We start from the raw sequence: 56362 nt of genomic DNA, 5'->3' as shown, positions 1-56362 counted from the left end.
TCGCCGTGAAGCCGGCGTAGCGCGTGCGATAAAGCGCTTCCACCTCGTCCGCGCGGTCAATCGGAACCCGTCGGCCGGAAACCTTGCCGAGCCGACGGTCCAGCAATCCCGCCTCGCCGTCCTCTTCGTAGCGCTGACACCAGCGCCGAAACGTCCGTTCACCGACACCCAACAGCTCCGCTGCTTCCAACTGGTTGAACTCCAAAGCCTCGTACCGGCCTAAAATGTCCAGAAACTTGATCATGCGCACACCCTGAAGGGCTTCCGTCCGGCGCATCACATGCCCCTCCAAAGGGCACGAAAATTACCGGACAGATCGTGTGCTACATAAACCGGACATATCGTGTGCTACCGACAGGTGCGCACCCGCGTCGCTTTGCCCGCCCTGCAGCAGCAGCTATAATTGCGCCAACGAACCCAAGGACCACCATGCTCCACGTCTGTTCGCTTGCCGCACTGTCGGACACGGTCCGTATCACCGGTGCCAGCCATGTGCTGACCGTGATGGCCAATGTCGACCAGGTACCGCGGCCGCCCTCCGTGCTTCCCGCCAATCACCTGAAGGTGTCGATGGACGACATCACCGAGGTGATGGACGGCTTCGTTGCGCCCAACGAGGCGCATATCGAGCGGGTGCTGAGCTTCGTGCGCGGCTGGGATCGCCGCGCGCCGATGGTGGTGCACTGCTATGCCGGCATCAGCCGCTCGACCGCGAGCGCCTTCGCCGCCGCCTGTGCGCTCAACCCGCATCGCGATGAGATGGCGATCGCCCGGCTGATCCGCGAAGCCTCGCCGATCGCGCAGCCCAACCGCCTGATCGTCAGCCTCGCCGACAAGGCGCTGGGCCGCGAGGGGAGGATGCTGCGCGCGCTCGAGGCGATGGGTCCGGGCAGCATGACGGTCGAAGGCCGCCCGTTCCGGATCGATCTGGAATAGCACGAACGTGCCACACCCGACGGCTTGAACTTTCAGTCTCCACGGCTGCACATAATAGGTTGCGACGGGCCGCTGGCTGGCCAAGGGTCTGGCCATGGCTCCGGCGCGCTTTGCCGGAGGCCCGATGTTCGATTCGCCGTTCGATTTCCTCACGCTGGTCATCGCCATTATCGCGATCGCTCTCGCCCAGAAGGCAATGAGCCAGGTCTCGGCGCTGCGACGACGTCTCGATGCGATCGAGGGCGCCGGCGCCGCACGGACCGCCATGCCGCCTCCGCTGGTGCCGATGCCGGGCTTCGAGCAGGCGCCCCCAATGGCGCCTTCCGCCAGCCAGCCGCCACCGCTGCCGGAGCCGCCTCCGATCCTGCCTGAGGCGGAGGAGCAACCGGCCGCAAGCGCGCCGAGCGCCGCACCGCCGCCCTTGCCGCAGCCGGCACCGGGCTTTGAGGAGACCCTCGGCACCCGCTGGGTGGTGTGGATCGGCGGCCTGACGCTTGCGCTCGGCGGCTTCTTCATGGTGCGCTACTCGATCGAGGCCGGCCTGCTCGGCCCCGGCGTGCGCACCATGCTCGGCGGCCTGTTCGCGCTGGCGCTGCTGGCGGCCGGCGAATGGACGCGGCGGAAGGAGAACATCTCGAGCATCGCGCCGGTGCCGATCGCCAACATTCCGGCGATCCTCACCGCCGCCGGCACCGCGGTGGCCTTCGCCACGGTCTACGCGGCCTACGCGCTCTACGACTTCCTGGCGCCGGCCACCGCCTTCATCCTGCTCGGCATGGTCGCGCTCGGCACGCTGGCGGCCGCGCTGCTGCACGGCCCGGCGCTGGCCGGGCTTGGCATTGCCGGCGCCTTCGCCACGCCGATCCTGGTCTCCTCCGACAAGCCGGATTACTGGTCGCTCTACATCTATCTCGCGATCGTCACCGCGGCAGCGTTCGGCCTCGCGCGCATCAGGCTGTGGCGCTGGCTTGCGGTCACCACCATCGCCTTCGCGCTGCTGTGGACCTTCCCGTGCCTGGCATGCGGACCTGATCTGATCGCCCCTCACGCCTTCCACGTCATCGCGGGCTTCGTGCTTGCCGCGCTGCTCGTGGTCTGCGGCTTCATGTTCGGCCCCGAAGGCAGTGGCGAGGAGATCGAGCCGATCTCGTCGGCCTCGCTTGCGGCCTATCTGTTCGGCGCGATGCTGATCGTGCTGAACAGCTTTCACGCCGACATCGCGATGATCAGCTTCGCGCTGCTGGTGGCCGGCGCCTTGTTCGTCGCCTGGCGGGCGCCCGCAGCGGTCGGCGCAGTCGGCGCCGCGGCGGCGTTCGTCTTCATCGTGTTCGGCGAATGGGCGGTGCGCAGCAACGCCGAGATGCTGGTGCTGCCGGGCGGCGCAATCCCCGGCATTGGACCGGCGGCGACCGATGGCTCGGTGTCGCTGCATCTCGTGACCGCGGCGATTTTTGCCGCCGCGTTCGGCATCGCCGGCTTCCTCGCCCAGCTGCGCTTTGCGACGACGCAGGTCACGGTGACCTGGGCCGCAGCCGCGGTGTTCACGCCGGTTGCGCTGCTGGTCACGCTCTATGCGCGCATCGCGCATCTCGATCGATCGATCCCGTTTGCGATCCTTGCCGTGCTGCTCGCCGCCGCCTACGCGGCCGCGACCGAGGCGCTGACCCGGCGTGGCGAGCGTCCGGAGCTGTCGCCCTCGATCGCGCTGGCGGCGACCGGCGCGCTTGCTTCGCTGGCGCTGGCGCTCACCTTCGCGCTGGAAAAGGGCTGGCTCACCATCGCGCTGGCGCTGGTGTCGTTGGGCACCGCGTGGCTCTCGGTGCAGCGGCCGATCCCGTTCCTGCGCTGGCTCGCCGCGATCCTCGCCGGCATCGTGGTGCTGCGCATCGGCAACGAGCCGCGGATCGCCGGTGACGCCGTCGGCACCACGCCGATCTTCAACTGGCTGCTGTGGGGCTATGGCATCCCGGCGCTGTCGTTCTGGGCGGGAAGCCATTTGCTCCGCCGCAACGGCGACGATCCGCCGCTGCGAATCGTAGAAGCCGCCGCCATCCTGTTCACGGTGCTGCTCGCCTTCATGGAGATCCGCCACCTCGTCAATGCCGGCGACGTCTATTACGCAAGCGCGGGCTTGACCGAGGTCGCACTGCAGGTCTGCGTGACGCTCGCGATGGCCATCGGGCTGGAGCGGTTGCGACTGCGCACCGGCAGCATCGTGCACAATGTCGGCGCGGTGCTGCTCGCCGGCTTTGCCGGGCTTGCCAGCGTGTGGGGGCTGCTGGTGCTGGAAAACCCGATGCTGTGGACCCAGGACGTCGGCGGCAGCTTCATCAATCTGCTGCTGCTCGGCTATGCCTTGCCGGCGGTGCTGGCACTGCTGCTGTCCTATGCGGTTGCGGGCCACCGCCCGCCGAGTTACGGCAACTCGATCGCGGCGGGCGCGCTGATCCTGGCGCTCGCTTACGTCACCTTCGAAGTCCGCAGGCTCCATCACGGACCGGTGCTGAGCCGGGGCGCGACGACGGACGCGGAGCAGTACAGCTATTCGATCGCCTGGCTGATGTTCGGCGTCGCGCTCCTCGGTATCGGGATACTGGTCAATTCACAGCGGGCGCGGCTCGCGTCCGCGGTGGTGATCGGCCTGACCGTCCTGAAGGCATTCTTCATCGACATGTCGACGCTGACCGGGGTCTATCGCGCCCTGTCGTTCATGGGCCTCGGCATCGTGCTGGTGGCGATCGGCTGGCTGTACCAGCGCATCCTGTTTCGCAGGCAAGCTCCGCCGCCCGTCCCGCAGGCGGAGGGATAGTGGGCGGCTAAGTTCGAACGGCCAACCTCAATCGACGGATTCCGCGACCAGGCGAATCCGGAACACGGGCTTCTTGCCCTCGTCGAGCAATTCCATGTGCCATTCGCTGTTCTGCTTGAGATTGCGCGAGATGCTGCCGAGGAAATTACCGCAGACTTTCGTCATCTCGGCCCAAGCCACATCACGGCTCTCGAACTCAGTCGGATGGTCGGACGCGCCCGCGTAATCGCCATCGCTGATCCGGAAAAAATACTGCGCCATAACTGTGCTCAAATGCGTGGTCCCCCACGTTCGATCGTTCGGGTGAACGTAGGGTATTGAGTATCCACCAACGCAAACGCCGCCATCCGTATGACTACGGCTTGGCGGCGGATAATCGTATGACTGGGAAGGTTTCTAGGCCGGCGGCGTCAGTCGGTCGAGCGGCGCAATTCCGGAGCGCTTTCGACCTTGGCCGGCTCGGCCCTGACCGGCTGGATCTTCGAGCTCTGGACCTGCGGCGTCTCGACCCGGGACACCTCGGCCTGCGAGGCGTCGGCCGAACGGGTGCGCACATGCGAGCGCGGCCGCGCCACCGAGCGGGCCATCAGCATCTGCTGCGCGCCCTGGTGGCGGAAGTCGCAATAGGCGAAACCCATGCCGGAGACCGAGCCGCGGAACGAGCGATCGTCCTGCTTGTCGAGATTGAAGCACGGCTCGAACGGAATGCCCTTCAGCGAGGCGCAGACGCTCTGGCCGCGGATCTGCAGCGTGTTGCCGGGCAGCCGGACATGGCGGATCGGACCGGCGCCGGAGAACTGGATGGAGCCCGCCGCGCCCATGTCGTCGAGGATACGGCCGGCGCCGCGCGTGCCGTCGAAACAGGTGAATGCGAATACCTTGCCGGCGACGAATCTGCGGGCCTCGTCGGCATTCATCATGCCTGCGAATGCCGGCACGACCATCGCTCCGGCCGTGACGGCCCCCAACACCAAACGCGCAAGCATGCAACTACTCCACCCTACGAGCGCGGGCTCCCGCTCCTTGTTGAGCATGATCCCCGCACCGGACGCCTTCGACGTCTGCGCGAGGGAAATCCGGCCCCCCGGGTCATGCTGCAAGTCTCTTTACCCGCTGCTTACCATACCAACAGTGGCAACATTGGAGCAGCTTGGTTGGTAAAGTCTGAACGTCCTCAGACTATTTTTACCACGATGCGTCCGCGGACCTCGCCGCCGAGGATTTTCGGCCCGTAGCCGATCACCTCGTCCATGGCGATTTCGTGAGTGATATCAGCGAGTTTTGCCTTGTCCAGATCGCTGGCCAGGCGGCGCCAAGCGGTCCTGCGCAATTCGATCGGACACATCACCGAGTCGATGCCGAGAAGGCACACCCCCCGCAAAATGAAGGGCGCGACCGACGACGGCAGATCCATACCGGCCGCAAGACCGCAGGCCGCGACGGCGCCGCCATACCGCGTCATCGACAGCACATTGGCGAGCGTGGTCGACCCGACGCTGTCGACGCCGCCGGCCCAACGCTCCTTCGCCAGCGCCTTCACCGGGCCCGAAAGCTCGGCGCGGTCGATCACTTCCGAGGCGCCGAGGCCCTTCAGATAATCCGCCTCGGACGTGCGTCCGGTCGAGGCGATGACGTGATAGCCGAGCTTCGACAGCACCGCGGTCGCGACCGAGCCGACGCCGCCGGCCGCGCCGGTCACCACGACCGGGCCGCTGTTCGGCGTCAGGCCGTGCTTCTCGAGCGCCAGCACCGAGAGCATGGCGGTGTAGCCGGCGGTGCCGATCGCCATCGCATCGCGCGCGGAAATGCCGTCGGGCAGCCGCACCAGCCAGTCGCCCTTGACGCGGGCCTTCTCGGCGTAGGCGCCGAGATGGGTCTCGCCCATGCCCCAGCCGTTGCAGACGACCTTGTCGCCCGCCTTCCAGTCGGGATGGCTGGATTGTTCGACGGTGCCGGCGAAATCGATGCCGGCGATCATCGGGAACCGGCGCACCACCGGCGCCTTGCCGGTCAGCGCGAGGCCGTCCTTGTAGTTCAGCGTCGACCACTCGACCCGCACCGTGACGTCGCCGTCCATCAATTCGGCATCGTCGAATTGCGTGAGTGCGGCGGTGGTGCCTTTGTCCGCCTTGTCGATCCTGATCGCCTTGAACGTTGCCACGATGTGCACTCCCCGAAAGCCTGGTTTCGGGGAATGTTTAACCCATTAGGCAGGCTGCGCAACCGGGCGCGCGACCGGCTTCTCGACGATCGGCAGGTTGATCAATGCCGAGAGCACGCCGAACAGCACCGACAGCCACCAGATCGGCGTGTAGGAACCGAACTGCTCGAACACGATGCCGCCGAGCCAGACGCCGAGGAAGCCGCCGACCTGATGGCTGACGAAGGCGAAGCCATACAGCGTCGCGAACCAGCGCGTGCCGAACATCAGCGCCACCAGCGCCGAGGTCGGCGGCACCGTGGAGAGCCAGGTCAGGCCACTGATCGCGCCGAACGCGATCGCCGAGAACGGCGTGATCGGGAACGAGATGAAGGCGACGATCGACAGCGCACGGGTGAAATAGATCACCGACAGGATGTAGCGCTTCGGGAATACGTTCTGCAGCCAGCCGACACTGAGCGAGCCGATGATGTTGAACAGGCCGATCGCCGCGATCACCCAGCCGCCGGTCGTCGCCGGAATGCCGCGGTCGGCGAGATAGGCCGGCAGATGCACGGTGATGAAGGCGAGCTGGAAGCCGCAGGTGAAGAAGCCGAGCACCAGCAGCACATAGGAGCGATGGCCGAAGGCTTCGGCGAGCGCGGTCTTGAACGACTGCTGATCTCCGGCGGGCGCGTTGCTGGTCTCGGACGGCGGCGTTGCGAGTGCAAGCGACAGCGGCAGGATCAGCAGCATCAGCGCGCCGAACACCAGGAGCGCGGTCTGCCAGCCGAAATTATCGATCATGGCGACGCCGAACGGCGCGAACAGGAATTGGCCGAACGAGCCCGCCGCCGTGCCGGCGCCGAGCGCGATGCCACGGCGTTCGGGCGGCAGCAGCTTGCTGAAGGCCGACAGCACGAGATTGAACGACGAGCCGGACAGGCCGAAGCCGATCAGCACGCCGGCGCCGATGTTGAGCGACAGCGGCGTCGCCGAATAGCGCATCAACAGCAGGCCCGCAGCGTACAGCAGCGCGCCGACGATCATGACGCGCAGCAGGCCGAAGCGGTCGGCAATCGCACCGGCAATCGGCTGGCCGAGGCCCCACAGCAGATTCTGCAGCGCCAGCGCGAGGCCGAACACGTCGCGGCCCCAGGTGAATTCCTTGCTCATCGGCTGCACGAAGAAGCCGAGGCTGGAGCGCGGGCCGAAGCTGAGCAGCGCGATCGCGCAACCGCAGACGATGATCACGAGCGGCGTCCGCCACGTGGCAGAGGTCGGACGCAGGTCCCCGGTGGTTACAGCCATGTCATTCCCCGCAACTGCTGCGGGGCACCCCGCACCAAATGTTACAGGGAGTTAATGCAGGTGCATGGAAACCCCAAGGGGCGGCGGAGAAAAATCTTCGCCTGCAGAGCTGCTCTGCAGAATTGGAAAAGCATGATGGCCGTCATTCAGGGGCGCTGCGGAGTGCCGGGCGCACTGTCTGTCTTCTCCTTCCCCCTGAAAGGGGGAAGGTCGGGATGGGGGTGTCAGCCCCACGCACCGCTGCGCGTGGAGAGACCGGATCCCCACCCGCTTTGCTCTCGCGAGCAAAGCGACCTCCCCCTTTTCAAGGGGAGGTTGGGCGCTGGCTTACCGCTTCGCGCTGGCCAGCTCGGCCGAGCTTTGCGCGGCTTCGGCGAGCTGGGCGGAGATCGCGGCGGTTTCGGCCGGATTGCCCCAGCTCGGTGCGTCGCTGCCGTCGCCCCAGGCGCGCGGGCGATAGAAGGTGTGGACGCCGAACTTGTACATCTTCTTCATTTCGCTGACCCAGGACGGCCGCACCCAATAGGCGTGATAATGGGTCGAGCGGTTGACCTCGGGCAGCCACAATTTGCCGTCGAGCATCGCCTTCGCGATCTTCTTGGCGCGGTCCCACATGTCGGGCTCGCGCACCACGTCGCGGACATTGTCGCAGGCGAAGGTGAACTGGCAGGCGTAATGCCGGTGCTTGTTCTGATAGACCACACCGCACACGGTCTCCGGATATTTGCCGGAGAAGGCGCGGTTCAGCACCACCTGGGCGACCGCGATCTGGCCGCGCACCGCTTCGCCGCGCGCCTCGAAGTAGACCGCCTCTGCAAGGCACTTCTCCGACTTGGCGCGCGCGTGCTCGTCGAACAGGCCGAGCCGCTCGGCCGGCGTCCTGGTGTGCTGATCGTCAGCATTGACCTCGCCCTTCGGCGCGATGCTCTCGCCCATCTCGCCGGCCTTCACCGGACCGTCGGCATCGACGGGCAGCGAGGCCATCACCTTCATGTCGGGATCGGGCTGCGCGGCCGGCGTCACGATGGTCGGCGCCTCGCCGGGCTGCCAGCTTTCCATGCTCTCGGGCGCGCCGAGCGACGAGCCAAAGAACAGGCTCGCGGTCTGGAACGAGAACGGATCGCGCGGCGGCGCCGCATGGGCGGGAGCCGCCGGCGCCGGCACGGGCTTGACGTCGTCGAGCGGCGTCGATTCCAGCGACAGCGATACACCGTCGTGATGCGGCGCCGGCCCTGAATATTGCGGCAATGGCGGCGCGCGCAGCGCCTCCTGCAATTCGGGATCGAGCGGCGCGCTGTCGGCCGGCGCGGTCGCGGTCTTCATGCCCTTCACCGAGGAATTCGACGTCGCGGGATCCTCGTTTGCCGGCGCGGCATTTTCCGGCGCGGCCGGTGCGTCCGCATCGGGCTTTTTGACCACGAGACGATCGCCCTTCATCGTGCGATCGACCTTGGGAAAGTCGGCGGCCTGGTAGCGCGGCGGCGGCGCGGCGATCGGATTGCGCGTCAGCGCGCCGGTGATATCGCCTGACGTGTCGAGCCTTGCGAGCAGCACGGCGGGCGCTTGCGGCGCCGAGGTTCCGATCGGACGGCCAAAGCTGTAGGTGGCGACCTGGATCGAGCCGATTGCGGATGAGAAGACGCGCTTCTGCCAGCGCTCGGCGACGCCCGGCTGGCGGGCCAGCAGCGAAGCGACATCCTGATATCCGATCTCGGTCGGCATCAAAGCGAAGATGCTGAGACCGAGACCGAAGAGCGCGAGCCGTGCGCTCCTCGGCTGGTTAAGCAACACAAACATCGTACGCTCACGCAACGCTTACTGAATGCAATCGAACGCGGTACATCCGCGCAATTCGACCTTTATCGTTGCTAACGTGTTTAGGTTGCCGCGGAGTTAATCGGCGTTGCACGCGCGCTACACTCAAGCAATCGCGCCGATCTCGCCTGCTGCATCGCGAAGCTTGGTAAATGCGCGGCGGACGGAGATCGTGAACATCCGGTCAATGAAGATGGTGAAGGAAGTGTTACGACTCTCTCCACCGTCATTGCGAGCGCAGCGAAGCAATCCATCCCTCCACATGCGCGGTGAGAATGGATTGCTTCGCTTTGCTCGCAATGACGGTGCTGGACCGGCAGTGCTCAAAACGAAAATGCCCGGGACCAGGCCCGGGCATTCGTCACTTGTAGTTGGACCAGCAGCTCACGCCTGGCTGGCGATCGCCTTGCCGAGCGCGGCCTGCGCTGCGGCGAGGCGCGCGATCGGCACGCGATAGGGCGAGCACGAGACGTAGTCGAGGCCGACCTCGTGGCAGAACGCGACCGAGGCGGGATCGCCGCCGTGCTCGCCGCAGATGCCGACCTTCAGGCTCGGCCGGGTCTTGCGGCCGCGGGTGACGCCGATCTGCACCAGCTCGCCGACGCCGCTGCGATCGACCGAGATGAACGGATCGATCTCCAGAATGCCCTTGGCGACATAGGTGCCGAGGAAGCTCGCGGCGTCGTCGCGGCTGATGCCGTAGGTGGTCTGCGTCAGGTCGTTGGTGCCGAATGAGAAGAACTCGGCGGTCTCCGCCACCTCGCCGGCCATCAGGCAGGCGCGCGGCAGCTCGATCATGGTGCCGACCTGGTAGCTCAGCTTGACGCCGGTCTCCTTCATCACCGCGCTCGCGGTGGCGTCGATCCGCGCCTTGACCAGATCGAACTCGGCCTTGGTCGCGATCAGCGGCACCATCACCTCGAGACCAACCGGCTTGCCGGTGCGTTTGCCGGCCTCGACCGCGGCCTCGAAGATCGCGCGTGCCTGCATCTCGGCGATTTCCGGGTAGGCGATCGCAAGACGGCAGCCGCGGAAGCCGAGCATCGGGTTGAATTCGGCAAGCTCGCGGGCGCGGTCGGCGAGCTTGCGCGGATCGGTGTTCATGACCCGCGCCACTTCCTCGATCTCGGCCTGGGTGTGCGGCAGGAACTCGTGCAGCGGCGGATCGAGCAAGCGGATCGTGACCGGCAGGCCCTGCATGATCTCGAACAGCTCGACGAAGTCGGCGCGCTGCATCGGCAGCAGCTTCGACAGCGCCGAGCGGCGCGACTGCTCGTCCTCGGAGAGGATCATCTCGCGCACGGTGCGGATGCGGGTCTCCTCGAAGAACATATGCTCGGTGCGGCAGAGGCCGATGCCCTCGGCGCCGAACTTCACCGCGGTGCGCGCGTCATCCGGCGTGTCGCCGTTGACGCGGACGCCGAGCTTGCGGACCTCGTCGGCCCAGCCCATCAGCGTGCCGAACTCGCCGGACAGCTCAGGCTCGATCATCGGCATGCGGCCGGCCAGCACCTGGCCGACCGAGCCGTCGATGGTGATGACGTCGCCGGTCTTGAAGGTGCGTTGACCGACGGTCATGGTGCCGCGGCCGTAATCGACGCGGATGGTGCCGCAGCCGGAGACGCAGGGCTTGCCCATGCCGCGCGCGACCACCGCCGCGTGCGAGGTCATGCCGCCGCGCGTGGTCAGGATGCCCTCGGCGGCGTGCATGCCGTGAATGTCTTCCGGGCTGGTCTCGATGCGGACCAGGATCACCTTGCGTCCGTCGGCCTGCAGTTTGGCGGCCTCATCCGACGAGAACACGATCTCGCCCGATGCCGCGCCGGGCGAGGCCGGCAGGCCGGTCGCGATCACGTCGCGCTTCGCCGCCGGATCGATGGTCGGGTGCAGCAGCTGATCCAGCGAGGCCGGATCGATCCGCGTCACCGCGTCCTGCCGCGAGATCAGGCCTTCATTGGCGAGCTCGACCGCGATGCGCAGCGCCGCCTTCGCGGTGCGCTTGCCGCCGCGGGTCTGCAGCATCCACAGCTTGCCCTGCTCGACCGTGAACTCCATGTCCTGCATGTCGCGGTAGTGCTTCTCGAGCTGGGTGTAGATCCGCGTCAGCTCCTTGAACGCCGCGGGCATCGCGGCTTCCATCGACAGCTTGTCGGAACCGGACTCCTGGCGCGCTTCCTCGGTGATGTCCTGCGGCGTGCGGATGCCGGCGACGACGTCCTCGCCCTGCGCATTGATCAGGAACTCGCCGTAGAGCTTGCTCTCGCCGGTCGAGGGATTGCGGGTGAAGGCGACGCCGGTCGCCGAGGTCTCGCCCATGTTGCCGAACACCATCGCCTGCACGTTGACGGCGGTGCCCCACGACTCCGGGATGTCGTGCAGCTTGCGGTAGGTCACCGCGCGCGCGTTCATCCAGGAGGAAAACACCGCGCCGATCGCGCCCCACAGCTGGTCATGCGGATCCTGCGGGAAGTCGTGGCCAGTCTCCTTCGCCACCGCCTCCTTGTACTGGCCGACCAGCTCGACCCAGTCGTCGCCGGTGAGGTCAGTGTCGAGCGAATAGCCCTGGCTGTCCTTGAAGGTGTCGAGGATGTCCTCGAAGTGATGATGCTCGAAGCCGAGCACCACGTCCGAATACATCGTGATGAAGCGGCGATAGCTGTCATAGGCAAAGCGGCGGTCGCCGGAGAGCTCGGCCAGCGCTTCGACCGTCTGGTCGTTGAGGCCGAGATTGAGCACGGTGTCCATCATGCCCGGCATCGAGGCGCGCGCGCCGGAGCGCACCGACACCAGCAGCGGGTTCTTGGCATCGCCAAAGCTCTTGCCGGTGATCTTGCCGACATAGTCGAGCGCCTTCTCGACCTGGGCCTTCAGTTCCTTCGGATAGGTCTTGTCGTGCTCGTAGAAATAGGTGCAGACCGAGGTCGGGATGGTGAAGCCGGGAGGCACCGGCAGGCCGAGATTGGCCATTTCCGCGAGGTTGGCGCCCTTGCCGCCGAGCAGATCGCGCAGACCGGCCTGGCCCTCGGCCTTGCCGTCACCGAACGTATAGACCCACTTGCCGGCCTTGATCGCGGGCGCCTTCACAGCGGGAGCCGCCTTTGCTGGCGTCTTGCTGGCAGGCTTTGCCGCGGGCTTGGCGGCAGCCTTCGGCGCCACCTTCGGGGCGCTCTTTTTCAGCGCCTTGCGCACCGGCGCGGCCTTCCGGGCCGGTGCAGAGGACTTTGATTTCGCTGCAGTTTTCTCGGCAGTTTTCTTGGACTTCGCGACGGCTTTGGCCATGTCAGACAACAATCCGAAAAGAGGGGTCGAAGATGCGCGCCTTACACCATTTTGGGGGGTTCCGCGCAAGCCGCGAAACCCCGCTTTCCCGCTACAGGTGGAGCCACTTCAGCAACCCCATGCCGACCAGCCCGACGAAGATCAGGTAGATCGCCACGATGTAGTTGAGCAGCCGCGGCATGATCAGGATCAGAATGCCTGCGATCAGAGCCACGATGGCAGGCAAATGCCCAGCGGTGATGGTCATTGAAGTTTCTCCGGCAGTTTTCGGGAGGTCGAATCGAGGGCCGCAGTTTATCTGCTGGCCAGGTTCCCACATCAAGACGCCCGACGCGCCAACGGGTTCCCCTCCTCACGAAATTTGCTCGAAAATGCCGCGTATATGACAGCCGTTTTTCCGGAACATCACAACACCGGATGCATTGGCTCGACATGCGTGCTGGCGAAGGCCGGCGCGTTGAAGCATGAACGTGAAATGGAGCGAGCCATGCGAAACAGATTACTTGCCGTTGCAGCCGTTGCTGCTGCGATCACGGTGCCGGCTGTTGCCGCACAGGCGCAGACCGTTGGCATCGTGCGCGGCGGTCCTCCGGTCGCAGTTGAGGACGACTACGGCCTCACGGTCGAACAGCGTCCGGCGTTCCGTGAATACATCGTGCGCGAGCGCGTGCCGAACTACACCATTCCGGACCGCGTCGTGATCGGCACGGTGCTGCCCGAAGCCGGCGTGACCACCTACGACGTGCCGCAGCGGTTCGGCGCGACGCCCTATCGCTACACCGTCGTGAACGGCGAGACCGTTTTGGTCGAGCCGCGGTCGCGCCGGATCGTTCAGGTGGTCGACTAGATCGAGCTTGATCAGCGCGATAGCCTGAACGGACAGTCCGGGCGCCGCGCAAGCGGATGTGCGCGAGGATCGACCGGACCAGAAAGCCCCGCCCGGCTCCCCCTCCGGGCGGGGCTTTTCTGTCGTGGTCTATGACCTCAGCAGCGAGAGCAGCGTCGAGGTGGACTTGTAGCTCTTGATCGCGGCGTCCTGGAAATCGGGCGTCCAGTTGGTCGCCAGCCGTTCCTCGGAACTCATCGAAGAATATTGCTTGAGGATGCCGAGGCTGAACTGACGCGGATCGCCGGCGGACTGGCTGATCAGCGGCCCTTCCGCGCAACGATCCGGTGGATAACCTTGGCGGATGAGGCGCTGACGACCTCTTCGTCGAGCAGCAGTTCGGCCGCCGTCAATTCGGCCCGTACCTTTGCCGCATCGAAGCTCGCATAGAGCCGGCCGTGCGCATCGCGCAGGTCCGCGCCGTCGGTCACCCGCCAGCTCAGATAGAGCACGCCGCCCAGCTTCGTGATCTCGAACATGCGGCGGACCGACGGCGCGATCAGCGCGGGATCGAGATGCATGATGACGGTCTCGCACAGCACATTGTCGAAGCTGCCGGCCGCGATGCCGGTGAGTTCAGGCAGTTCGGCATGCGTGAAGCGCAGCTGCGGATAACGCGTGCGGGCCTCGGTGAGCAGGCCGTCGGAAGCGTCGAACCCTTCGGCCGCGAAGCCGTTGGCACTCAGCCACGCCACCTCGCGGCCGCTGCCGCAGCCGATGTCGGCGGTCGCGCCGCCCTTGACGAAGAAACGCGTAACGATCGCGTGCAGATCGGTCGGCGCCGGCTGCTCGTGCCAGTCCAGCGCAAACGCCGCCGCCTGCTTGTCGTAGGCGGCGAGCGTCGCGCGGTCCATCGATCAGCCCTCGATCTTGGAGAAGTCCGCCACCGCGCGCGTCGCGGCCCGGATCTCGTTGAGCAGCTTCAGGCGGTTTTCGCGGACCTTCGGGTCGTCGTCGTTGACCTTGACCTTGTCGAAGAACGCATCGACCGCCGGACGCAGCTTTGCCATCGCGCTCATCGCGGCGGCAAAGTCTTCCTTGGCGACGGCGGCGGAGGCCTCGCGCTTGACCTGATCGATCGCCGCAGCGAGTGCCTTCTCCTCGCCGAGCTTGTAGAGCGCCGCATCGGGCGCGCCGTCAAACGTGCGCTTGTCCTTCTTCTCCTCGATCGCGAGGATGTTGCTGGCGCGCTTCGTTCCCGCAAGCAGGTTCTTGCCGTCGTCGCTGTCGAGGAACTTGCCTAGCGCCTCGACGCGCCGGACCACGAGCAGGAGATCGTCCTGGCCACCGAGCGAGAACACAGCATCGACGAGGTCGTGACGCGCGCCCTGCTCGCGGAGCTGCACCTTCAGGCGGTCGGCGAAGAAGGCGAGGAGATCAGATCGAAGCCGATCGTATGGGGGCAACTCGTCGATTATTTCGTAGTAAGGGTCCAGCCCCTTCAGCGTAAAGGTAACTGAATCCTCAGTTTGACGTTCTGTCTCGTTCTTGTCTTTGGAAATACAAACCAATGCCGGCTTTGAAAAATCAAACTCCTTCCGAAAGTTGTGATCTTCTGCAAAATGCGAGGTGATTGATGCGTGGCCCTCCTTACCCTCCGCGGGTAGGAACACCAACACGTCGCCCTTTTGAATCCTGAGGAGGTGAAGAAGATATGAGGATTTGAATAAGCTCGCCAACGCTTGGCGATGCTGACCTTCAAGGATAAGTCTGATGACGCCGAGCGCCGCTCGTCTTAGCGCATATGGGTCCTTGCTCCCCGTCGGTTTCTCGTTGATCGCCCAGAATCCAACCAGCGTATCCAGCTTGTCGGCCAGCGCCACAGCAACGCTCACAGGATCGGTCGGCACACGATCCGTCGGCCCCTGCGGCTTCCAATGCTCCTCGCTCGCAGCCGCAACGGATGCATCCTCGCCCTGCGCCAGCGCGTAATACTTGCCCATCAGGCCTTGCAGCTCGGGGAATTCGCCGACGACTTCGGTCAGCAAATCCGCCTTCGCCAGCCGCGCGGCGCGCTTGGTCTTCTCGACGTCGGCGCCGACCAGCGGCGCGATCTCGGCGGCAAGCCGCTCGATGCGCTTGATGCGCTCGGCCTGCGTGCCGAGCTTCTCATGGAACACGATCTGCTCGAATTTCGGCAGCCGGTCCTCAAGCTTGGTCTTCAGGTCGGTCTCGTAGAAGAACTTCGCGTCCGACAACCGCGGGCGGATCACGCGCTCGTTGCCGGCGACGATGGTCTTGCCGTCGTCGGGCGCCTCGATGTTCGCGGTCAGCACGAACTTGTTGGTCAGCTTCCCCGTCTTGGGGTCCTTGACCACAAAGCACTTCTGGTTGTTGCGGATGGTGGCGCGGATCACCTCGTCGGGGATCGCGAGGAATTCCTTTTCGAACGATCCCATCATCACGACCGGCCATTCGACGAGGCCGGAAACTTCGTCGAGCAGCACCTGGTCCTCGACCAGTTCGAGCCCTTGCGCGAACGCCAGCTCCTTGGCGTCCTCGAGGATGATGTCCTTGCGCGCCTGCGGATCGAGGATGACCTTTGCCGCCTTCAGCTTGGCCTCGTAGTCCTCAAAGCGGCGCACCGAGATCGCGCCGGGCGCCATGAAGCGGTGGCCGTAGGTGGTCTGTCCGGCCCTGATGCCGTCGACCTCGAACGGCACCACGTCAGGCTCCTCGGTCTCCAGCCCGAAGGTCGCGGTGATCGCATGCAGCGGGCGCACCCAGACCAGCGAGCCTGATTTCGCCGAGCGCGCGCCCCAGCGCATCGATTTCGGCCAGGGGAAGGTGCGGATGATCACCGGCAGCATTTCCGCGATCACGTCGATCGCGGCGCGGCCGGGCTTTTCGATCAGCGCGATGTAGAAGTCGCCCTTCTTGTCGTGCTGGATCTTGGCCTCGCTGATCGAGGCGAGGCCGGTGGCCTTCAAAAATCCCTGGATCGCGGGCTCGGGGCCGCCGACGCGCGGGCCGCGGCGCTCTTCCTTCAGGTCGGGCTGGCGCGCGGGAATGCCGTGCACGGTGAGCGCGAGGCGCCGCGGCGTCGCGAACGCTTTTGCGCCCTCATAGACCAGGCCCTCGGCGACGAGCTTGTCGGTCACCATGCGGCGCAGATCGTCCGCCGCCTTCGCCTGCATGCGGGCGGGGATTTCTTCGGAGAACAGTTCGAGGAGAAGATCGGGCATCAGGCCGCCCTGCCCGTTTCAGTGTGGATCCACGCCTCGCCGCAGGCTTTTGCCAGATCGCGGACGCGCGCGATGTAGCTCTGCCGCTCGGTCACCGAGATGACGCCGCGGGCATCGAGCAGGTTGAAGACGTGGCTCGCCTTGATGCACTGGTCGTAGGCCGGCAAGGCCATCAGATGTTCCTTCTGGTTGTCGCCCTCACGCCAACCTGCATTGAGATATTTGCGGCAGGCCTCCTCGGCCATCCTGAATTGCTCGAACAGCATCGCGGTGTCGGCATGCTCAAAATTGTGCCGCGAGTATTCCTGCTCGGCCTGCAGGAATACGTCGCCATAGGTGACCTTCTCGGCGCCCTCGCGGCCGTTGAAGTTGAGGTCGTAGACGCGGTCGACGCCCTGCACATACATCGCGAGGCGCTCGAGCCCGTAGGTGAGTTCGCCGGAGACCGGCGCGCATTCGACGCCGGCGACCTGCTGGAAGTAGGTGAACTGCGACACCTCCATGCCGTCGCACCAGCATTCCCAGCCCAGCCCCCAGGCACCGAGCGTCGGGCTTTCCCAATCGTCCTCGACGAAGCGGATGTCGTGAACCGCGGAATCGATGCCGATCGCGGCGAGCGACTTCAGGTACAGTTCCTGAAGGTTCGGCGGCGACGGCTTCATGATCACCTGGAACTGGTAGTAGTGCTGCAGGCGGTTCGGGTTCTCGCCGTAGCGACCGTCCTTCGGCCGCCGCGACGGCTGCACATAGGCCGCGTTCCACGGCTTCGGCCCCAGCGCGCGCAACGTGGTGGCGGGATGGAAGGTGCCGGCGCCCATTTCCATGTCGTAGGGCTGCAGGATGACGCAGCCCTGCTCGGCCCAGAAGCGCTGGAGAGCGAGGATGAAGCCCTGGAACGAACGTTCCGGGCGCATGTGGTCAGGCAGGGCGTCCATCGGCAGAATCGATCTCGCGAGGGGGTTTTGAAGCGCGCGGGACCGTATCGGCGGCAGCCAATGGAATCAAGGCGATGGGGGATTTGAAGCGTCATTCCGGGGCGATGCGTCAGCATCGAACCCGGAATCTCGAGATTCCGGGTTCGTACGCTTTGCGTACGCCCCGGAATGACAGAACGGTTCACACCGGCCGGTAGGCTCCGGTCACGGGGTCCTGACGCAGGGTCTTGATCTCGCCTGCGCGGGCGGCCTGCTCCATCCGGGCAAGCCGGACTTCTTCCAGTTCCTGGTTGATCCGAGTGGCCGTCCTGTAGGCCCAGCGGACTACGGCCAGGCCTCCCAAAACGCCTGCGAATGCAATCAGCGGCGGCATCGGTCGATCCTTGTCGTTCACGTCGGACCGGTATTCTCGCGCAACCGTAACCGTGCCGCAACCGCGCTTTTGGGACTAAATGGCGCGCTCACAACCGCGTTAGAATCCGAATTTGGCCCAAATTGCCCGGGTTTCCAGCGCCGAGATCAGATCGTCCGGCAGGGCGGCGATGCCATCCAGCGCCGCCAGCGACCCCGCCCCCGGCGCCCGGCGGCCAAGCAGGCCCGACAGCATGCCGCTGGCGGGTGCAATCACCGGCGTCAGCACCTTCTCGCCATAGCGGGCGCGCAGCGTCGAGCGCAGATCGCCGATGCCGTCGGCGAGCCCGAGGCCAACAGCGGTCTCGCCCGCCCAATATTCGCCGGTGAACAGCTCGTCCTCGGCGCCCTTCAGCCGCCCGCCGCGACTCTGTTTGACCAGCGCAATGAAGATGGCGTGGATCTCGCGCTGGATCGCCTTCAGCCGCGCGACGTCATCGGGGTTTTCCGGGAGGAACGGATCGAGCGTCGCCTTGTGGATGCCCGCGGTATAGAGCCGCCGCTCGATCCCGATCTTCTTGATCGCCTCCTGGAAACCAAAGCTGCCGCCGACCACGCCGATCGAGCCGAGGATCGAGGACGGGTCGCAATAGATCTCGTCGCCCGCGCAGGCGATCATGTAGCCGCCGGACGCCGCCACGTCCTCGACGAACACCAGCACCGGCAGCTTCTTCTCGGCGGCAAGCTGGCGGATGCGCAGATAGATCTGGCGCGACTGCACCGGCGAACCGCCGGGCGAATTGATCACCAGCGCCACCGCCTTGGCATTCCGCGTACCAAAGGCGCGCTCGAGCATCTTGGCGACGCCTGATAGCGTCATGCCGGGCCGCAGCGGCGTTACCGCGCCGATCACGCCCGCCAGCCGCACCACCGGCACGACGGCCGCCCCGCGCCTGAAGCGCGCCGGAAGCATCTCTTGCACGCGCTCCACCACGCCGCCCGAACGCTGCTGCCGATCACTTATTTGTTCACTCATGCGCTTACCTCGAATTAACCACTTTTTATCACGCCACTGTCATTGGAATACGCGGAACGCGTTTTGCATTCTTGCCGTTGGGTGGTTGCAATGCGCGGCGGAGAGGGGACATGAAAATCTATCTGCTCATTTTTCTGATCGGTACACTGCTCACGGCAATCCGCTTCACGTCTACGCCGGAACGCCAGTCGGAAACGGCCCCGCAGTAACCCACGCCCATCACGACGCGGGCGGCGAACCGCCCGCTTATGGCCGCGCCAACGGCAATCCTCCCTGTCCAGCCAAGATCTCCTCTACCCATTTATTGGGCACGCCTGACTCTTCATTGAGCAGCAGTGCGGCATGGAGCCGCGTCGGCGCCCGGCCCCCCTTGGTGGCCTGCACCAGGATTCGGATCGCCGGCGACGTCACGTCACCGTGAAGGGGGATGATCTCGAGGCTGCCGAAGCCGCGCGCGAGTGCGGACAACACCTCGGCAATGCCGTCGGCCCGCCAGATCATCGCTAGCCGGCCGTTCGACTTCAGAACCCGCCGCGCCACATGGACCCAGCTTGCCAGCGTGGTCGCGGTCGCGACATGCGCGCGCTCGCGGACGGCATCCGGCGAGGCGCGATGCCGCACGGAATCATTGAATGGCGGGTTCATCAGCACGACGTCGGCGCTATCGGGCCCCAGGCCGGCCGCGGCAAAGGCCGCCGCATCGGCCTCGACGTCGAGCACGATCACGTCGGCGGCAATCGCATTCGCCGCGGCATTGTCGCGGGCGAGCGCGGCCAGCGCAGCATCGATCTCGACCAGGGCCAGATCGATCCCGCCGACCCGCCGCGCCACCGCAAACCCGGCCGCGCCGACGCCGGAACCGAGATCGACGACGCGGTCGCCCGGACGCGCTGGTGTCGCCGCTGCCAGCAGGATCGCGTCATGGCCGGCGCGATGACCGGTCCGCGGCTGCCGCAGGCGCAATTGCCCACCGAGGAATCGGTCCTCGGTGACGGCGGCCTGAGACTCGTTTTTTGACGCGTTTTCCTCACGCGAGCCGGGGCCCACTTCGCTGGAAAACGCCCTAGTCATCGGCCCGCAATTCGTGGCCGAGGCCGGCGTCGGTCAGAAGCTGGCGGGCCTGGCCGGCATCGTCCTCGTGCACCAGGATCCGCCGCGGCAGCACGCCGAGCGAGCCCTCGATGACGCTCATGTTCTGGTCCAGCACCAGATGATGGATGTTAGCGCTGTCGAGCAGCGCGCCGACGGCGGAGACCAGCACCATGTCGTTGGTCCGAACCAATTCCCGCAAAACTCGTTCTCCTCTGGCCCGCCCAGCCTCTGGCTGTGCTGCGGCTGCGACACATGTCAACAATTTCGTGGCCTTGCCGCTTCACCGCGCAGTTTCTATTGTTATAGCTGAGGATAGTGCGAATTCGGCAAAATTGGAGACCAGCGTGGCGGTTATTGTACCCTTCGAAAGCCCGTCCAATGCTTCGATCGACGGGCTGGTGGGACTGGTCGCCGCCGACATGGAGCGGGTCAACGCTGCGATCCTCTCGCGGACCGGCTCCGAGGTCACCATGATCCCGGAGGTCGCCAACCACCTGATCTCGTCGGGCGGCAAACGGTTGCGCCCGATGCTGACGCTGGCGATGGCCCAGCTCTCCGACTATGCCGGCGACGGCCATATCAAGCTCGCCGCCGCGGTCGAGTTCATGCACACCGCAACCCTCTTGCATGACGACGTGGTCGACGAGAGCGAGCTGCGCCGCGGCAAGCTCTCGGCGCGGATGCTGTGGGGCAACGAGGCCAGCGTCCTGGTCGGCGACTTCCTGCTCGGCCAGGCGTTCCGCATGATGGTCGAGGTCGGCTCGCTGCGCGCGCTCGACATCCTCTCGGCCGCCGCCGCCACCATCGCCGAGGGCGAGGTGATGCAGCTTGCCGCCGCCAAGAACACCGCGACCACCGAGGACGAATATCTTGCCGTGATCCGCGGCAAGACCGCCGAGCTGTTCGCCGCCGCCTGCGAGGTCGGGCCTGTCATTGCCAACAGGCCGAAGGCCGAGCAGACCGCCTGCCGCTCGGTCGGCATGAATCTCGGCATCGCCTTCCAACTGGTCGACGACGTGCTCGACTATGGCGGCAAGTCCGCCAAGCTCGGCAAGAATGTCGGCGACGATTTCCGCGAGGGCAAGATCACGCTGCCGGTGGTGCTCGCCTTCCGCCGCGGCAATGACACCGAGCGCAAGTTCTGGGTGCGCGCGCTGGAGCGCGGCGAGATCGGCGCGAGCGACCTCGACCACGCCATCGGCCTGATGACCAAGCACCGCGCGCTGGAGGACACCATCAGCCGCGCCCAGCACTACGGCGCCATGGCGGTCGACGCGCTGGCCCTGTTCCCGCCCTCGCCGATGAAGACGGCGCTGGAAGCGGTGGTCGCGTTCTGCCTGGCACGGTCGCATTAAGCTGGCCCTCGCTCACGCACGCCACCGTCAGTCCCGTCACCCTGAGATGGCCGCTTCTTCAGCGGCCCTCGAAGGATCGACGGCCACCAGCCGGGCCGCTTCATCCTTCGAGGCTCGCCGAAGAGGCTCGCACCTCAGGATGACGGTGTTGGATCTCGCGCATTGATCCCAACTTGCCGTCCCGGCGAAAGTCGGGACGACATCGAATGTGTTGCGCCGCTGTCAGTCCCGTCACCCTGAGGTGGCCGCTTCTTCAGCGGCCCTCGAAGGGTCGACGGCCACCAGCCGGGCCGATTCATCCTTCGAGGCTCGCCGAAGAGGCTCGCACCTCCAGCGACAAAGGCGAAGCCTTTGCGCGGGGATGACGGTGTTGGTTTGCTCAGCTTGCTCGGTGTCATCACCCGGCTTGACCGGGTGATCCAGTATTCCAGAGACGCCGGTGTTAGAAGCGAGAGGCCGCGGCGTACTGGATCGCCCGGTCCATGTGCGCAATTGCGCACAGGCCGGGCGATGACAGGTGCAGGTGAGGACAAAGCTTCACACCCTCTCAGAATGACGGTGAGAGGTTATACGCAATTCTATCCTCCGTCATTGCGAGCGAAGCGAAGCAATCCATCGCGCGGCATATGCGGTGGCATGGATTGCTTCGTCGCTATCGCTCCTCGCAATGACGGCTGTATTTCCTCACGCCCTCTCAGGATGACGGGTTGGTTGATCGCATTCAGCCGACGCCCCTACCCCTCCACCGGGACCCAGATCTCCAGCCCGCCATTACCGGTGGCCGGATCGAACTTGTCGTCGTAGCGCTCGAAGTTCGGGGCGTCGGCGACCTTCATGCCGGATTGCGGCAGCCAGCGGTTCCAGATGGTGTTGACGGTGCGGCGGATGGTCGAGATGTGGTCGGTGTGCGTGAACACCAGATAGGTCTGCGCCGGAATCCGCACGCGGGCGAATTCGCGCGGCAGGTCGGAGAAATCGGCGACCTCGACGCCGGCGATGTAATCGAAATTGCCGGCGTCGTCGCCGTTGCAGCAGACGCCATAAGCGAGATTGCCGACCCGGCGCGGAATCTCGGCGTGCTTGAGGTGAAACTCCTGCCACTGGTTCGGAATGCCGGCGCCGCCGCCATTGCCGAGATTGTAGCGCTCGCCGATGCCGGCAACGAGGAATGCGTTGGCGGTCGCCTTGCGCGGCGGATCGATGTGATCGAGGGCGGTCGAGATCATGCTGATCGGCTCCTGGAGCTTGAGCGTGGCGAGGCACGTCGTTGCACGCACCGTCTCGGGCGTGACACCGAAATGGTCGCGGAACGCGCGGGTGAACGCTTCGTGGGAGCCGTAATCCACGTCCAGCGCGAGCGAGAGGATATCGGGCGCGCCGGCCGCGAGCTCGCGCGCGGCCTCGCTGAGGCGGCGCGCCCGCACATAGCGCATCACCGGAAATCCGGTCGCCTCCGCGAAGGCGCGCACCAGATGAAAGCGCGAAACCCCGGCGACGCCGGCGATCTCGTCGAGCGTCAGCGGCGCGCGGAGATGGCTTTCGATGTACCAGAGCGCCTTCTGGGCCGGATTCATGGACAGCGTTTCCCTTGCAAAGCAGGCGCATCATGCGACGCGGCTGCGTCCGGCGCTTGATCGCCCTTGCGGGTCGGCCGCTGAAACTTCGGTTCCGCTGCGCGGAAATCTAGCGCATCGCCGTCGCTGGCAACATGGTCGCAATCGTGCATACTCGCTGTCGCATCGATCCGACGGCTCACAAGCTGCCCGATAAACAAAACTGAGCCGCGGCCAGACTGTCAGGGAGGACAATGATGCATCACCGACGCCTGAGCTATGCCCTATCCGCAGCACTTGCGGCCCTTGTGACGCTTGCCGTCGCAGGCGCCGCCAACGCACAGAAGAAATACGATCCGGGCGCGACCGATACCGAGATCAAGGTCGGCAACATCATGCCCTATTCCGGCCCGGCGTCCGCCTACGCCACCATCGGCAAGACCGAAGCCGCCTATTTCAACAAGCTCAACAGCGAAGGCGGCATCAACGGCCGCAAGATCAACTTCATCTCGTACGACGACGCCTACTCGCCGCCGAAGATGGTCGAGCAGGCCCGCAAGCTGGTCGAGAGCGACGAGGTGCTGTTGATCTTCAACCCGCTGGGCACGCCCGGCAACACCGCGATCCAGAAGTACATGAACTCCAAGAAGGTGCCGCAGCTGTTCGTCTCCACGGGGGCCGCGAAGTGGAACGACCCGAAGAATTTTCCGTGGACCATGGGCTGGCAGCCGAGCTACCAGGTCGAGGCGCGGATCTATGCCAAATACATCCTGCAGAATTATCCGGGCAAGACCATCGGCGTGCTCTACCAGAACGACGACTTCGGCAAGGACTATTTGATCGGCCTGCACGAAGGGCTGGGCGATCAGGCCAAGAAGCTGATCGTCGTCGAATCTTCCTACGAGACCGCGTCGCCGACGGTGGATTCGCAGATCGTGCAGATCAAGGGCGCCAATCCTGACATCTTCGTCAACATCTCGACGCCGAAATTCGCGGCGCAGGCGATCAAGAAGGCCGCCGAGCTCAACTGGCATCCGGTGCAATTTTTGACCAACGTGTCGGGCTCGATCGGCGGCGTGATGAAGCCGGCCGGCTACGAGGCGAGCCAGGGCGTGCTGTCGACGGCCTATCTCAAGGATCCCAAGGACGCCGAGTGGAAGAACGATGCGGCGATGACCGAGTGGCGCGCCTTCATGACCAAATGGTATCCCGAAGGCGACCTCGACGATGCCGCGACCGTGTTCGGCTACGGCGTCGCCAAGGGGCTGGAGCAGGTGCTGCGGCAGTGCGGCGACAACCTCACCCGCGAGAACCTGATGAAGCAGGCCGCCAGCCTGAACTTCGAGATCGGCATCTATCTGCCGGGCACCAGGATCAAGACCAGCCCTGACGATTACGCTCCGATCGAGCAGCTGCAGATGATGCGGTTCAAGGGCGAGAGCTGGGAGCGCTTCGGCCCGATCATGAGCGGCGAGAAGAGCTCGTAGGCGTCGCGCTGCGCAAATTCCGGCGTTGGTGATGCCCGGGCCCCGTGCCCGCCTTCGCCAAAGCTTCGTCGAGGCCTGCACCCGGGCCCGGCGAAGCCTTGGCGTAGCCGGCTGCCGGGCATCCACGTCTTCGACACGATTCACGCGCTAGACTTGTTATGCGCTACACTTGATTAGCTGGAACCTGGCGAAGGGCAATGAAGCCGTTCGTCAGGCGAATATGACGGGCCACGACAATCACGAAGCCCGTCCTGCGATCGGAAGGACAACAACAATGAAAATCACCGACGTCCGCGCTCACCATATCCGCATCCCCTATGACGCCGGTCCCGCGAGCTTCCGCCAGGGCGCATCGGCGATCTCGGCGCTCGACATGGTGATCGTCGAGGTGTCGACCGATGCCGGCCTCACCGGCTGGGGCGATGCCTTTGCCTATGTCTGCCCGAAGACGAGTTGCATGGCTGTCACCGAGATGATCGCGCCGCAGGCGCGCGGCCTCGAGGTGCCCGATGCCTCCGGCATCCCCGCCGTGATGGAGCAGATCCAGCGCAACCTGCATCTGTTCGGCCGCTACGGCATCACGATGTTTGCGATCTCGGCGCTCGACATCGCGCTGTGGGATCTCGCCGGCAAGGTGAAAGGCGTGCCGCTGCATCAGCTGATCGGCGGCGCCCGGCGCACGACCATCCCGGCCTATGCCAGCCTGATGCGGATCGGCAATGCCGGACACATCGCCAGCGAATGCAAGAAGGCGATCAAGCTTGGTTATTCCGCGATCAAGCTGCACGAGACCACGATTCCTGCCGTCACCGCCGCGCGCGAGGCGATCGGCCCCGGCGTGCCGCTGATGGTCGACATGAACTGCCCGCTGGATGGACCGGCGGCAATCCAGTTCGCGCGCGACTGCAAGCAGGCCGCGCCGCTGTTCCTGGAAGAGCCGGTGTGGCCGCCGGAGGATTTTGCGACGCTGGCCGACGTGCGCCGGGAGGGCCGGCTCGACATCGCGGCCGGCGAGAACGCCTGCACCGTGCATCAATTCCGCCAGATGATGAGCGCCGGCGCGGTGAGCCACGCCCAGCCGTCGGTGATCAAGGTCGGCGGCGTCACCGAATTCTTGAAAGTGGCCGTGCTCGCCGACGAGTTCGGCGTCAAGGTGATCCCGCACTCGCCGTATTTCGGACCCGGCTTCCTCGCGACGCTGCATCTGATGGCGATCCGCGACGAGGGCCTGATCGAGGTGTTCTTCATGAAGCGCCCTGCCTGCCTGTGGGGCGACCGCATCGACGTCGACGCCAACGGCCATGTCGCCGTGCCGCAGGGCGAAGGGCTCGGCTACGAGCCGGACCGCGACGTGATGGAGACGTACCGGGTGGCGTGAGCGACTAGCTCTCCACCGTCATTGCGAGCGAAGCGAAGCAATCCATCGGCCCGCGTATGAGGAGCGATGGATTGCTTCGTCGCTTCGCTCCTCGCAATGATGAGAGCTACTTCGTCCCCTCCTTCGCGGCAGGCGCAGCATCCTTTGCCGCCGGTGCGTCGGCCTTCTTCTTCAAATCATCGGCCAGCTTGCCCTGCGCGGTCTGCAGATCCGTAACGAGCTTCTGCAAACTCGCGACCGTGCCTTGCAGGTTGGCGATCTGGCGATTGGCGGCGTCGAGTTTCTGCTGATGATCCGAGGTCAGCTTGCTGATGGTCTTCTGCAGGAAATCGACATTGCTCTGCAGACAGCTGGTACGACGCTCCATGGTTTTTTCCACGGTGCAGATCTCGATGCCGGGCACGTCCTGCGCGCGGGCGCTTGCGGCGATGCCGAATGCAAGCGGCACGAACAGTGCGAGAGCGATACGAGCGATCATCCATCATCCTCCGGCCGGGCGCGTCATTCACAGTTTTGTGCTCACGACGCTGAAAGCAAGGCAGCCATACCACACTGATACCGCATTCAAGCGGTGTGCTTCACCCATTACGGGGACTTCTCGTGGGGACGGGGGCCTTCGGAACTTGTTTGGTTCGACCCCTATTTGGCTCGACCTTGGGCAGTGGAGACAGATCACATGGCGACGCGCGAAAAACGGCTGGCGCAATTCGATGGCAATGGCGAACCCTCGCCCCACCAGCGCGTGGAAGTGCTTTGTGAAGATCATAGTGGAACGTATCAGTTGCCGTTCGCCTGCCGTTTCGTCGATGGCCAGTGGCGCAATGACACGACCGGCGGCGCGCTCGAGGCCAACGTCATCGCCTGGCGCATGCCGCGGGAGAAGCAGGCAGGCCTGGCCTAGGCCGGATTTCCGCAACCCTCGTTGGATCATCCTCGCAGCAAAGCGCCTCGCCTTTGCCGCGAGGAGAGCTGCAACGCACGCTCGCGCCGACATCGCCGCGAGGGACCGATCCAGCACGACGCACGCGCGCCTGTTTCAAAACGCGACGCGCGTGCTCACCGCCTTAAGATCCGGAACACGGACGGAACGAACCGCGTCCGAATCACTGATCGCGCGTCGTACGCGCTTGTTCACGGCTAGATGTGGCGATCAGTCCGAGGCAACGCACCACATACAGAACCATGATGACCGGCCGCACCCAGCGGCCGATGATAAAGGTTAATTCTTCCGCTGATGACATCGCGTCGGCTCCGTTCGATCAGGACCACGGCGTGACTGGCGGCACCTTGTCGGTCGCCGGCTCGACATCCACGGTCTTGAAGTCGGCCGGGCTGACGATCTCGAGGTATTCCATGTCCTTGGAGTAATCGAACAGATAATGCGTGATGCCGGGGCGCTGATGGATGACGTCGCCGGCTTCGACCAGCGTCTCCTTGTCCTCGTACATGAAGCGGGCCCAGCCCTTGGTCATGATCACGATCTGAAAATCGCAGAGGTGCTTGTGCCAGCCGGTGCCCTGCTCCGGCGGCAGCTCGGGATTGGCCTTGACCAGATGGCAGATCACCTGCCCGCCGGTGGCATCCGCAATGCCGAGATCGCGGTACAGGAAGAAGTCGCGCAGACCTCCGCCCTTGAACTCGGTATCGGCAGGTTTGACGTGGGAGAATTTGCTGACGACGGCATGCTGGTTCATCTGAAGCCTCCACGGTTCTCGTGTTCGCGAGATCGCGGCGCGGGCTCAGCGTCCAAATTTTCGGCAGCGTCGCATCGTCGCGGTCACAGCTCGGGAACTCCTATGCGAAATCCTTGCCAGCGGCGTTCGCTGCGGTGGCTGCGATCGTCACTCTGCCGGAAGCATCTGAAGCAAAGCGGAAATTTGCGCATGGCCGATGTCGCGAGGCGGCCCCGGCGGCCGCAGCCAATGATCACTTGCGGCACGTCCATTGAGCAGGCCTGCCCGGCGCTTGGACCGCCGATGCGGTCAGGCGTGCAGCCGGCTGCCTAGTATTCGACCTCGAGCTCCTCGACGTCGGCCGGCTCCGCCTTCGCCGCCGCGATCCATTCGGTCATCTCGGGCATCATCATGATGGTGGTGGCATAGGCGGCAAGATCGGGTCCGAGCTTCACGTCGTAGGTCAGGAAGCGGGTCACGACGGGCGCATACATCGCATCCGCCATGGTGCGGCGTTTGCCGAACAGGAACGGCCCGCCCGATGCAGCGAGGCAATCGCGCCAGATGCTGCAGACACGGTCGATGTCGGCCTGCGCGCGCGACCAGATCTTGAAGCCGGGGAAATGGCCCTTGAGGTTGACCGGCAGCGAGGCCCGCAAGGTGGTGAAGCCGGAATGGATTTCGCCGCAGATCGAGCGGCAATGCGCGCGCTGGATCCGGTCCTCCGGGAGCAGCCCGGCCTGCGGCATGATCTCGTTGAGATACTCGCCGATCGCCAGCGTATCCCAGACCGTCGCGCCCTCGTGGCGCAGGCAGGGCACCAGGATCGAGGATGACAGCAGCAGCAATTCGGCCCGTGCCGCCGGGTCATCGGGCGCGACGACGATCTCCTCAAACTCCAACCCGGCAAATCTTGCCAGCAGCCAGCCGCGCAGCGACCAGGACGAATAGTTCTTGCTGCTGATGGTGAGTGTCGTCTTCGCCATGCCCATTCCCCACGCCAACGCCGCCCAAACGGTGCCGAAGGTTTGGGCTTCAGTCGTTTTTGCTGGCAAGCCACGTGCCAGTTTTCGGGGCAGCGGCCCCTGCTCTGGCGTCGATATTGCATGGTGTGCCTGGCAAGGGGCGGATGCGTATGATGTCGATGCTGTACCAAGCCTATCAGAACCACATGGACCTGACGGCGCCATGGCGGACCGGCGCCGCGGCGGCGCTGAAATATCTCAATCTGGTGCCGCAGGGCGCCTCCGACCGGACCTTCGGCCGGCTCGCCGCCGCGCTCGAGCTGATCTCCCGCGCCAGCCTGACCTATACGCGGCCCGCTTACGGCATCGACAGCGTCACCGTCGGCAACAGAGACTTGCAGGTCACCGAGGAGGTCGCCTACGCCACGCCGTTCGGTTCGCTGCTGCATTTCAGGAAAGTCGACGGGCCGGAGCAGCCGCGGCTGCTGCTGGTGGCGCCGATGTCCGGGCATTTCGCGACGCTGCTGCGCGGCACCGTGAAGACGCTGCTGCAGGATCACGACGTCTACATCACCGACTGGCACAATCCGCGCGACATCCCGCGCGAGGAAGGCCGCTTCGGGCTCGAGGACTACACCGACCATCTGATCGACTTCCTCGGCCAGCTCGGCCCGCGCGCGCATATGGTGGCGATCTGCCAGCCCTCGGTGTCGGCGCTGGCGGCGGCCGCGATCATGTCGGAGGACGATCATCCGGCGCGGCCGGCGTCGCTGACATTGATGGCCGGGCCGATCGACACGCGGATCCAGCCGACCAAGGTCAACGGCTTCGCCAAGAGCAAGCCGATCAAATGGTTCGAGGACAATCTGATCAACTACGTGCCGGTGCAGTGCAAGGGCGCGTTGCGCCAGGTCTATCCCGGTTTCGTCCAGCTCACCGCCTTCGTCTCAATGAACCTGGAGCGCCACATCAAGCAGCACGTCGAGCTGGCGCGTCATCTCGCCAAAGGCGAAACCGCGAAGGCCGAGACGATCAAGACCTTCTACGACGAATATTTCGCGGTGATGGACCTGCCGGCGGAATTTTACATCGAAACGGTGCGCGACGTGTTCCAGGAGCATCTGCTGCCGCAGGGCCGGCTGATGCATCGCGGCCGCCCGGTCAACCCGGCCGCGATCCGGCGCATGGGCCTGATGACGGTGGAGGGCGAGAAGGACGATATCTGCTCGATCGGCCAGACGCTGGCGGCGCAGGACCTCTGCACCGGCGTGCGCACCTATCGCAAGGTGCATCACATGCAGGCCGGCGTCGGCCATTACGGCGTGTTCTCGGGAAAGCGCTGGAACAACGAGATCTATCCGCTGTTGCGCGATTTCGTGCATGTGAATGCGTGAGGGGCTAGCGACGCTCTTTCCCCGTCATTGCGAGCGAAGCGAAGCAATCCATTGCCACCTCGGACGTGGATGGATGGATTGCTTCGCTGCGCTCGCAATGACGCGTGGCGACTAGCCACGCCTCTTCCCGCGCAGTAGTGTCCCCCGCCACGACGACCCGTCCCCAAGAATCGTCCAGGGAGAACCCTCCATGCGCCCCGCCTGCCGCGCCCTTGCGCTCGCCGTCACCGCCGCCCTCGCCTTCACTTCGGCCGCATCGGCCGCCGAGGTCCATGTCATGATCTCGGGCGGGCTGACCGCCGCCTACAAGGCGCTGGTGCCGGAGTTCGAGCGCAAGACCGGGCACAAGGTGGTCACCGCGTTCGGGCCGTCGATGGGTACCACCACCAACGCGATCCCGGTGCGGCTGGAGCGCGGCGAGCCGGCCGACGTGCTGATCATGGTCGGCTACGCACTGGGAGATCTGATCAAGCAGGGCAAGGTCAAGCCCGACAGCCGCGTCGACCTCGTGAAGTCGCCGATCGGCATCGCGGTGAAATCCGGCGCGCCGAAGCCCGACATCAGCCCGGCCGACAGCGTCAAGCAGGCGCTGCTGGCGGCGAAAACCATCGCCTATTCCGACAGCGCCAGCGGCGTCTATGTCTCGACCGAGATGTTCAGCAAGCTCGGCATCGCGGATCAAATGAAGGACAAGGCGCGGATGATCCCGGCCACCCCGGTCGGCGAGATCGTGGCGCACGGCGAGGCCGAGATCGGCTTCCAGCAGATCTCCGAGCTCAAGCCGGTCGCCGGCATCGACATCGTCGGCCCGCTGCCGGAGCCGCTGCAGAAGATCACGGTGTTCTCCGCCGGCATCGCCACGGTGTCGAAGGAGCCCGACGCCGGCAAGGCGCTGATCAGCTTCCTCGCCTCGCCCGACGCCCGCGACGCGCTGGTCAAGAGCGGGCTTGATCCGATTGTGGGAGATGGGACGCATTGATTGCGTTATCCCGTCATCCTGAGGTGCGAGCCCTTGCGAGCCTCGAAGGATGCACGGCCCGGCTGGTGGCCGATTCATCCTTCGAGGCTCGCCCAGCGGCGCAATTGCGCCGCAGGGCTCGCACCTCAGGATGACGGGGATAGTTTTGTACGCGACGCTCTATCCCTCTATCCCCGTCATTGCGAGCGAAGCGAAGCAATCCATCGCTCCGCATATGCGGAAGGATGGATTGCTTCGTCGCTTCGCTTCTCGCAATGACCGGGATAGGCCGGCGCATCCCCTACCGCCAATGATGCGCGCCGTAGGCGAGCAGCAGCACGATGACCAGTGCCAGCAGCAGGGTCGTCGACTTCCAGAACAGCACCGGGTTGCGCTCGATCAGCGGGGTCGATGACGTCGTCAGATACTTTGCGTTGGGATTGCGCAAATCGAACAGGAACTCGGAAAAGCTCTCGTAGCGCTTCAGCGGGTTGGGATGCACCGCGCGCTCCAGCGCGCCGTCGACCCAGGTCGGGATGTCGCGGCCGCCATGGGTGGCGGGGCTATAGACCGCCTTGTTGAAATCGGCGCGGGTCCGGGCGCGCGCGAGCTGTGCGCCATAGGGCAGCCGTCCCGTTAGCATCTGGTAGGTGACGACGCCGAGCGAGAACAGGTCGGAGCGCGCCGAGCCGCCCTCGCCCAAAAAATATTCCGGCGCGGTGTATTGCTGGGTGCCGAGAATATCATCGCTGCCGGACGGCGCCGCCTCGGCGACGCCCGAGATCCGCGTCGAACCGAAATCGATGATCTTCACCGTGCCTGTTTTGTCGATCATGATGTTGTCGGGCCTGATGTCCTGGTGCAGCATTTCCTTGCGGTGGAAGGCGCGCAGCCCTTTGGCGATCTGCTCGGCGATGTCGCGCACCGTCTCCAGCGCGGGCGCGGGATTGTCGATCATCCACTGCGTCAGTGTCTGGCCGTCGACATATTCGGTCGCGACGTAGAGGAAATTGCGCCGGCGCTGCGGCAGCCAGGGTTTCAGCACATGCGGGCTGTCGATCCGCTTGGCGACCCACTCCTCCATCATGAAGCGCTTCAAATAGGCCGGATCGTCGCGCAAATCGATCGACGGGATCTTGATCGTGACGGTGGTGCCAGACTCCTCGTCGACGGCGAGATAGATGTGGCTGCGGTGCGAGGCATGCAGCTCGCGCACGATGCGGTAACCATCGAACCGCATCCGCGCCTCGAGCAGCGGCGGCAGCGGCAGTTCGCCGGGCTGGCCGAACACCTCGCTGGCCTCGCCATCAGGCAATTCGTCGATGCGGACGATCTGCGCGGTGAGATTGTCCGGACTGCCGCGCTCGAACGCCTGCTCGGCGAGCGATCGCGCCGCAAGGTCGAGGTCGGCTGCATGGTCCAGAATGGTCTTGGCGAGCTGGCGCGGCGGCACGTGTTCGTAGATCCCGTCGGTCACCAGCAGGAAGGTGTCGCCCGGCTCGAGCCGCAGGTTTTGGTAGTCGATCTCGAGCTGCGGATTCACGCCGAGCGCGCGGCCGAGATAGCTCTGCTGCGACGAGATCACGACGCGATGATCGTTGGTCAGCTGCTCGAGGCTGTGGCCGGCGACGCGGTAGATCCGGCAATCGCCGACGTGAAACAGATGCGCCGTGGTCGATTTGATCACCATGGCGCTCAGCGTGCAGACGTAGCCCTTGTCCTTGTCGTACGGGTTCTGGCTCCGCCTGGTCTGCGCGTGCAGCCAGGAATTGGTCGCCTCCAGCACCCGCTGCGCCGAGGTCTTCACCGACCAGGATTCCGAGGTGCAGTAATAGTCGGTGAGAAAGCCCTTGACCGCGGATTCGGCGGCGATGCGGCTGACGCTGCTCGACGAGATGCCGTCGGCGAGCACGACCGATATCCCCTTCAGGCCGAGCAGCGGCTCTGCGGGGATCAGCACGCCGTGGAAATCCTGATTGGCGTCCTTGCGGCCCTTATCAGAGAATTGCCCGACCGAGATTTTCAGCGCGCGCGACATCGCCCGTCCTGATGGGTCTCTCCGGAAGGAGAGAGACCCATCAATTCTACCGGATCAAGCCGCGAGGCGCGCCCGGCTCCGCGCCGTCTTCACATGCGTCGTGTAGAGCGTGAGCCCGGTGAAGGCGAGGCCGCCGGCGAGGTTGCCCAGCACGGTCGGAATTTCGTTCCAGATCAGGTAGTCCAGGATCGAGAACTTCGCATGCAGCATCAAGCCGGACGGGAACAGGAACATGTTCACCACCGAATGCTCGAACACCATGTAGAAGAACACGAGGATCGGCATCCACATCGCGATCACCTTGCCGGGGACCGTGGTGGAGATCATGGCGCCGACGACGCCAGTGGAGACCATCCAGTTGCAGAGCATGCCGCGGATGAACAGCGTCGCCATGCCGGCCGCGCCGTGCGCAGCATAACCCAGCGTGCGGCCCTCGCCGATGTTTCCGATGGTCATGCCGACCTTGTCGGGCTCCTGCGTGAAGCCGAACGTCGTCACGAAGGCCATCATGAACGCGACCGTCAGCGCCCCGGCGAAGTTGCCGATGAAGACGAGGCCCCAGTTGCGCAGCACGCCGCCAAGCGTGACGCCCGGCCGCTTGTCGACCAGCGCGAGCGGCGACAGCACGAACACGCCGGTCAGGAGATCGAAGCCCAGCAGATAGAGCATGACGAAGCCGACCGGAAACAGCAGCGCGCCGACCAGCGGCTGGCCCGTGTTGACGTTGATCGTCACGGCGAACCAGGCCGCGAGCGCGAGGATCGCGCCGGCCATGTAAGCGCGGATCACGGTGTCGCGCGTCGACATGAAGATCTTGGATTCGCCGGCGTCCACCATCTTGGTGACGAACTCGGAAGGTGCGAGATAGGCCATAGCGTAAAGTCCCCTTGAGCAATCGGATCGCGCCGGCTGCCATGCAGCCGCGGCGCGGGCTGGTTGAAATGCGCGTCGATCCGGGGACGTGTGCCGGCATCGGAGCGCCGGTGCCGGGGTTTTGGCCCGGAGCGACGCCGATCACGGCGGGGACAAGACAAGCTGTCGTGGATGTCTGACTGCTCGGCGCGCCCAAACGAGGCGCGCAAGCGTCCCTTTACCTCGGCCAGCGTTGGCTTCGGCAATCCGGAGGACGGCAGTCGTCATTGACTGATGCAGTCAAAGCAATCGATATGCCAAGCGCGGCGCGGGCGGCGGCCTCAAAAACCCTTTGAAACCAACGGCTTTTCGGACGCCTTGAGGATGCGGCCAGCGTGCTGCCGCCTATTTATGCAGCATGCACAGATGTCGCCCACTGGCGTTCGCTGTCTCTCTCCCCGTCATCCTGAGGTGCGAGCCTTGCGGCGCAATTTGCGCCGCTGGGCGAGCCTCGAAGGATGAATCGGCCACCAGCCGGGCCGATTCATCCTTCGAGGCTCGCCGAAGAGGCTCGCACCTCAGGATGACGGGGACAGAGCGCCAGCGCGTCCGGCATGCTGCTCGATGCGCCTACTTCGCGCCCGTCCTGATCGGAGAATCCCTCAGGCCGTTGTTGTCGTAGGCCTTGCGCAGCGTGCCGTTGCTGGTGACGTCCGTCATGAACTTGGCGGCGAAGGCGGCGGCGAGCGGATGGTTGAGCGGCACCGCGACCGCGGTGACGGTCTGCTTGAAGGTTTCGTCCAGCACCCTGGTGCCCGGGATCTTCTTCGCCATGGCATGGAGCTGGTCGCGCGACAGTGCGAAGGCGTCGACCTCGCCGTTCTTCAAGAGGTTAAAGATCTCGTCATAGGTCTGATAGCCCGTCACCTTGGCGTGCTTGAGATGCGCGATGGCGCCGCGCATGGTCGTCGTGTTGTTGACCGCGGCGACCTTGACGCCGTCCTGGTCCAGCGTCGCAAAATTCGTGATCGTCGAGCCCGGCTTGACGATGTAGGTGGCGTCGGCGACCTCGTAGATCGGCCCGAACGTCATTTTGGTTTCGCGCTCCGGGTCCTTGGGCAGGAAGGTGACGTCCCAGCTGTTCTTCGCCGCCGCGTCGGTGATCTGGCCGGAATTCTGGTGCACGACGTACTCGACGGGAACGCCGAGCTGCGCTGCCATCTCACGGCCGAGCTCGACGGGAACACCGGCATAGCCGCTCTCGGTTTTGGTCGACCAGAACGCGCCGCCCGCCGCGCTGATCGCGATCGCGACCCGGAGCTTGCCGGTCGGCGCGATCTCATCTTTCAGGGCATCGGCATGGGCTGGCACGGCCATCATCAGTACTCCAAAAACGAGGCCAGCCAGACGCAGCAGTCGAGACGACATCGGACTTCCTCCACGCCGGGTCTTGCGCCCGGCTGTTGCATGATCCGGTGTCTTGTAGCTTACCCAGCCGCGCGCCCGCAACGCCGTCAGTGCGCAGCGCCTACCAGCACCTCGCGCGCCAGCGCATAGCTGTTGACGACAACGCCGTCGCCCATCTCGGCGAGCCGTGCATCCATCCGCGCCATGCCCGAGGCGAACGACGGCAGCACGCGCTCCATCCAGCTTCCGGCGAGATCGTGCAGGCTCGCCTCTCTGACATTGCCGAGCGCGTAGTCGCGCGGAAAGCCGTATTCGAGCGGCACGCACATCCCGTCCGGCTCGATCACCAGCGGCGAGACGATGTCGCTGATGCGCGGCGGCGTATGCTGATCCGCGCAAGCCATGATCTGGCGCAGCCCGCCCGAGGTGGCGACGTCGACCTGGATCGTGAGCCGGCAACCGACGGCACGCTGCAGCCGCAGGCATTCCACCAGCGCGGCGGAGGCCTCGATCTCGTCCGGAACATCGTCGGCGAGACCGATTGCCCGGCCGGAGGCTTCGAGCGGATGAATCTGCAGCAGCCCCGCGCCGCTGGCGAGCGCGAACTCGACCGCCCATTCGATCTGGTGCACGTTCCACATCGTCAGCGTGAAGACGAGGCCGAGCGGGATGCCGCTGTCGCGCACCAGTGCAAGACGATCGCCGAGCCGGCGGAACGCACCGGCCTGCGCGCGCATCCGGTCGTGATCGTCAGGCACGCCGTCGATGCTGACGGCGAGCAGATCGAGCAGGCCGGTCACCGCCTTCAGGCGCGACGGGGTGATGGCAAGCCCGTTCGACACGAGCTGCGTGCGCATGCCCGCCGCCTTGGCCGCCGCGAGCAATCGCGGCAGCGGCTGATACATGAAAGGCTCGCCGCCCGATACCGAAGCGACGCCATAGCCGAGCGTCGCCGCCTCGCCGAGGACGCGCGCGACGAGCTCCGCTGGAAGCTCGTCGCTCGCTTCGGGCGAGGAGTCCGAATAGCAATGCAAGCAACGCAGATTGCATCGCCGGGTCGGATGTATCTGGACGATCCTTGCGGACCGGATGAAGCCCACTGCTAGCGCTCGCGCGCGGAGCCCGCCTGGAATCCGACGTCAAACCCTTCGATGACGGGAGGGAGCCCCTTCGGGAACACCCAGACGCCGGGAATCTTGTCGTGGTTGAGCAACGTTCCCAGGAATTTCAGCAGGGCATCCGGTTTGACATGCCATGTCCCCCATCCGCCATCGGGATCCGGGATTCCCTTGGGGAAGAATTCGACGAGATTGACGCCGTCATGCTCGATGTCGACGAGCCTGGCCAAGTCCTGCTTCGTCCATCGCTGGGCGAGCAAATCAGATCCACGCGGTTTCTTTCCTGATGACATCTGATGCCTCCGGGCTGCTCGGCATGTGAAATAAATTTGCAATGATATCGATAGAAATTGCCGAGTATATCTATCTTAGCGTGTATCTGAAAATGGTCAACGTTCCGTGCCGCGGTGTTGAGCCGCGCGCACGACATTGTGTTGCATACAGAATGCGATCGACGCGCCGGACCGGGCGACGTCCCGATCTCGCACACCAACGATCGTGGTCACGATCAAACAGAACGCGCGCAACGACGCTTGCGCGGCTCGTTCGCGCAAGCGCGTGTCATTGCTAGGGGCGATCAGGGAGCGACCTGACCCGGATGGTGATCTTCTCGGAGACGACCGGCGGATCGAAGGGAAAGTGCTTGGCGTCACCCAGCACCAGTTGCAGCGTATGCTTGCCGGGCGACAGCTCGATGCGGGTCTCGGTCTGCCCCGCGCCGAAGTGCTGATGCGACTTGTCCGATGGTATCGGCTCGTTCGGATTCAGCGGCTCGTTGACGTCGATCAAGAGGTGGTGATGACCGCTGTTCGGGTAATCGTCGCCGGCATGGGTGACGCCCATGTTGCGCAGGCCGAAGCGGACCAGGAACGCGCCCCTGACCGTCGCGCCATCGCGCGGCGAGATGAAATACAGCTTGACGTCTTTTCCCGCCGGCTTGTTCTGCGCCTCTGCCGGGCTCGCGAGCAGCGCCAGCGCCGCCGCGAACAGGATCGAACATGCGATTTTCATTACCTCTCCATCAACCAGGCGATGCGGATGGAACTCAAGGAGACAGCGCAACACGGAAACCGTGGGTCGGATAGCGGACATTGGTGTCGTAACTGTCGCGATTGGCCGGACGCACGTAGCGCGCGTCATTCTTCCAGGAGCCGGAGCGGATCACGTGGGAGGCGCAGTCGCCGCCGGACCAGACCGCCCCGTCAGTGGGCGCGCCCTGGTAATTCCGGTGCCAGCAATCCTCGACCCATTGATCGACCCCGCCGCCCATGTCGTAGAGGCCGAACGGATTCGCCCTGAAACTGCCGACCTTGAGCGGCTGCTCGGCGCCGGCATCGCCGCCGCAATCCTTGCAGGCGGCGTTGCCCGATTGCATCTGGTCACCCCACCAATATCTGGTTTGCGTCCCGCCACGTGCTGCAAATTCCCATTCGGCTTCGCTCGGAAGCCGGTAGGCCTTTTTAGTGCGCTCGGCGAGCCACGTCACATATTGCTTGGCATCGCTCCAGCTCACATTGGTGACCGGGGAGTCATCCCTGCCGGCCGCCGTGAAGCCGCAGGCCTTGGCCGCCGCGCACGCGTTCCATTCGCGCACAGTAACCGGATATTTGCTCATGGCGAAGGCTTTGACCGTCACTCTGTGAATCGGCCGCTCCGAGGGATCGTCATTGCTGCCCATCGAGAAGCTGCCGCCTTGCAGCGAGACCATCTCGGGCTCCGCCGCGGACGCAGCGGGCGCGGGGCTCGCGGACGGCGCGACTTGAGGCGACGCCTGCTGGGTCGGCGTGGCGCTTGGCACCGGACTTGGGGCTTGAGCTGGAGTTTGGCTTGCAGCCGGGCTTGGCGATGCCGCTGGTGACGGTGGCGCTTGCGCCACGTCGGCCGGCTTGCCGCGCTGTTGCGTCAGCATGTACCAGAGCGCGCCGCCGGCGATGATTGCGATCGCAAGGCCGAGCAAGGTGATCAGGATCGTCTCGCGGCGCTTGCGCGTCCGCTGGAACGCGGCGGCATCCGGCAGCACGCGATACACCCTGACCGGATCGGTGATGTTCTTGACCTTCTTGTCCCCGAGCGACTCGTATCCGCACACCAGCTTGTGCTTGATCTGCTCGTAGATGCCGCCGGAGATGAAGACCTCGCCCGGCGCCGCGATCCCTTCCAGGCGCGAAGCCACGTTGACGCCGTCGCCATAGATGTCGTCGGGCTCGATGATGACGTCGCCGAGATTGACCCCGAGGCGGTATTCGATCCAGAATTCCCGCGGCATCGCCGCGTTGCGGCCGACCATGTTCTGCTGGATCACGATGCTGCAGCGGACGGCCTCGACCGGACTGTCGAACATCGCGATGAAGCCGTCGCCGGTGGTCTTGACCAGCTTGCCGTGATGCTCGGTGATGGTGGGCTCGATGAGATCGCGCTCAAGCCGCTTCACGCGCTTGTGCGTGCCTTCCTCGTCGAGCTGCATCAGCCGGCTGTAGCCGGCGATATCGCCCGCAACGATCGCGGCAAGCCGTCGGGGCCCAATATCGCCGCCGGAAGGCGGCGTGGTGGACTTCCCAGACCTGAAGTCGCGCAGTTCTCCCATTGCTCCGGCCGCTCCGCAAACCATAGTTGGCATGTCGAGGCGCAACCGGCGCCTCGGCTCCCCGAAGCCCGCGTCGGATCGTATCACACCGCCGGGTCGGAACAAGTGACCGAGCTCACAGACAACAGCCCGCATGGCCGCATCGGCAAAAACGCCGATGCGCTGCTCCGGACAAGCTCAGTGGCGGCAAACCGTCAGGGCTTCAGCCCGCCTATGCGGCGGGCGCCTTGATTTCGCGCGGCAGGATGATCGCGGCCGCGATCGCCAACAGGCACAGCGCCGCGAAGGCACGCAGCATCATGCTGAAGCCGCCCTGGTCGTACAGCCACGCCACCAGGCCGACCGAGGCGCCGGCCGCAGTGAAGCCGACGAAGTAGCGCACCGCATAGGCGCGCGAGCGCCATTCCTCGGTGGTGTACTTGCCGACCATGGCGTCGTTGACCGTGACCTGGCCGAATGCGCCCATCACGATGCCGATCGAGACCACGATCAGCGGCAGGTTGGACAGGCTCGCCGCCAGATAGAGGAACGGCGCCAGCATGAACGACAGCGGCAGCGCCACCGCCTTCAGCGAATGCCGGTCGAGCAGCTTGCCGATGGTGTACTGCGTCATCGCGCCGAACACGTAGACGCCGGCTGCGATCACGCCGAGCAGCGCCGGGCTCTTGGTCAGATCGGCGAGACGCTCGGCGAACAGCTTTGGCAGCGCCACCGTCACCGCGTTGAAGGTGGTCGAGATCGCGATCACCACGATCAAGAGCGACAGCACCACCCGCCACATGTCTTCTTTGGCGACCCGCGCCTGCGCCGCGGCCTGCTTTGAGCCCTTGCGATCCTCATGCACCACCGTCATCGCGAACGCGATGCCGATCAGCACCGTGATTACGCCGGGCACGATGAAGGCCCAGCGCCAGCCGAGATACTGGCCGATCACGCCGGTGACCAGCGCCGACGAGGCGACGCCGAGATTGCCCCAGACGCCGTTGATGCCCATCTCGGCGCCGAGCTTCTCGGCATAGGACACGATCATCGCGGTGCCGACCGGATGGTAGATCGAGGCGAAGATGCCGATCGCCAGCAGCGCCGCGCCGAGCTGCAGCGGCGTCTGCACCAGGCCGACCGAGATCATCGAGAGCCCGATGCCGACGAAGAAGATCAGCATCATGTGGCGGCGGCTCCAGCGGTCGCCGAGCCAGCCGGTGATCAGCGAGCCGGCGCCGAAGGCGATGAAGCCCGGCGTCGCATAGGGCAAGAGCTCCGAATAGGCCATGCCGAGCGCCGGGCCCATGATGATGACCGCGGCGGCGAAGATCAGCATCGAATAATGGTCGATGAAATGGGCGCCGTTGACGAAGGTGATCACCCGGCTCGGGCTGTTGATGGGCAGGTCTTTCACTTGCAGGGCTTTCACTTGCAGGTCTTTCACTTGCACGTCTCTCACTCGAATCTTCAATTGCTCGGAAATAGGTTATAGGTGCTTGTCCTGACGGGATGTCGCCAATGAGTATCGCTGACCCGCCAATCCGGGCCCTGTACGAGCAACGCCGCATGACCGGCGACGGCGTGCACATGGTCGCGCGCTCCTATGAAAAGGGTGTCCGGCTCGACCCGCACATGCACCGCGAGGCGCAGCTGGTCTATGCCGCCAAGGGCACCATGCAGGTGACGACGCCGAAGGGCCGCTGGCTGGTGCCGCCGGACCGCGCGGTCTGGGTCCCGGCCCTGCTCGGCCATGCGATCGACGTGCTCGCCGACATCGAGATGCGCACGCTGTATTTCGAGCCGGCCTGGCTCGCGCGCGAGGAGCGCAGCGACAGCCTCGACAACGAGTTCGTGGTCCGGGTCTCGCCGCTGCTCCATCAGGCGATCCTCGCGCTGTTCGACCAAGCGAGCAGCGACGAACGGATCGAGCTGCTGGTCAGGCTGGTGATGCTGGAGCTGCACCGGGCCGAGGACTCCGCGACCTTCATCCCACTGCCGCAGGAAGCGCGCTGCCGCCGCGCCGCCGACATCGTGCTGGCAGATCCGACCCGCGACTACGAGATCGAGACGCTGGCGCGCACGGTCGGCACCTCGGCGCGGACGCTGTCGCGGCTGTTCTCGGCGGAGACGCAGCTCTCGTTCAAGAGCTGGTGCCAGCGCGCCCGCATCGCCGCCGCGATAGAGCGGCTCTCGACCGATGCGAACGTCTCGGTCAAGCAGGTCGCCTCCGACCTCGGCTATGCCAGCGTTCCGGCGTTTTCCCATGCGTTCCGCCAGGTCACCGGCAAGACACCGACCGCGTTCGCGGAGAAAACGTGAACGTTATCCGTCGTCAAGCGCAACCATCACGAATTATACCGTCGTCGTGCTGCGACATATTTCCGTACGATCCATGCGCTTGATTCCCCTGCGCCCGGCCTTAAATCCCGTGTAAGGTTCGGCTTCACCGGATACGCCCTGCCTATGGCCAACGCCTTCTTCTCCGATCTGCTCTCGACCATCTCCGAACGCGGCCGCACCCTGCTCGGCCGGTCAAATCCCAATAACGGCAAGCAGGACGCCTCCGAGCTGGTGGAATTGTGCGAGGCGCTGCTGTCGGGCCGCGGCGAAGCCTCCGGCACCGCGATGGCGCGCGAGGTGCTCGACCGCTATCACCACCTTGATGCCGCCGGCCGCCTCACCTTCTTCCAGTCGCTGGCAAGGAATTTCGGGCCCGACCAGGCCCGGCTTGCCCAGGCGATCGAGAGCTGGCGCGCCAATGCCAATGGCGACGACGCCAGCGACCTGCATTTTGCGTCCGAGCCGCGCCGCCAGGAGCTGATCCGGCGGCTCAATCGCGCGCCGGGCGGCACCGGCGAACTGGTGTCGATGCGATCCGATCTGATTTCACTGATGAAGGGCAACAAGGACCTCGCCGCGCTCGACCGCGACGTGGTGCATCTGCTCTCGTCCTGGTTCAACAGGGGATTCCTCGTGCTGCGCAGGATAGACTGGTCGTCGCCGGCCAATATTCTGGAGAAGATCATCCGCTATGAGGCCGTGCACGAGATCCGCGACTGGGACGACCTGCGCCGCCGCATCGATCCGGTCGACCGCCGCTGCTACGCCTTCTTCCATCCGGCGCTCGCCGACGAGCCGCTGATCTTCGTCGAGGTCGCGCTGACCGAGGCGATCCCGGGCGCGATCGCGCCGCTGCTCGCCGAGGAGCGCGAGCCGGTCGCCGCCGAGCGCGCCCGCACCGCCGTATTCTATTCGATCTCCAACACCCAGCGCGGGCTCGGCGGCATTTCGTTCGGCAGCTTCCTGATCAAGCAGGTGGTCGAGGAACTGCGCCGCGAGCTGCCCAAGCTCGACACCTTCGTGACGCTGTCGCCGGTGCCGGGCTTCATGCAATGGGTCAAGCAGGCCGACGATGTGCCGCTCGGCGAGGACGACCGCCAGCTCCTGGAAAGCCTCGACAAGTCCGACTGGCCGGAGAACGCCGAGCTCACCGCGCAGCTGCGCGCGGTGCTGGAGCCGCTTGCCGCGTATTATTTCCTGAAAGCGCGCACGCCGAAGGGGCGGCTGATCGATTCGGTCGCCCGCTTCCATCTCGGCAACGGCGCGCGGCTGGAGCGGATCAACTGGCTCGGCGACCTCTCGGCCAAGGCGCTGCGTGAATCCGCCGGCATCATGGTCAACTATCTCTACCGGCTCGACGACATCGAGAAGAACCACGAGGCCTACGCCAACAACGGCGAGGTGATCGCCTCGAGCGCGGTGAAGAAGCTGCTGAAGGGCGAAGGCCGGCGGCTGCTGGACATGCGGCTGGGGTAGGCGGCCACCAACCTCTCTCCACGTCATTGCGAGGAGCACAAGCGACGAAGCAATCCATCCAATCGGCATACGCGGATAAATGGATTGCTTCGCTTCGCTCGCAATGACGGCCGGACAACGAAAATCATCTCTCCACATCGTCATGCCCGGGCTTGACCCGGGCATGACAGTCAGGGATCAGGCCCGCGGCCGCAACAGCGGCGCGGGGAGATGCGCGGCCAGCCAGGCGGCGATCGCGCGCTCGTTGCGATGGTAGACCAGCCCCGCGGCGATCACGGCCACGCCGATCAGCGACAGCGCGAACGGGAACAGCAGCGAGTCCTTGAACACGACGTCGGCGAGATGTCCGAGATAGAGGCAGATGCCGAACGCACCGAACACCGCATAGGCCCGCCGCATCAGGATCACGGCCAGCGCAACCAGGCCGACATTGAGCAGGCAATAGACCGCCCGTCCGAGCTCGGTGGCGCCGTCGGAGGCGGTGATGCCGCCCCAGAACGCCATCAGGCCGAACAGATGCAGCCAGAAGGCAAAGTCGCCGTTGCGGCTGCTATAGTCGACGAACCAGGCCACCGCGAGGACGGCAAGGCCGAACCAGATCGACACCGTGCGCCGCGTCGCAAAGTCGGCGTGATCCATGCCGGCGAACCACGGCGCGAGGTCCATCGACATGAACCAGAGCGCGAAGGCGATGATCGCGACGATGAAGGCGAAGCGATAGTAGCGCAGCGCGACGATGCCGGCGGCGACGGCCGCGATCTCCATGAAGATCCAGCTGCCCTTCACCCAGATATAGAAATCGCGCACCGTGCCCGGCTTGCCGAACGTGCCCCACCAGCCGAGCTCTTCCTGGATGCCGTAGACCGCGAGCGGCGCCATCGACACCGCGATCGCGATCAAGAGCCCGCCGGGAACCCGCAGGTTCTTGCGGTGCCAAAGGTAATGACCGGCAAAACTGAAGGCCGCCGCGTAGGCGATCGCGCAGATCGTGAGCGCGCGTCCGCCCATCTGGGTGAAGGCCAGGGTCGAGAACAGGCCCATGGCGCCGATCACGATCAGCGCGCCGGCGTACCAGAGGATATGGGCGGCATCGAACTTCGCCGCCGGGCTGGCCTCACCGGCGGCGTCCTGCCCGGGACCCTGCGCCAAGAAGGCGAGCAGCCGGTCCAGGTCGGCGGTGCTGATCACCCCGGCATCTGCTGCACCCCGTAGGTCTTTTGCTGAATAGGGCATGCGACTGGTTCCTGTGCCGCGGGTTCGCTTTCCCGTGCCATACGGGCAAGAGCCGGGCTCGCAGGATTGGTATAATTCAACTTGAGCAATGTTCAAGGATATTTTGAGCAACGCTCACACATTTTGGTGAGCGCCCCGGCTCTGCCGGACCGGTTCCGGCGCGGTTCGCGAAACGTCGGGCTTGGGGGCCGTCCCGTAAGAGGTCCGCAACCAAGCCGGGGCTATGGTCCGGGCCAAGCCGAAACTCTCGCCCATTAACCGCAGGCTGGCGGGTCAGCCGGAACATGCTCCTGATGCACGCGCCGCTCGCCAGGATTTCTGCTCCCGACACCACCGCGGCCTGGGCGTGGTGGGGCACGGCGGTGGCGCTCGCGGCCGTGCTGGTCGCCCCGCTGTTCGTCATCGATGTGCCGCCGCTGCTCGACTATCCCAATCATCTGGCACGGTTCTTCATCCTGGCGCATCCGGACGACCCGATCCTCGCGAAGATGTACGCGCCGCATTGGACCATTTTGCCCAATCTCGGCATGGACGTGATCGGCGCAGGCTTGCTGCGCATCACCGATGTGCACACCGGCGGCCGGATGCTGCTGGCGCTCAGCCTGCTGGCACCGGTGGCCGGCGCCGTCATCTACCATCGCGCCGTGTTCGGCTGCCGCTCCTTTTGGCCGCTGGCGTCGGGGTTGGTCGCTTACAACGCCGCCTTCATGATGGGCTTTATGAATTTCCTGCTGTCGCTGGGGCTGGCGCTGGTTGGCGCCGCCGCATGGACGGCGTTGCGCCGGCAGGATCGTTCCGCCTGGAAGGCGCTGGCCGGCGCGGTGGCCGCGGTCGCGACGTTCTTCACCCACATCTTCGGGCTTGGCCTGCTGTTCCTGCTGATCGGCGCCGAAGAAGCCGCCGCGCTCTGGAAACGCCGCGCGACGGGCTCCCTCACCCCGCGCGATGTCATCAAGGCGGCGATCCCGATCCTGATCGCGCTGGCGCCCGCGGTCGTGCTGTACCGGCTCAGCCCGTTCGGCGACACCGCCACGACGTTCGGCGCGTGGCGCGCGATCTCCAAGGTGATGCGGCTGCTCGGCCCGTTCATGACCACCAATTTGGAACTGACCATCGTGACTGCCGTCGCCGTCACGGTCGCGCTGGTCGCCATGCGCCGCCGCATCGCGCTCGCGCCCGGGCTGCCGCTGGTGCTGGCCGTGCTGGTGATCGTCTTCATCGCCGCGCCGCTGCGGCTGAAGGGCGGCTCCTTCATCGATCTGCGGGTCGCGCTGATGTTCGCGCTGCTGCTGTTCGCGGGCATGCAGCCGAGGCTCGCGCGGCGCGAGGCGACGTTGTTCGGCGCCGTGCTCGCGGCCCTGATCGTGGTTCGGTCGGCCGATCTCGCCGTGACCTGGATCGACGCGCGGCACGATCTCGTCGATTTGCGCAAGGCGATCGCCCAGGTCGAGCCCGGCGCGCGCGTGATGGCCGCAACCGGCTACACGGGTGAACTGACGGAGGCGCATCCGGCGCGCCGCGCCCTGCCCGGCATCTATCGGCTGACCGAGCAGGTCCCCGCATTGCTGGTGATCGAGCGCAAGGCGTTCTGGCCGTTGCTGTACGCCGATCCGGCGCAGCAGCCGGTGACCGTGCTGCCGCCGTTCGACCGCATCGCCCACCCGCTGACCGAGCCGATCGGCTGGAGCGTGCTGACCCATGAGCCGTACTCGGCGGAGTCGATCCAGTACGCGCGCTACCTCGTCGATTGGCGCACCAACTTCGACTATGTGCTGCTGATCGATCCGCCGCCGGAAGTTCCGAAGGTCGGCAAGCTGTCGCCGCTCTATGACGGCGATTTCGCAAAGCTCTACCGGATCGACCGCTGACCCACAGCGCTCAATGCCAAATGCGATTGCCCGGGGGCGACGGGCGCTGCGCACGTTTCGGAATAATGGAAGAATACCGGTGAGTTGCCCGACGTGTCAAGCGCCGTGTTACGCCGTGCCGCCGGCTGCCGCCGGCTACTTTGCATGGGGTTGTTTTTCGGCATTTAGTCGGCCAGCGCCTTCATCTCCGCATAGAGGTCGGACTTGCCCTCAAAACCGATGCCCGGCAGGTCGGGCATCACGATGTGGCCACCCTCGACCCGCACGCCGTCGGGGAAGCCGCCATAGGGCTGGAACAGGTCCGGATAGCTCTCATTGCCGCCGAGGCCGAGGCCGGCGGCGATGTTGAGCGACATCTGGTGGCCGCCATGCGGGATGCAGCGCCGCGGCGACCAGCCGTGGGTCTTCAGTACCTGCAGGGTGCGCAGATATTCGCAGAGCCCGTAGGACAGCGCGCAGTCGAATTGCAGCCAGTCGCGGTCGGGGCGCATGCCGCCGTAGCGGATCAGGTTGCGCGCGTCCTGATGGCTGAACAGGTTTTCACCGGTCGCCATCGGCCCCGGATAGAACTCGGCGAGCGCGGCCTGCAGCGCATAGTCGAGCGGATCGCCGGCCTCCTCGTACCAGAACAGCGGATACTCCCGCAGCATCCTGGCGTAGGCGATCGCGGCCTCCAGGTCGAAGCGGCCATTGGCATCGACCGCGAGCTGCGCATCCTTGCCGATCTCCTTCAGCACCGCCTCGATGCGCTCGCGGTCTTCGGCGAGCGGCGCGCCGCCGATCTTCATCTTCACGACGTTGTAGCCGCGGTCGAGATAGCCGCGCATCTCCTTGCGCAGCGCGCCGAGATCCTTGCCCGGATAATAGTAGCCGCCGGCGGCATAGACGAAGACGCGCGGATCGGCGGTGAGGCCGTGCCGCTCGGCCAGCAGCCGGAACAGCGGCTTGCCGGCGATCTTCGCCACCGCATCCCACACCGCCATGTCGATGGTGCCGACCGCGACCGAACGCTCGCCATGACCGCCGGGCTTCTCGTTCGACATCAAGGTCGCCCAGACCTTGTCGGGATCGAGATTGTCGCCGCCGGCATCGAGCAGCGATTTCGGATCGGCCTCCAGGAGGCGCGGCGCGAAGCGCTCGCGGATCAGCCCGCCCTGGCCGTAGCGGCCGTTGGAATTGAAGCCGTAGCCGACCACCCGCTTGCCGTCGCGCACGACGTCGGTGACCACGGCGACCAGGCTCGAGGTCATCTTGCTGAAGTCGATATAGGCGTTGCGGATCGGCGAGGAGATCGGCTTGGTGACCTCGCGGACGTCGACGATGCGGACGGACATGGGAAATACTCTCGGGGTTGTTAGGCACGTCATTCCGGGGCGATGCGCAGCATCGAACTATGGTGCGCAATTGCGCACCTGAGAATCTCGAGATTCCGGGTCTGGTGCTTGCGCACCATCCCGGAATGACGGTGCTACTTCTTATCCCTGAAATACGGCTCGACCGGGCCGTGCACCTTGATGGTCAGGGGATTGCCGTGGCGGTCCTTGGCATTGCCGGCGGTGACGCGCACCCAGCCTTCGCTGACGCAGTATTCCTCGACATTGGTCTTCTCGACGCCCTTGAAGCGGATGCCGACGTCGCGCGACAGGACCTCCGCGTTGTAGAACGGGCTGTTCGGATCGACCGAGAGGCGGTCCGGCAGTGGCCGGTTGGTGGTGTCGTCGTTCTCGCTCATAGCAACGCCTCGATTTCCTTCCTCAATCCTTCGGGCCTGGCGGTCGGCGCATGCCGCGCCACCACCTTGCCGGACCGGTCGACCAGGAACTTGGTGAAATTCCATTTGATCGAGGGTCCGAGCAGGCTCGACTTCTCACGCTTCAGGTGTTCGTACAATGGATGCGCGTTGCTGCCGTTGACGTCGATCTTGGCGAACATCGGAAACGTCACGGCGTATTTGGTCTCGCAGAACTCCGCGATCTGTTTCGCATCGCCCGGCTCCTGCGCGCCGAACTGGTTGCAGGGAAAGCCGAGCACGGCAAAGCCGCGCGGCGACAGATCGGCGTACAGCTCCTGCAGGCCCTTGTATTGCGGGGTGAAGCCACAGGCGCTCGCGGTGTTGACGATCAGCAGCACCTGGTTCTCGAAGCGCTGCAGCGATATGTCCTCGCCCGCGAGCGACTTTGCACTGAAATCGTAGACCGTCGGCATCTCAGGTCACCGGATCGATTGGCGCGGACGGCGTGCCGCCCGCTTCCACTGCTTCGCCCGCAGCCAGGCAGAGATCTTCGCGATAGCGGCCCGCCACGAGCTGCACGCCGACGGGAATCCGTCCGACAAGGCCGGTGGAGACGACAAGGCCCGGAAGCCCCATGAAGGGGATTGCAATCTGCGGCAGTTGCGCATGCCAGACCCGCGCGAACGACGCCTCGTCCTTGCGGTCGAGATGATCGGGGAATGGCAATTCGCCTGACACCGGCATCAGCAGTACCGGATATTTTTCGAAGAAGCCGAACCATTCGCGGGTCAGCGTCGCACGGCGGGCCAGCGCCTGCGACAGGTCGAACGGATGCACTCTTGCGCGCACGCCGCGCAGGCAGGCAAGCGCGCCGGGATCGCCCTCGCGCTCGGCAAAGGCGAGCTGGGCCTCGTAGCCGTCGCCGAGCCAGAGCCGGGTCTGGATTTCGGCGGCCTCACGCAACGACGGCGTATCGTCGATCTCCTCGACGGTCCAACCGGCCGCTTGCAGCCGTTTGCCGGCGTCAGCCACTGCAGCGACCACGTCGGAGACCGGGTTGAGGCCGCCGGGATTGAGGCACATCGCGACGCGCTTCTCGCGCGGCGGCCCCACCAGCGGCACCGGCGCGTACCAGGGATCGCGATAATCCGGCGCCGCCATTGCCGCCAGCGAGATGCGCAGGTCGTTCACCGTGCGCGCCAGCGGGCCGGAGACCGCGCTGATCTGCGGGCCGATCGGACGCTCCGGCAATGCCGCATTGAACGCCGGGATGCGGCCCATGCTCGGCCGCAGGCCGTGCACGCCGCAGGCATAGGCCGGATAGCGGATCGAGCCGGCGATATCGGTGCCGTGGGCGATATGGCCGATGCCGGCCGCGACCGCTGAGCCCGCGCCGCCCGACGAGCCGCCCGGCGTGATGCCGGGATCGCGCGGGTTCTTGGTGTCGCCGTGAATGAGATTGGTGGTGAACCAGCGATAGGACACCGCCGGGCAGTTGGTGCGGCCGAGCAGCACCGCGCCGGCCTTGCGCAGATTGGCGACCACCGGGTTGTCCACCTTGGCGATGACGTCGCGCTGCGCCTTCAGCCCGTTGGTGGTGGCATAGCCCTCCTGGTCGACATTGACCTTGATGGTGACGGGCACGCCGGCGAGCGGCCCGACCTCCTCGCCGCGCGCAATCGCCGCATCGACCGCCGCGGCCTGCGCCAGCACGTCGTCCGGGCGGTGATCGACCACCGCATTGATCTTCGGATTGACCGCATCGAGCCGGGCCAGCCCCGCCTCTGCCGCCTCCTTCGCCGAAACCTTCTTCGATTTGATGAGACCGGCGAGCTCGGCCGCCGACAGACGCCAAAGATCCTGCATAACGCACTCCGTGTGACGGAGGCGTTTTAGCGCCGCACGGAGCACATGGCCAGCGGCCCGGACAGGTCAGCGGACATGCGCGATGTAATAGGCGAGATCGGCGATCTGCTCCTTAGCGACCGGCTGCATCACGTCGGCCATGGTGGCGTCGTAGCCGTGGCGGGTGTTGTCCTTGTATTCGGCGAGCGTCTTGGCGAGGTAGTCCTCGCGCTGGTTGGCGATGCGCGGAACGTTCTCTTTGCCCGAATAATCGGTGTTGTGGCAGGTGTTGCAGCGGTTCTGCTGCGCCAGCGCCTGGCCCTTGGCCATCCGCGCGGGGTCGCCGGCGTCCGCCGGCGGCGCAGGCTTCGGCAGCGTGGCGATGAAGTCGGAGAAGGCGCGCAGATCGTCGTCGGTGAGCGGCTTTGCCATCTCGTTCATCGGCTCGAACACCCGCAGCTTCTCGCGGAACATGAACAGCTGGATCAGCCCATAGGGCGCCTGCTGGCCGCCGAGCGAGGGCGTGTTCTCGGTCTCCGACGTGCCGCGCTCGCCGTGACAGGCAAGGCACGCGACGGCACGCTCCTGGATGGTTTCGGCATTGGATGGGAAGGAGGTTAATGCAAGCAGGAGCGCGGGGATGATTGGATTACGCATTGGACGCTCCTGAAAATTCCGTCATTCCGGGCTGGTGCGCAAGCGCCAGACCCGGAATCTCGAGATTCCGGGTTCGATGCTGCGCATCGCCCCGGAATGACGTTGATGGTTGTTACTGGTTCGCGACCTTCGGCTTGCCGTAGCTGACGCGGTAGACCGCGCCGTTCCAGTCGTCGGAGACCAGCATCGAGCCGTCCTTGAGCAGCATCACATCGACCGGGCGGCCGATATACTTGTTGTCCTCGAGGAAGCCGGTCATGAACGGCTCCATCGACTTCACGGTACCGTCCTTGTTCAGCTTGACCACGACGACGTCGCCGCCCTGCTTCTTCGACTTGTTCCAGGAGCCGTGGCGCGCGACGAAGATCGCGTTCTTGTAGCTCTTCGGGAACTGGCTTCCGGTGTAGAAGCGCATGCCGAGCGCCGCGGTGTGCGGGCCCATCAGCCCGACCGGCGCGGTGTAGTCCTTGCAGTCCTTGCCCCAGCCAAGCTCCTGGTCGATGATATTGCCCTGCAGGCAATAGGGCGCGCCGAAATGCTCGCCGGCCTTGGTGACGCGGTTGAGCTCGTCCTCCGGCACCGTCTCCGACAGCCAGTCGCGGCCGTTGTCGGTGAAGTACATCTGCTTGGTCTCGGGATTCCAGTCGAAGCCGACGGTGTTGCGGACGCCGAGCGCATAGACCTCGGCGCCTGAGCCGTCGAGATTCATGCGGCGGATCTGGCCGTGGGCGTCGTCATGCAGCACGACGTTGCCGGGCTGGCCGACCGGGACGTAGAGCTTGTTGTCGGGACCGATGGCGATGAACTTCCAGCCATGGGCCTCGTCCTTCGGCAGCTTGTCATAGATCAAGGTCGGCTTCGGCGGGTTGTCCAGCACGTCATCGATGTTGTCGATCTTGGAGACCTTCGACAGTTCGGCGATGTAGAGCGTGCCGTCCTTGAAGGCGACGCCGTTCGGCCGGTAGAGCCCCGAGGCGACCACCTTGACCGAGCGTTTGCCGTCCTTGTTGACGATAGCATAGACTTTGTCGACGAGGCGGCTGCCGACGAACACCGTGCCCTTGTCGCTGAGCGCGAGCGAGCGCGCATTGGCCATGCCGGCGGCATAGACCTCGACATTGAAGCCGGCCGGCACCTTGAGCTTGGCGAGCGGCAGCTTGTCGGGCGCGGCCGGCAGCGGCGGCGGCGCAACCGGGGCGAGCTTGGCGGCGGCCTCATTGTCCGGACGCCCGATCAGCGGCGATCCCGGCGGCAGCGGCTGCGCGGCCGGTGCGGCGCCTGCAGCGGGCGGGCTGGCGGGCTGCTGCGCCGCAGCACCGAGCGTGAATGCACCAAAGAAAGCGCCCGCCAGCAACAGGCTGCGCGGCGCGAACGAATAACGGATCATGCTGTTCTCCCCTGAACGGAAGCCGTCTTCCTTGGCACCGATGCCGGCGCCGGCGGCTTTCCGGAGTTTGATAGTCTTGCGAATTTGTCCGGACAAATGCAACCGGAAACGTACCGAATATTGAGCGTGCGCCAGCACATTCGGGCCGCGCTGCAACTTCGGCGCGCGTCAATGCCGGGTGATCGAGCGGTCCGGGCGGTCGAGGATCGCCTCCGTGAACGGAAACTCCAGCACGATCTCGCCGTCGTCGTCGGTCACCTCGATGACCGCGCTGAGCAGGGCGCCGTCGGCGCCCTCGGTCTTGAGCAGCTCGCGGATCATCGCCCGCGCCATTTCCCAGGCGCGGTCGGGATCCCGCAGAATCTCGCCGTCAGGGTCGGAAATCAGCTCGTCGCCGATACGGGTGTTGAAGAAATAGCGTGGCATCGGGCTGAACTCGGCTTCAGTTATGCGCTCCTCGTCGCCGAAGGCGCGAGATCGTCACCAGGACCTTGGGAGGACCCTCCTTAACCCAAGATCACCATTCACCGTATGGCGAACAACAGGAAAAACGTCTGATGCCACGGGCTTTTGAGGCAAAGGCGCGCACAATGACGTGAGCGGGGGGAATTTGCATGCCGCAACGCAGCATGCACCGGGCAAGGCAACCTTGCAAAAAATTTAGGTGGCGAACTTTTTTGACGGCAGTACTTTAGTCCGCAGGGCGGAAGTCGTCCGGTCGCAATAAGGAGAGCCAAATGGCCTGGAAAGCACCGAAGATCGTCGAAGTGTCGGTCGGCATGGAAATCAATATGTATATGTGCGCCACCCGCAAGTAAGCGGCAGCGCCCTCTACACGTTTAGCGTTTAGCGCAGGTGGACGTCCGGGCGTGGCGCGCGCTCCCGAGCAAGGGAGTGCAGCTCAGACCCGGGCTCCACCTCGTAACGTTTCTGGGCTCTGACTCGCTTGGGCTCTGATTCTCCGGGAGACGGATCATGCTTCGTGTCGTCGTCCTGGGTGCCGCAGCAGGTGGCGGCGTTCCGCAGTGGAACTGCGGTTGCCCGAATTGCAGGGCGGCACGAAGCGACCATCCGGAACTGCAGAGCACGCAAGCCTCGATCGCATTCAGCGGCGACGGCGCGCACTGGTTCCTGGTCAACGCCTCGCCCGATCTGCGCCAGCAATTGATCGCAACGGCGCAATTGCATCCAAAGGCCGGCGCGCTGCGCCACACGCCGATCGCGGGCGTGATCCTCACCAATGGCGAGATCGATGCGGTCGCGGGGCTGTTGTCGATGCGCGAGGGTTCGCCGTTTTCGATCTATGCGCATGAGCGGGTGCTGGCGATCCTGCGCTCCAACAGCGTCTTCAACGTGCTGAACGAGAAGAACGTCAAGCGCCAGCCGATCGCGGTCGATCAGGCCTTTGAACCTGCCCTGCCCGACGGATCGCCGTCCGGGCTCGAGGTGCTGCCGTTCGAGGTTCCCGGCAAGGGCGCCTGGTATCTCGAGGGCACCGCACATCCGGCAGGCCGCGACGGCGTCGGCGATACGCTGGGCCTGCGTATTGCGGACAAGGCCAGCGGCAAATATTTCTACTTCCTGGCGGCCTGCGCGCGGGTGACCGACGATCTGAAGGCGCGGATCAAGGGTGCGCCGCTGGTGTTCTTCGACGGCACGGTGTGGCGTGACGACGAACTGGCGGCGGCCGGGCTCGGCAACAAGACCGGCCAGAGTATGGGACATATTTCGATGTCGGGCGAGCACGGCGCGATCGAAGGCCTCGCCGGTCTCGACATCGGACGAAAAGTGTTTTTGCATATCAACAACTCCAACCCGGCGCTGCTTGGGACCTCGGCCGAGCGCAAGGCGGCAGAACAGGCGGGCTGGCAGATTCCCTCCGACGGAACGGAGATCGTGCTGTGAATGTGGTGCCTACCAATGGGATGACGGCGCTCTCGATCGGCAAGGGCATCACGCTCGATTCAGCCGAGGAGATGGAAGCGACGCTGCGCACCATCGGCGCGACGCGCTATCACAGCCTGCACCCGTTCCACCGCCTGCTGCACGGCGGCAAGCTCAACAAGGGCCAGGTGCAGGCCTGGGCGCTGAACCGCTATTACTACCAGAGCACGATCCCGCTGAAGGACGCGATGGTGATCTCGCGCTTCCGCGATCGCAACACCCGCGTCGAATGGCGCCACCGCATCGAGGATCATGACGGCGATCTCGGCACCGAGGGCGGCATCGAGCGCTGGCTCAAGCTGACCGAGGGCCTCGGCCTCGACACCGCCTATGTGGAATCCACTGAAGGCATTTTGCCGGCGACGCGCTTTGCGGTCGAAGCTTACGTGCATTTCTGCCGCGACCGCACGCCGCTGGAGGCGATCGCCTCCTCGCTCACTGAACTGTTCGCGCCGAACCTGCACGAGGAACGCATCTCGGGGATGCTGAAGCACTACGACTTCGTCAATCCCGACATCATGAGCTATTTCAGCCGCCGCCTGACCCAGGCGCCGCGCGATGCCGGCTTTGCGCTCGACTACGTCAAGCAGCACGCCAGAACGCCGGCCGAGCGCGAGGCGGTCTGCAACGCGCTGATCTTCAAGACCAACGTGCTGTGGGTGCAGCTCGACGCGCTGTATCACGCCTATGTCGACGGCCACATTCCGCCCGGCGCCTTCGTGCCGAAGACGAGCTAGGAACGACACATGGCGAGCCGCAACATCAGCGTCAGCGAGACCAGCCGGCCAAAACTGCCGCGCCATGCCAAGCTGAAATTCGACGAGACGCGGCAGGTTTGGGTGATCCTGGCGCCGGAGCGCGTGCTGGCGCCGGACGAGATCGCGGTCGAGGTGCTGCAGCTCTGCGACGGCGTGCGCAGCGTGGCTGACATGGTCGACATGCTTGCGGAAAAATACGCAGCGCCGCGCGAGGCGATCGCAATTGACGTGGTCGCGATGCTGCAGGACCTGGCCGACAAGGGCTTTCTCACCGAAGCGCGCGAGAGCACAGCATGAGTGACACGCTCGCCGACAACAAGACACCGCCAGGCCCGAGCGACGGGCTCGCCGTGCTGGAGAGCCGCCGCTCGGCGGCCGAGACCTACGGCATCCCGCTCGCGGTTCTGCTCGAGATCACGCACCGCTGCCCGCTGCAATGCCCTTACTGCTCCAACCCGGTCGAGCTCGACCGCGGCTCGACCGAGCTCACCACTGGGGAATGGAAGAAGGTGCTGAGCGAGCTCGCCGAGCTCGGCGTGCTGCAGATCCATTTTTCCGGCGGCGAGCCGACCGCGCGCAAGGACATCGTCGAGCTGGTGCAGCATGCCAGCGATGTCGGGCTGTATTCCAATCTGATCACCTCGGCGGTGCTGCTGACCAAAGACAAGCTCGCGGCGCTGGCGGATGCCGGCCTCAGCCATGTGCAGATCAGCTTTCAGGGCAACGAGCCGGCCGTTGCCGACCGCGTCGCCGGGTTGAAGGACGCGCACCGGAAGAAGCTCGAAGTCGCGAAATGGACGCGCGAGCTTGAAATGCCGCTCACGGTGAACGCGGTGATGCACCGGCAGAACCTGCATCAACTCCCCGACATCATCCAGATGGCGGTCGATCTCGACGCCGACCGGCTCGAGGTCGCCAATGTGCAGTATTACGGCTGGGCGCTGAAGAACCGCGCCGCGCTGATGCCGACCATCGCGCAGATCGAGGAGACCAGCCGCATCGTCGAGGAGGCGCAGGCGCGGCTGAAGGGCACGCTGGCGATCGATTACGTCGTCCCCGACTACTACGCGCTGCGGCCGAAGAAGTGCATGGGCGGCTGGGGCCGCCAGTTCTTCAACATCTCGCCGGCCGGCAAGGTGCTGCCGTGCCATGCCGCCGAAAGCATCACCGGACTGGAATTCGAATCGGTGCGCTCGAACCATTCGATCGCCTGGATCTGGCAGAACTCGGAAGCTTTCAACCGCTATCGCGGCACCGGCTGGATGCCGGAGCCGTGCAAGTCTTGCGAATTCCGCGAGGTCGATTACGGCGGCTGCCGCTGCCAGGCCTTTGCGCTGACCGGCGATGCCGGCAACACCGATCCGGCCTGCGCGCTGTCGCCGCGGCATGAGGAGATCTTCAAGCAGGCCGAGCGGGAGTCCGCGGCCAGCCAGAACCGCTTCCTGTATCGCAATTTTGCCGGCGGCACGCTGGAAACGGAAGAATCCCGGGACAATCGCCAGGACAACCGAAATGGCGCCTGACGCCGACGCCGGCAAGCTCGCCAAGCGCGCCGATCCGTTTGCCCCGCTGACGTCGGAACTGCTCGATGTCGGCGACGGGCACGATGTCCATGTCGAGAGCATCGGCGGCGAAGGCGGCATTGCCGCGGTCTATCTGCATGGCGGGCCCGGCAGCGGCTGCCAGCCGGACCATCGCCGGCTGTTCGATCCGGAACGCTTCCACGCCGTGCTGTTCGACCAGCGCGGCTGCGGCCGCAGCCGGCCGAAAGGCAGCCGCGCCCACAACACCACGGCGCATCTGATCGCCGACATGGAGAAGATCCGCGAGCGATTCGGCTTTGCGCGCTGGATGGTGGTCGGCGGCTCCTGGGGCGCGACGTTAGCTCTTGCATATGCGCAGGCGCATCCCAAACGCGTCAGCGGCCTCGTACTGCGCGCCACCTTCCTCGGCACGCGCGAGGAACTGGACGGCGCCTTCCTGCATACGCTGCCGCGGTTCTATCCCGCGCTTTACCAGGACTTTTTGAAATTCCTGCCCGAGAACGAGCGTGCGGCGCCGCTCGCCGCCTATTACCGCCGCATCCTCGATCCGAATATCGACGTGAACGCGCCGGCCGCGCGGGCCTGGCACGACACCGAGCGCGCGCTGTCGGAGCATACGCCGAAACAGACGCGGCTCGATTTGCAGAAGACGTCAGGCGCGCTGCCGTCGACCCCGTACATGGAAGCGCATTATTTCGGCAATGACTGCTTCATGCGGCCGAACCAGTTGATCGACGAGGCCGGCAAGCTCGCCGGCATTCCCGGCATTCTGGTGCAGGGCCGCTACGATTTGCTCTGCCCGCCCGCGACCTCGCATGCGCTCGCCGCGCGCTGGCCGGGCAGCGAGGTCCGCATCGTCGATGGCGCCGGCCACATCCTCTACGACCCCGGCATCCGCAACGCGGTGATGAAGGCGATCGCCGACCTCGCGTCGAGAGCGAGCTAAGACTCGCCGTCTCCGACGACTAAAGCGCGATGAGATTGGGTTGAATCATCATCGCGCTTTAGCTCCTTGTTTGAGCATGATCTTTCCGGAAAACCGTTTCACACTTTTCCGGA

The 56362-nt window shown here is 65.2% G+C and carries 54 protein-coding genes (1 of these 54 running past the window's edge); 18 read left to right on the top strand and 36 right to left on the bottom strand.

The genetic code is table 11. From position 1 onward, the window contains the following. On the bottom strand, positions 1-244 hold part of the coding region annotated (locus CI41S_RS37060) for an ISNCY family transposase (RefSeq protein ID WP_172628344.1) (this coding region is incomplete at its 3' end). Its footprint begins 757 nt before the window's first position; 244 of 1001 annotated nt are visible. A gap of 185 nt (positions 245-429) precedes the next feature. Here CI41S_RS37060 and CI41S_RS37055 point away from each other — a divergent pair. Together CI41S_RS37055 and CI41S_RS37050 are read left to right on the top strand one after the other, a co-directional pair. After that, entirely contained in the window at positions 430-936 is a 507-nt protein-coding gene (locus CI41S_RS37055) for a tyrosine phosphatase family protein (protein WP_139485684.1), read from the top strand. Between the two features lie 124 nt (positions 937-1060). Then, positions 1061-3745, top strand: coding sequence for a DUF2339 domain-containing protein (locus CI41S_RS37050; RefSeq protein WP_139863980.1), 2685 nt, complete (start codon positions 1061-1063; stop codon positions 3743-3745). A 27-nt stretch (positions 3746-3772) separates the two neighbouring features. Here CI41S_RS37050 and CI41S_RS37045 read toward each other — a convergent pair whose 3' ends face one another. From CI41S_RS37045 to CI41S_RS37015, 7 genes are all read right to left on the bottom strand, one after another. Beyond that, a complete protein-coding gene (locus CI41S_RS37045) occupies positions 3773-4006 on the bottom strand; it encodes a DUF6894 family protein (protein WP_139485682.1) in 234 nt (77 codons plus the stop codon). Positions 4007-4155: 149 nt separating this feature from the next. Then, a complete protein-coding gene (locus tag CI41S_RS37040; protein WP_139863979.1) occupies positions 4156-4731 on the bottom strand; it encodes a hypothetical protein in 576 nt (191 codons plus the stop codon). Positions 4732-4919: 188 nt separating this feature from the next. Continuing rightward, positions 4920-5906, bottom strand: a complete 987-nt coding sequence (acuI, locus tag CI41S_RS37035) for an acrylyl-CoA reductase (NADPH) (protein WP_139863978.1) — start codon at positions 5904-5906, stop codon at positions 4920-4922. A gap of 45 nt (positions 5907-5951) precedes the next feature. Next, positions 5952-7196 (bottom strand): MFS transporter, encoded by a 1245-nt coding sequence (locus CI41S_RS37030; RefSeq protein ID WP_139863977.1) that lies wholly within the window; start codon positions 7194-7196, stop codon positions 5952-5954. Between the two features lie 327 nt (positions 7197-7523). Then, entirely contained in the window at positions 7524-8993 is a 1470-nt protein-coding gene (locus tag CI41S_RS37025) for a cell wall hydrolase (protein ID WP_139863976.1), read from the bottom strand. Between the two features lie 402 nt (positions 8994-9395). After that, positions 9396-12290: a pyruvate, phosphate dikinase gene (gene ppdK, locus CI41S_RS37020; protein ID WP_172628343.1), complete on the bottom strand. Its 2895-nt coding sequence runs from the start codon at positions 12288-12290 to the stop codon at positions 9396-9398. A 91-nt stretch (positions 12291-12381) separates the two neighbouring features. Beyond that, complete coding sequence (locus tag CI41S_RS37015; RefSeq protein WP_139485676.1) at positions 12382-12537, bottom strand: DUF3096 domain-containing protein; 156 nt, start codon at positions 12535-12537, stop codon at positions 12382-12384. A 240-nt stretch (positions 12538-12777) separates the two neighbouring features. Between CI41S_RS37015 and CI41S_RS37010 the strand changes: the two genes are divergently transcribed. Then, a complete protein-coding gene (locus tag CI41S_RS37010; protein ID WP_139863974.1) occupies positions 12778-13137 on the top strand; it encodes a DUF1236 domain-containing protein in 360 nt (119 codons plus the stop codon). 299 nt (positions 13138-13436) lie between these two features. On the opposite strand, the gene CI41S_RS37005 is transcribed toward CI41S_RS37010, so the two are convergent. The 7 genes from CI41S_RS37005 to CI41S_RS36975 form a co-directional block, all read right to left on the bottom strand. Beyond that, on the bottom strand, positions 13437-14030 hold the full coding sequence (locus tag CI41S_RS37005) for a class I SAM-dependent methyltransferase (RefSeq protein WP_139863973.1): 594 nt from the start codon (positions 14028-14030) through the stop codon (positions 13437-13439). Between the two features lie 3 nt (positions 14031-14033). Continuing rightward, on the bottom strand, positions 14034-16361 hold the full coding sequence (gene glyS / locus CI41S_RS37000; RefSeq protein ID WP_139863972.1) for a glycine--tRNA ligase subunit beta: 2328 nt from the start codon (positions 16359-16361) through the stop codon (positions 14034-14036). Then, positions 16361-17296: a glycine--tRNA ligase subunit alpha gene (locus CI41S_RS36995; protein ID WP_139863971.1), complete on the bottom strand. Its 936-nt coding sequence runs from the start codon at positions 17294-17296 to the stop codon at positions 16361-16363. Before CI41S_RS36995 ends, glyS begins: the two co-directional genes overlap by 1 nt. Positions 17297-17477: 181 nt before the next feature. Continuing rightward, the gene (locus CI41S_RS36990) at positions 17478-17669 is read right to left on the bottom strand and encodes a hypothetical protein (protein WP_139485670.1); all 192 of its coding nucleotides are present in this window, start codon (positions 17667-17669) and stop codon (positions 17478-17480) included. Between the two features lie 99 nt (positions 17670-17768). Continuing rightward, positions 17769-18683 carry a S49 family peptidase gene (locus CI41S_RS36985; protein WP_139863970.1) on the bottom strand — a complete coding sequence of 305 codons (915 nt, stop codon included), beginning with the start codon at positions 18681-18683 and terminating at the stop codon, positions 17769-17771. A 246-nt stretch (positions 18684-18929) separates the two neighbouring features. Then, the gene (locus CI41S_RS36980; RefSeq protein ID WP_139863969.1) at positions 18930-19754 is read right to left on the bottom strand and encodes a tRNA1(Val) (adenine(37)-N6)-methyltransferase; all 825 of its coding nucleotides are present in this window, start codon (positions 19752-19754) and stop codon (positions 18930-18932) included. Further along, complete coding sequence (locus CI41S_RS36975) at positions 19747-19974, bottom strand: putative signal transducing protein (protein ID WP_139485667.1); 228 nt, start codon at positions 19972-19974, stop codon at positions 19747-19749. Before CI41S_RS36975 ends, CI41S_RS36980 begins: the two co-directional genes overlap by 8 nt. 145 nt (positions 19975-20119) lie before the next feature. On the opposite strand from CI41S_RS36975, the gene CI41S_RS36970 reads away from it, so the two are divergent. Continuing rightward, the gene (locus tag CI41S_RS36970; protein ID WP_139863968.1) at positions 20120-21130 is read left to right on the top strand and encodes a polyprenyl synthetase family protein; all 1011 of its coding nucleotides are present in this window, start codon (positions 20120-20122) and stop codon (positions 21128-21130) included. Positions 21131-21864: 734 nt separating this feature from the next. Here the strand turns inward: CI41S_RS36970 and CI41S_RS36965 are convergent. Continuing rightward, positions 21865-22704 carry an AraC family transcriptional regulator gene (locus CI41S_RS36965; RefSeq protein WP_139863967.1) on the bottom strand — a complete coding sequence of 280 codons (840 nt, stop codon included), beginning with the start codon at positions 22702-22704 and terminating at the stop codon, positions 21865-21867. A gap of 233 nt (positions 22705-22937) precedes the next feature. On the opposite strand from CI41S_RS36965, the gene CI41S_RS36960 reads away from it, so the two are divergent. Next, on the top strand, positions 22938-24170 hold the full coding sequence (locus CI41S_RS36960; protein WP_139863966.1) for an ABC transporter substrate-binding protein: 1233 nt from the start codon (positions 22938-22940) through the stop codon (positions 24168-24170). 274 nt (positions 24171-24444) lie between these two features. Beyond that, a complete protein-coding gene (locus CI41S_RS36955) occupies positions 24445-25548 on the top strand; it encodes a mandelate racemase/muconate lactonizing enzyme family protein (RefSeq protein ID WP_139863965.1) in 1104 nt (367 codons plus the stop codon). A 106-nt stretch (positions 25549-25654) separates the two neighbouring features. Here the strand turns inward: CI41S_RS36955 and CI41S_RS36950 are convergent, their stop codons facing one another. Beyond that, positions 25655-26026: a hypothetical protein gene (locus CI41S_RS36950; RefSeq protein WP_139485662.1), complete on the bottom strand. Its 372-nt coding sequence runs from the start codon at positions 26024-26026 to the stop codon at positions 25655-25657. A gap of 198 nt (positions 26027-26224) precedes the next feature. Here CI41S_RS36950 and CI41S_RS36945 point away from each other — a divergent pair, with 198 nt between their 5' ends. Further along, positions 26225-26449, top strand: coding sequence for a hypothetical protein (locus tag CI41S_RS36945; RefSeq protein WP_139485661.1), 225 nt, complete (start codon positions 26225-26227; stop codon positions 26447-26449). 202 nt (positions 26450-26651) lie between these two features. Here the strand turns inward: CI41S_RS36945 and CI41S_RS43895 are convergent, their stop codons facing one another. The 3 genes from CI41S_RS43895 to CI41S_RS36935 form a co-directional block, all read right to left on the bottom strand. Further along, positions 26652-26789, bottom strand: coding sequence for a hypothetical protein (locus CI41S_RS43895; protein ID WP_172627070.1), 138 nt, complete (start codon positions 26787-26789; stop codon positions 26652-26654). An 18-nt stretch (positions 26790-26807) separates the two neighbouring features. After that, entirely contained in the window at positions 26808-27242 is a 435-nt protein-coding gene (locus CI41S_RS36940; RefSeq protein ID WP_139485660.1) for a cupin domain-containing protein, read from the bottom strand. A 308-nt stretch (positions 27243-27550) separates the two neighbouring features. Beyond that, positions 27551-28207 (bottom strand): glutathione S-transferase family protein, encoded by a 657-nt coding sequence (locus CI41S_RS36935; RefSeq protein WP_139863964.1) that lies wholly within the window; start codon positions 28205-28207, stop codon positions 27551-27553. Positions 28208-28356: 149 nt separating this feature from the next. On the opposite strand from CI41S_RS36935, the gene CI41S_RS36930 reads away from it, so the two are divergent. After that, positions 28357-29580, top strand: coding sequence for a polyhydroxyalkanoate depolymerase (locus CI41S_RS36930; RefSeq protein WP_139485658.1), 1224 nt, complete (start codon positions 28357-28359; stop codon positions 29578-29580). Positions 29581-29770: 190 nt separating this feature from the next. Continuing rightward, positions 29771-30559 carry a substrate-binding domain-containing protein gene (locus tag CI41S_RS36925; protein ID WP_139863963.1) on the top strand — a complete coding sequence of 263 codons (789 nt, stop codon included), beginning with the start codon at positions 29771-29773 and terminating at the stop codon, positions 30557-30559. A 280-nt stretch (positions 30560-30839) separates the two neighbouring features. Here the strand turns inward: CI41S_RS36925 and CI41S_RS36920 are convergent, their stop codons facing one another. The 8 genes from CI41S_RS36920 to CI41S_RS36885 all read right to left on the bottom strand — a co-directional run bounded on the left by CI41S_RS36920 (position 30840) and on the right by CI41S_RS36885 (position 39918). Further along, positions 30840-32576 carry a bifunctional protein-serine/threonine kinase/phosphatase gene (locus CI41S_RS36920; RefSeq protein ID WP_139863962.1) on the bottom strand — a complete coding sequence of 579 codons (1737 nt, stop codon included), beginning with the start codon at positions 32574-32576 and terminating at the stop codon, positions 30840-30842. Positions 32577-32630: 54 nt separating this feature from the next. Beyond that, complete coding sequence (locus CI41S_RS36915) at positions 32631-33449, bottom strand: formate/nitrite transporter family protein (protein WP_139863961.1); 819 nt, start codon at positions 33447-33449, stop codon at positions 32631-32633. Between the two features lie 609 nt (positions 33450-34058). After that, a complete protein-coding gene (locus CI41S_RS36910; protein WP_139863960.1) occupies positions 34059-34805 on the bottom strand; it encodes a transporter substrate-binding domain-containing protein in 747 nt (248 codons plus the stop codon). A 137-nt stretch (positions 34806-34942) separates the two neighbouring features. Continuing rightward, the gene (locus CI41S_RS36905) at positions 34943-35935 is read right to left on the bottom strand and encodes a radical SAM/SPASM domain-containing protein (protein ID WP_283813177.1); all 993 of its coding nucleotides are present in this window, start codon (positions 35933-35935) and stop codon (positions 34943-34945) included. Between the two features lie 2 nt (positions 35936-35937). Beyond that, positions 35938-36246 carry a hypothetical protein gene (locus CI41S_RS36900; RefSeq protein WP_139485978.1) on the bottom strand — a complete coding sequence of 103 codons (309 nt, stop codon included), beginning with the start codon at positions 36244-36246 and terminating at the stop codon, positions 35938-35940. A 274-nt stretch (positions 36247-36520) separates the two neighbouring features. Beyond that, a complete protein-coding gene (locus tag CI41S_RS36895; protein ID WP_139485977.1) occupies positions 36521-36964 on the bottom strand; it encodes a DUF4399 domain-containing protein in 444 nt (147 codons plus the stop codon). A gap of 34 nt (positions 36965-36998) precedes the next feature. Continuing rightward, positions 36999-38537 carry an SUMF1/EgtB/PvdO family nonheme iron enzyme gene (locus tag CI41S_RS36890; protein WP_139863958.1) on the bottom strand — a complete coding sequence of 513 codons (1539 nt, stop codon included), beginning with the start codon at positions 38535-38537 and terminating at the stop codon, positions 36999-37001. A 211-nt stretch (positions 38538-38748) separates the two neighbouring features. After that, positions 38749-39918 (bottom strand): MFS transporter, encoded by a 1170-nt coding sequence (locus CI41S_RS36885; protein ID WP_139863994.1) that lies wholly within the window; start codon positions 39916-39918, stop codon positions 38749-38751. A gap of 119 nt (positions 39919-40037) precedes the next feature. Here CI41S_RS36885 and CI41S_RS36880 point away from each other — a divergent pair, with 119 nt between their 5' ends. Both CI41S_RS36880 and CI41S_RS36875 read left to right on the top strand, forming a co-directional pair. Beyond that, a complete protein-coding gene (locus CI41S_RS36880) occupies positions 40038-40838 on the top strand; it encodes an AraC family transcriptional regulator (protein WP_244626801.1) in 801 nt (266 codons plus the stop codon). 144 nt (positions 40839-40982) lie between these two features. After that, positions 40983-42335 carry a malonyl-CoA decarboxylase gene (locus CI41S_RS36875; protein WP_139863956.1) on the top strand — a complete coding sequence of 451 codons (1353 nt, stop codon included), beginning with the start codon at positions 40983-40985 and terminating at the stop codon, positions 42333-42335. Between the two features lie 177 nt (positions 42336-42512). Here CI41S_RS36875 and CI41S_RS36870 read toward each other — a convergent pair whose 3' ends face one another. After that, the gene (locus tag CI41S_RS36870; RefSeq protein ID WP_139863955.1) at positions 42513-43568 is read right to left on the bottom strand and encodes a hypothetical protein; all 1056 of its coding nucleotides are present in this window, start codon (positions 43566-43568) and stop codon (positions 42513-42515) included. 284 nt (positions 43569-43852) lie between these two features. Between CI41S_RS36870 and CI41S_RS36865 the strand changes: the two genes are divergently transcribed. After that, a complete protein-coding gene (locus CI41S_RS36865) occupies positions 43853-45436 on the top strand; it encodes a hypothetical protein (RefSeq protein WP_244626800.1) in 1584 nt (527 codons plus the stop codon). Between the two features lie 164 nt (positions 45437-45600). Here CI41S_RS36865 and CI41S_RS36860 read toward each other — a convergent pair whose 3' ends face one another. The 7 genes from CI41S_RS36860 to CI41S_RS36825 form a co-directional block, all read right to left on the bottom strand. Beyond that, a complete protein-coding gene (locus CI41S_RS36860) occupies positions 45601-46770 on the bottom strand; it encodes a mandelate racemase/muconate lactonizing enzyme family protein (protein WP_139863954.1) in 1170 nt (389 codons plus the stop codon). 134 nt (positions 46771-46904) lie between these two features. Continuing rightward, positions 46905-47168 (bottom strand): DUF3297 family protein, encoded by a 264-nt coding sequence (locus CI41S_RS36850; protein ID WP_139863953.1) that lies wholly within the window; start codon positions 47166-47168, stop codon positions 46905-46907. After that, the gene (locus CI41S_RS36845) at positions 47165-47641 is read right to left on the bottom strand and encodes a glutathione peroxidase (protein WP_139863952.1); all 477 of its coding nucleotides are present in this window, start codon (positions 47639-47641) and stop codon (positions 47165-47167) included. Before CI41S_RS36845 ends, CI41S_RS36850 begins: the two co-directional genes overlap by 4 nt. 1 nt (position 47642) lies before the next feature. Further along, positions 47643-49034: an amidase family protein gene (locus CI41S_RS36840; protein ID WP_139863951.1), complete on the bottom strand. Its 1392-nt coding sequence runs from the start codon at positions 49032-49034 to the stop codon at positions 47643-47645. 66 nt (positions 49035-49100) lie between these two features. After that, positions 49101-49670 carry a c-type cytochrome gene (locus tag CI41S_RS36835; RefSeq protein WP_139863950.1) on the bottom strand — a complete coding sequence of 190 codons (570 nt, stop codon included), beginning with the start codon at positions 49668-49670 and terminating at the stop codon, positions 49101-49103. Between the two features lie 112 nt (positions 49671-49782). Next, complete coding sequence (locus CI41S_RS36830; RefSeq protein ID WP_139863949.1) at positions 49783-51057, bottom strand: PQQ-dependent sugar dehydrogenase; 1275 nt, start codon at positions 51055-51057, stop codon at positions 49783-49785. A 168-nt stretch (positions 51058-51225) separates the two neighbouring features. Continuing rightward, positions 51226-51483, bottom strand: coding sequence for a DUF6894 family protein (locus tag CI41S_RS36825; protein ID WP_139485965.1), 258 nt, complete (start codon positions 51481-51483; stop codon positions 51226-51228). A gap of 311 nt (positions 51484-51794) precedes the next feature. On the opposite strand from CI41S_RS36825, the gene pqqA reads away from it, so the two are divergent. From pqqA to pip, 6 genes are all read left to right on the top strand, one after another. Further along, positions 51795-51875 (top strand): pyrroloquinoline quinone precursor peptide PqqA, encoded by an 81-nt coding sequence (pqqA, locus tag CI41S_RS36820; RefSeq protein ID WP_035635412.1) that lies wholly within the window; start codon positions 51795-51797, stop codon positions 51873-51875. A gap of 157 nt (positions 51876-52032) precedes the next feature. Next, positions 52033-52962 (top strand): pyrroloquinoline quinone biosynthesis protein PqqB, encoded by a 930-nt coding sequence (gene pqqB, locus CI41S_RS36815; RefSeq protein WP_139863948.1) that lies wholly within the window; start codon positions 52033-52035, stop codon positions 52960-52962. 20 nt (positions 52963-52982) lie between these two features. Then, the gene (pqqC, locus tag CI41S_RS36810) at positions 52983-53738 is read left to right on the top strand and encodes a pyrroloquinoline-quinone synthase PqqC (RefSeq protein ID WP_139863992.1); all 756 of its coding nucleotides are present in this window, start codon (positions 52983-52985) and stop codon (positions 53736-53738) included. A 9-nt stretch (positions 53739-53747) separates the two neighbouring features. Beyond that, on the top strand, positions 53748-54056 hold the full coding sequence (pqqD, locus tag CI41S_RS36805) for a pyrroloquinoline quinone biosynthesis peptide chaperone PqqD (RefSeq protein WP_139863947.1): 309 nt from the start codon (positions 53748-53750) through the stop codon (positions 54054-54056). Further along, positions 54053-55282: a pyrroloquinoline quinone biosynthesis protein PqqE gene (gene pqqE, locus CI41S_RS36800; RefSeq protein WP_139863946.1), complete on the top strand. Its 1230-nt coding sequence runs from the start codon at positions 54053-54055 to the stop codon at positions 55280-55282. The genes pqqD and pqqE overlap by 4 nt, the downstream gene beginning before the upstream one ends. Then, the gene (pip, locus tag CI41S_RS36795) at positions 55272-56249 is read left to right on the top strand and encodes a prolyl aminopeptidase (protein ID WP_139863945.1); all 978 of its coding nucleotides are present in this window, start codon (positions 55272-55274) and stop codon (positions 56247-56249) included. Before pqqE ends, pip begins: the two co-directional genes overlap by 11 nt. Positions 56250-56362: the final 113 nt, after the last annotated feature.

Origin of the sequence: Bradyrhizobium ivorense, from assembly GCF_900696085.1 — a bacterium.
GTDB classification, from domain to species: Bacteria; Pseudomonadota; Alphaproteobacteria; order Rhizobiales; family Xanthobacteraceae; genus Bradyrhizobium; species Bradyrhizobium ivorense.
The sequence above is the reverse complement of the archived record's forward strand: the minus strand, read 5'-3'. Positions and strand labels throughout refer to the sequence as shown.

Excerpts from the sequence above, each read along its gene's own strand:
- CI41S_RS36900 (WP_139485978.1), bottom strand. The coding sequence starts at position 36,246 with ATGTCATCAGGAAAGAAACCGCGTGGATCTGATTTGCTCGCCCAGCGA.
- CI41S_RS37025 (WP_139863976.1), bottom strand. The coding sequence starts at position 8,993 with ATGTTTGTGTTGCTTAACCAGCCGAGGAGCGCACGGCTCGCGCTCTTC.
- pqqD (WP_139863947.1), top strand. The coding sequence starts at position 53,748 with ATGGCGAGCCGCAACATCAGCGTCAGCGAGACCAGCCGGCCAAAACTG.
- CI41S_RS36865 (WP_244626800.1), top strand. The coding sequence starts at position 43,853 with ATGCTCCTGATGCACGCGCCGCTCGCCAGGATTTCTGCTCCCGACACC.
- CI41S_RS36870 (WP_139863955.1), bottom strand. The coding sequence starts at position 43,568 with ATGCCCTATTCAGCAAAAGACCTACGGGGTGCAGCAGATGCCGGGGTG.
- pqqE (WP_139863946.1), top strand. The coding sequence starts at position 54,053 with ATGAGTGACACGCTCGCCGACAACAAGACACCGCCAGGCCCGAGCGAC.
- CI41S_RS36955 (WP_139863965.1), top strand. The coding sequence starts at position 24,445 with ATGAAAATCACCGACGTCCGCGCTCACCATATCCGCATCCCCTATGAC.
- CI41S_RS43895 (WP_172627070.1), bottom strand. The coding sequence starts at position 26,789 with ATGTCATCAGCGGAAGAATTAACCTTTATCATCGGCCGCTGGGTGCGG.
- CI41S_RS36965 (WP_139863967.1), bottom strand. The coding sequence starts at position 22,704 with ATGAATCCGGCCCAGAAGGCGCTCTGGTACATCGAAAGCCATCTCCGC.
- CI41S_RS37045 (WP_139485682.1), bottom strand. The coding sequence starts at position 4,006 with ATGGCGCAGTATTTTTTCCGGATCAGCGATGGCGATTACGCGGGCGCG.
- CI41S_RS36875 (WP_139863956.1), top strand. The coding sequence starts at position 40,983 with ATGGCCAACGCCTTCTTCTCCGATCTGCTCTCGACCATCTCCGAACGC.
- CI41S_RS36825 (WP_139485965.1), bottom strand. The coding sequence starts at position 51,483 with ATGCCACGCTATTTCTTCAACACCCGTATCGGCGACGAGCTGATTTCC.
- CI41S_RS36840 (WP_139863951.1), bottom strand. The coding sequence starts at position 49,034 with ATGCAGGATCTTTGGCGTCTGTCGGCGGCCGAGCTCGCCGGTCTCATC.
- CI41S_RS37055 (WP_139485684.1), top strand. The coding sequence starts at position 430 with ATGCTCCACGTCTGTTCGCTTGCCGCACTGTCGGACACGGTCCGTATC.
- CI41S_RS36985 (WP_139863970.1), bottom strand. The coding sequence starts at position 18,683 with ATGAGTGAACAAATAAGTGATCGGCAGCAGCGTTCGGGCGGCGTGGTG.
- pip (WP_139863945.1), top strand. The coding sequence starts at position 55,272 with ATGGCGCCTGACGCCGACGCCGGCAAGCTCGCCAAGCGCGCCGATCCG.
- CI41S_RS36990 (WP_139485670.1), bottom strand. The coding sequence starts at position 17,669 with ATGCCGCCGCTGATTGCATTCGCAGGCGTTTTGGGAGGCCTGGCCGTA.
- CI41S_RS36930 (WP_139485658.1), top strand. The coding sequence starts at position 28,357 with ATGATGTCGATGCTGTACCAAGCCTATCAGAACCACATGGACCTGACG.
- CI41S_RS36935 (WP_139863964.1), bottom strand. The coding sequence starts at position 28,207 with ATGGCGAAGACGACACTCACCATCAGCAGCAAGAACTATTCGTCCTGG.
- pqqC (WP_139863992.1), top strand. The coding sequence starts at position 52,983 with ATGACGGCGCTCTCGATCGGCAAGGGCATCACGCTCGATTCAGCCGAG.
- CI41S_RS36890 (WP_139863958.1), bottom strand. The coding sequence starts at position 38,537 with ATGGGAGAACTGCGCGACTTCAGGTCTGGGAAGTCCACCACGCCGCCT.
- CI41S_RS36915 (WP_139863961.1), bottom strand. The coding sequence starts at position 33,449 with ATGGCCTATCTCGCACCTTCCGAGTTCGTCACCAAGATGGTGGACGCC.
- CI41S_RS37030 (WP_139863977.1), bottom strand. The coding sequence starts at position 7,196 with ATGGCTGTAACCACCGGGGACCTGCGTCCGACCTCTGCCACGTGGCGG.
- CI41S_RS36920 (WP_139863962.1), bottom strand. The coding sequence starts at position 32,576 with ATGTCGCGCGCGCTGAAAATCTCGGTCGGGCAATTCTCTGATAAGGGC.
- CI41S_RS36895 (WP_139485977.1), bottom strand. The coding sequence starts at position 36,964 with ATGAAAATCGCATGTTCGATCCTGTTCGCGGCGGCGCTGGCGCTGCTC.
- CI41S_RS36995 (WP_139863971.1), bottom strand. The coding sequence starts at position 17,296 with ATGGACGCCCTGCCTGACCACATGCGCCCGGAACGTTCGTTCCAGGGC.
- pqqB (WP_139863948.1), top strand. The coding sequence starts at position 52,033 with ATGCTTCGTGTCGTCGTCCTGGGTGCCGCAGCAGGTGGCGGCGTTCCG.
- CI41S_RS36845 (WP_139863952.1), bottom strand. The coding sequence starts at position 47,641 with ATGCCGACGGTCTACGATTTCAGTGCAAAGTCGCTCGCGGGCGAGGAC.
- CI41S_RS37010 (WP_139863974.1), top strand. The coding sequence starts at position 12,778 with ATGCGAAACAGATTACTTGCCGTTGCAGCCGTTGCTGCTGCGATCACG.
- CI41S_RS36880 (WP_244626801.1), top strand. The coding sequence starts at position 40,038 with ATGAGTATCGCTGACCCGCCAATCCGGGCCCTGTACGAGCAACGCCGC.
- CI41S_RS37015 (WP_139485676.1), bottom strand. The coding sequence starts at position 12,537 with ATGACCATCACCGCTGGGCATTTGCCTGCCATCGTGGCTCTGATCGCA.
- CI41S_RS36925 (WP_139863963.1), top strand. The coding sequence starts at position 29,771 with ATGCGCCCCGCCTGCCGCGCCCTTGCGCTCGCCGTCACCGCCGCCCTC.
- CI41S_RS37005 (WP_139863973.1), bottom strand. The coding sequence starts at position 14,030 with ATGGACCGCGCGACGCTCGCCGCCTACGACAAGCAGGCGGCGGCGTTT.
- pqqA (WP_035635412.1), top strand. The coding sequence starts at position 51,795 with ATGGCCTGGAAAGCACCGAAGATCGTCGAAGTGTCGGTCGGCATGGAA.
- CI41S_RS36910 (WP_139863960.1), bottom strand. The coding sequence starts at position 34,805 with ATGGCCGTGCCAGCCCATGCCGATGCCCTGAAAGATGAGATCGCGCCG.
- CI41S_RS36860 (WP_139863954.1), bottom strand. The coding sequence starts at position 46,770 with ATGTCCGTCCGCATCGTCGACGTCCGCGAGGTCACCAAGCCGATCTCC.
- CI41S_RS36835 (WP_139863950.1), bottom strand. The coding sequence starts at position 49,670 with ATGCGTAATCCAATCATCCCCGCGCTCCTGCTTGCATTAACCTCCTTC.
- CI41S_RS36980 (WP_139863969.1), bottom strand. The coding sequence starts at position 19,754 with ATGACTAGGGCGTTTTCCAGCGAAGTGGGCCCCGGCTCGCGTGAGGAA.
- ppdK (WP_172628343.1), bottom strand. The coding sequence starts at position 12,290 with ATGGCCAAAGCCGTCGCGAAGTCCAAGAAAACTGCCGAGAAAACTGCA.
- CI41S_RS36960 (WP_139863966.1), top strand. The coding sequence starts at position 22,938 with ATGATGCATCACCGACGCCTGAGCTATGCCCTATCCGCAGCACTTGCG.
- CI41S_RS36830 (WP_139863949.1), bottom strand. The coding sequence starts at position 51,057 with ATGATCCGTTATTCGTTCGCGCCGCGCAGCCTGTTGCTGGCGGGCGCT.
- CI41S_RS36940 (WP_139485660.1), bottom strand. The coding sequence starts at position 27,242 with ATGAACCAGCATGCCGTCGTCAGCAAATTCTCCCACGTCAAACCTGCC.
- CI41S_RS36850 (WP_139863953.1), bottom strand. The coding sequence starts at position 47,168 with ATGAGCGAGAACGACGACACCACCAACCGGCCACTGCCGGACCGCCTC.
- CI41S_RS36945 (WP_139485661.1), top strand. The coding sequence starts at position 26,225 with ATGGCGACGCGCGAAAAACGGCTGGCGCAATTCGATGGCAATGGCGAA.
- CI41S_RS37050 (WP_139863980.1), top strand. The coding sequence starts at position 1,061 with ATGTTCGATTCGCCGTTCGATTTCCTCACGCTGGTCATCGCCATTATC.
- glyS (WP_139863972.1), bottom strand. The coding sequence starts at position 16,361 with ATGCCCGATCTTCTCCTCGAACTGTTCTCCGAAGAAATCCCCGCCCGC.
- CI41S_RS37040 (WP_139863979.1), bottom strand. The coding sequence starts at position 4,731 with ATGCTTGCGCGTTTGGTGTTGGGGGCCGTCACGGCCGGAGCGATGGTC.
- CI41S_RS36950 (WP_139485662.1), bottom strand. The coding sequence starts at position 26,026 with ATGATCGCTCGTATCGCTCTCGCACTGTTCGTGCCGCTTGCATTCGGC.